The following is a 57,671-nucleotide window of genomic DNA, read 5'->3' on the forward strand; positions in this document are numbered from 1 at the left end:
AGGACGTGGCAGCCTGCGAAAAGTATCGGGGAGCTGGCAACAAGCTTTGATCCGGTAATGTCCGAATGGGGAAACCCACCCGCTTGCGGGTATCCTGCAGTGAATACATAGCTGCTGGAAGCGAACCTGGTGAACTGAAATATCTAAGTAACCAGAGGAAAAGAAATCAACCGAGATTCCCTGAGTAGCGACGAGCGAACGGGGACTAGCCCTTAAGCTGGAATGGTTCTAGAAAAACAGCCTGGAACGGCTGGCCATAGAAGGTGATAGCCCTGTATTTAAAAGGGCCACTCCAGTGAAGACGAGTAGGGCGGGGCACGTGAAACCCTGTCTGAACATGGGGGGACCATCCTCCAAGGCTAAATACTACTGACCGACCGATAGTGAACCAGTACCGTGAGGGAAAGGCGAAAAGAACCCCGGAGAGGGGAGTGAAATAGATCCTGAAACCGTGTGCGTACAAGCAGTAGGAGCTCGAAAGAGTGACTGCGTACCTTTTGTATAATGGGTCAGCGACTTACTGTTCGTGGCAAGCTTAACCGTATAGGGGAGGCGAAGGGAAACCGAGTCTGATAAGGGCGCATAGTCGCGGGCAGTAGACCCGAAACCGGGTGATCTAGTCATGGCCAGGGTGAAGGTGCCGTAACAGGTACTGGAGGCCCGAACCCACGTCTGTTGCAAAAGACGGGGATGAGCTGTGATTAGGAGTGAAAAGCTAATCGAACCCGGAGATAGCTGGTTCTCCTCGAAAGCTATTTAGGTAGCGCCTCATATGTATCCTCTCGGGGGTAGAGCACTGTTATGGCTAGGGGGTCATCGCGACTTACCAAACCATTGCAAACTCCGAATACCGAGACGGACTGTATGGGAGACACACGGCGGGTGCTAACGTCCGTCGTGAAAAGGGAAACAACCCAGACCCACAGCTAAGGTCCCAAATTCACTGCTAAGTGGAAAACCATGTGGAAAGGCACAGACAGCCAGGAGGTTGGCTTAGAAGCAGCCACCCTTTAAAGAAAGCGTAATAGCTCACTGGTCGAGTCGGTCTGCGGGGAAGATTTAACGGGGCTAAGCAGTGAACCGAAGCTTGGGGTGTGCATATTTATATGTACGCGGTAGAGGAGCGTTCCGTAAGCCGTTGAAGGTGGATTGAGAAGTCTGCTGGAGGTATCGGAAGTGCGAATGCTGACATGAGTAACGATAATGCGGGTGAAAAACCCGCACGCCGAAAGCCCAAGGTTTCCTTGCGCAACGTTAATCGGCGCAGGGTGAGTCGGCCCCTAAGGCGAGGACGAAAGTCGTAGTCGATGGGAAGCAGGTTAATATTCCTGCACCTCGCGTAAGTGCGATGGAGGGACGGAGAAGGTTAGGTGTACCCGGCGTTGGTTGTCCGGGGGAAAGGCGGTAGGTTTGGATCTTTGGCAAATCCGGGATCCTTTAAGACCGAGCACCGAGACGAGCCTTTAAGGCAAAGTCACTGATACCACGCTTCCAGGAAAAGCTCCTAAGCTTCAGCTTACGCAGACCGTACCGTAAACCGACACAGGTGGGTAGGATGAGAATTCTCAGGCGCTTGAGAGAACTCGGGTGAAGGAACTAGGCAACATGGCACCGTAACTTCGGGAGAAGGTGCGCCCTTTTTGGTGGCTCATGCGAGCTATAGCTGAAGAGGGCCGCAGTAACCAGGCCGCTGCGACTGTTTATCAAAAACACAGCACTCTGCAAACACGAAAGTGGACGTATAGGGTGTGACGCCTGCCCGGTGCTGGAAGGTTAATTGATGGGGTCAGCCGCAAGGCGAAGCTCTTGATCGAAGCCCCAGTAAACGGCGGCCGTAACTATAACGGTCCTAAGGTAGCGAAATTCCTTGTCGGGTAAGTTCCGACCTGCACGAATGGCGTAACGACAGCGGCGCTGTCTCCACCCGAGACTCAGTGAAATTGAAATCGCTGTGAAGATGCAGCGTTCCCGTGGCAAGACGGAAAGACCCCGTGAACCTTTACTATAGCTTTACACTGAACGTTGAGTTCGTCTGTGTAGGATAGGTGGGAGGCTATGAAACTGTGGCGCTAGCTGCAGTGGAGCCATCCTTGAAATACCACCCTGTCGTGCTTGACGTTCTAACCTAGGTCCATAATCTGGATCGGGGACCGTGTATGGTGGGTAGTTTGACTGGGGCGGTCTCCTCCTAAAGAGTAACGGAGGAGCTCGAAGGTACGCTCAGCGCGGTCGGACATCGCGCACTGTGTGCAAAGGCATAAGCGTGCTTGACTGCAAGATCGACGGATCAAGCAGGTAGGAAACTAGGACTTAGTGATCCGGTGGTTCTGTATGGAAGGGCCATCGCTCAACGGATAAAAGGTACTCCGGGGATAACAGGCTGATACCGCCCAAGAGTTCATATCGACGGCGGTGTTTGGCACCTCGATGTCGGCTCATCACATCCTGGGGCTGTAGTCGGTCCCAAGGGTATGGCTGTTCGCCATTTAAAGTGGTACGCGAGCTGGGTTCAGAACGTCGTGAGACAGTTCGGTCCCTATCTGCCATGGGCGTTGGAGATTTGAGAGGGGCTGCTCCTAGTACGAGAGGACCGGAGTGGACGAACCTCTGGTGTTCCGGTTGTCACGCCAGTGGCATTGCCGGGTAGCTATGTTCGGAAGCGATAACCGCTGAAAGCATCTAAGCGGGAAGCGCGCCTCAAGATGAGATCTCCCGGGGCACAAGCCCCCTGAAGGAACCATATAGACTATGTGGTTGATAGGTCAGGTGTGTAAGTACAGCAATGTATTGAGCTAACTGATACTAATGATCCGTGTGGCTTGACCATATAACCTCAAGTTGCCTTGGCCGACATGACATGTCGATAGATCCCAAGTGCACGCTACGTCACAAGACTTACGAGAGGCAGGCGCCTTATCCGTTYCTTAGGATGGCGACGCTCCAACTGTCTCCCTGGTGAAATTAGCGCTGTGGAACCACCCGATCCCATCCCGAACTCGGAAGTGAAACGCAGCTGCGCCGATGGTAGTGTGGCCTAAGCCATGCGAGAGTAGGTCATCGCCAGGGTTTTTACCCCGAAAACCCCGCTGCTCACGCAGCGGGGTTTTCCGTATCGTCATGGCTGCTGATGAAGGACGCCCCCATGCCGCTGAACTGCGTGATTCTCGACGACTACCAAGGCGTGGCGACATCGTCCGCCGATTGGCACCGGCTCGGCGATGCGGTGCAGATACGTACGCTGGCGACATCCCACACGGGCGATGCGCTGGAGGCCGCACTGCAGGACGCCGACATAGTGGTGGTGATGCGTGAGCGCACGCCGATCACCGCCGAGCTGCTGGCCAAGCTCCCATGCCTGCGTCTGCTGGTTACCAGCGGCATGCGCAACGCCGCAATCGACGTCGCCGCCGCGAAGGCGCGGGGCGTGGTCGTGTGCGGAACCGACAGCCATCCCGAACCGGCCGTGGAACTGACCTGGGCGCTGATCCTGGGGGTGATGCGGCACCTGGTGCCTGAGGCCAACGCGTTGCGCAGCGACGGGCCGTGGCAGCAGACGCTCGGCCGGGACCTGCATGGTGCCCGGCTGGGGCTGCTGGGATTGGGCAAGATCGGGCAGCGCGTGGCGCGGATCGGCCAGGCATTCGGGATGCAGGTCAGTGCGTGGAGTCCGAACCTGGATGCCGCCCGTGCGCAGGCCGCGGGCGTGCACTTGGCGGCGTCCAAGCAGGCACTGTTCGCTGACAGTGATGTGGTCTCGCTGCACCTGGTGCTGGGTGAGCGCACGCGGGGCATCGTTGATGCGGCCACGCTGGCCTGCCTGCCGGCACACGGCTACCTGATCAACACCGCACGTGCCGGCCTGATCGATCAACACGCGCTGATCGAGGCACTGGCGCAGAAACGCTTCGCTGCCGCCGGGCTGGATGTCTTCGACATCGAGCCCCTCCCGGTCGGGCACCCGTTCCGCACGCTGCCCAACGTACTGGCGACGCCGCACCTGGGTTATGTCACCGCGCGCAATTACCGGGATTATTTCGGCCAGACGGTCGAGAACATCGCCGCCTGGCTGCAGGGCGCGCCGAGACGCGTGCTGGACTGACGCCGATCAGGCCACCGCGGCGGGGCGGTACGCCTGTTCCTGATGACGGAACACGGCGACTGCCTGGGTCAGGTCGGCAGCCTGCGCTTCCAACAGCCGTGCGGCTGCACTCGCCTCTTCGACCAACGCCGCATTCTGCTGGGTGGCATCGTCCATCTGCGCCACCGTCCGGTTGACCTGATCGATGCCGGCAGCCTGCTCCTGCGAGGCCGAAGAGATCTCGGCCATGATGCCGCTGACACCGGCCACGCTGCTCACGATCTCGCCCATGGTCTGCCCGGCGTCCTGGACCAGGCGCGCGCCGTCGGTGACCTGCACTACAGAGGCATCGATCAGCCCCTTGATCTCCTTGGCTGCCTCGGCCGACCGTTGTGCCAGGCTCCGTACCTCGCTGGCAACCACCGCGAAGCCGCGGCCCTGCTCGCCTGCGCGTGCTGCTTCCACGGCGGCGTTGAGGGCAAGAATATTGGTCTGGAAGGCGATCCCGTCGATCACCCGCGTGATGTCGCCGATGCGGTGAGAGGCGGTCTGGATGGCGTCCATGGTGGTCACGACCTCGCTCACCACCTGGCTGCCGCGGGTGGCGACATCATGCGCGCCGTGCGCCAACGCACTGGCCTGGCGCGCGTGTTCGGCGTTCTGGCGCACGGTGGAGGTCAGCTCCTCCATCGAGGCGGCGGTTTCCTCCAGATGGGCAGCCTGGCGTTCGGTACGCTCGGACAGATCATCGTTGCCACTGGCGATCTCACTGGCGGCCAGCGAAATCGAGCCGGTGCACTGCTTGATCCGTTCGACCATCGCGGTCAGTTGCTCCGCCGTCGCATTGGCATCGCGCTGCATGGCCTGGAACGACCCGTGGAAATCGCCCCGCATGCGCTGGTCCAGATCGCCATCGGCCAGCGCCGAGAGCACGCGGCGGATCTCACCGACCGTGCCACCCACGCTGTCCAGCAGCTGGTTGATGCCGCCGGTCAGGCCGTTGAGGAAGCTCGCGCCTCCGTCCGTGGCCTGCAGCCGGCGATCAAGATCGCCCTTGCTGGCCGCCTCGACGATATCGGCCACGGCGTGTTCCAGCAGCAGTTCGTGGGTACGGTCATGCCATTCCACCGCGAAGCCCTGGCGCTGGCCCTTCGCATCGAATACCGGCGTGACAACCTGGGCGAAATGCACCGGGCCGATCCGCACACGCCCGTGATGGGTGGCCATCAACGTATTGAGGATGGCGCGGATGCGGTCCGGATTCGCATGGAAACGGTGAATGCTGCTGCCGACCAGGCGCTCGGCATCGAAGTCGGGGAAGGCCTCACGCAGGCTGGCCTGCTGGTTGCGCAGCAGGGTCACCACCGACTGGTTCACGTAGCGGATCACGTGGTCGTTGTCGGCGATCATCATTGCGGTGCGGGAGACATCCAGCGCCTGCCGGACCTGGGCGTCGTGCGTGTGTTCGACGCGATCACGCGCCTGCGCGCGTGCTGCCTCCGCGGCCAGCGAGAGCGCCCGCGTCTGTGCCTGCCGCAGTGCATTGCCCTGCTGCCGCACACGCAGCGCGAGCAGGCCCAACAGTGCGGCTGCGATCGCGACGGGAACCAGCGCCCAGGGTTGCCGCTGCCCGATCGCAGCGATCACGGCGGCGGCGAGCAGTACCCCTGCGGTGACCAGGCAGGCCGCGTCAGCGGACGGCCCGGACATGCGCGTGCGCAGCAGATCGGGCGGGCGGGACGAGGCATCGGGAATGGCGGACATGGCGGCTCCAGAATCATCAGAAAGCGAAAAGCCCGCGGCGTGATCGCGCGCAGGCGGATGCCACACCCGTCACCGGCGAAGCGGTGGGTGCGGCAGCGGAAAGAAGCAGGGAGGCGCGCAGAGAGCACGCAGCGGAAAACGCCGCGTCGGCGGTGGCAATCACCGCCGGCATGGCCCGGTCCTGTGGGCGATGGCACGGCCAATCCGGCATTGCGACGACGTTCCCTGGAAGCCTGGGTGATGCGCGGCTTCGCAACGGCGGAGCAAGCGACGACAGTGCGGCCAATGAAGATCGGCCTGCATCATCGGTATCGGTCGCTGCCGGGATAAGTTGAGTGCGACCGTGTGTCGCACCGTGCAGGGCTTACCCGGCGAGGAAGCCCTGGATCACCTCGGCCACCACCTGCGGATGCTCCATGTGCAGATGATGCGTGCCCGGGAACACGGCCAAGCGGCCTTCGCGCAGCAGCGAGATGCGCTGGCTGCGCAACGGCTCCGGGTAATACGACTGCGCTGGCGTGGCGTAGATCACCTGGGTCGGGCATTCGATCGCGGTGAGCAGGTCGTCGATCTGTGCTTCGCTCAGGCGCATCGCGGTGGGCAGCATCAGGCGCTGATCGCTGCACCAGCTCAAACCCCCTTCAACAGGCTTGACGCCGCGTTCGACCAGCAGGCGCGCACACCGCTCGCTGAGCTGGTTGGCCATCATGCGGGCGCGGATCGGCGCGGCCAGATCAGGGAACACGCGCAGTTTGCGGGTGGGCAGCGCCCGCGCGGCACGCACATGCTCACGCAGGCGCTGTGCGGTTTCATTCTCCGGGCCCCGCAGGCCGCCGAGGGCCTCGATCGCGATCAGGCGCTCGACGCGTTCGGGTGCGGCCGCCGCGGTAAGGCTGGCAATGCCGGCGCCCATCGAGTGGCCGAGCAGCACGAAGCGGTCCCAGCCCAGCGCATCGGCGACGTCGAGCACGTGGCAGATCGCACCGGGCGTGTTGTATTGCGTGCCGGGCGGCAGGTGCGCGCTGTGGCCGTGGCCGGGCAGATCGATCGCCACCAGCGCCAGCGCCGGCAGCTGCGCCGCCAACGGTACGAAGCTGGCGGCGTTGTCGAGCCAGCCATGCAGCGCCAGAACACGCGTGCCGCCGGTCTCAGCCGACCGCAGGCCGGCCACCGTGCTGCCGGCAACCGGCAGCGAGAACGGCTGCAGCGTCATGCCAGCGCCGCGATGCTCAGCCGCGACAGCGCCAGTGCATGCGCCTGCGCGTCGTTGAGGCAGGGGATGTAGCGCATTGTCGCGCCGCGCTCGGCAACGGTCTCGGTAAAGCCCATCGCCACCTCTTCCAGGGTTTCCAGGCAGTCGGTGGCAAAGCCGGGGCAGACCACGTCCATGCTGCGCACGCCCTTCTCGGCCATCGCCCATAGGGTGGGTTCGGCATAGGGCTGCAGCCATTTCTCACGGCCGAAACGCGATTGGTAGGTCAGCTGCCAGGCATCGTCGGCCAGCTCCAGCGCTTGGGCGATCGCGTGGGCGCTGGCTTCGCAGCGCTGCGGATACGGATCGCCGGCGTCGGCCAGGCGCTGCGGAATACCGTGGAAGGAGAACACCAGCTTCTCGCCACGGCCGTGCTGTTCCCACCACTGGCGGATGCTGCCGGCGACGGCGGCGACCCAGTCCGGGTCGACCGCGTAATCGCGCACCAGGGTTACGGTGACGCCGGGATGTTTCGGCTGCCACTCGCGCACCTGGTCCTCGATCGAGGCGGTGGTGGTGGTCGAATACTGCGGATACAACGGCAGTACCACGATCCGTTTCATGCCTTCGGCGGCCAGCCGGTCCAGCTCTGCCGGCAGCGCCGGGGCGCCATAGCGCATCGCATGGCGCACCCGCAGATCGGGCATCAGGCCCTGCATGGCCTCGGCCAGCCGGCGCGTGTAGACCATCAGCGGGGAGCCCTCCGGCAGCCAGACCTGGGCGTACTTGGCGGCCGAGCGACCACTGCGCAATGGCAGGATCAGCCCGAACAGCAAGGGTTTCCAGAACAACGGCGGAATCGCGACCACGCGCGGGTCGCTGAGGAACTCAGCCAGGTAGCGACGCACCGCCGGGGCGGTTGGCGTCTCGGGCGTGCCTAGATTGACCGCCAGCACGGCGGTGTCGGGTGCGTCGAGCATGCCGCCATTCTCGCAGGTCTGCGCGATTGGCGGGATGGATTTGGATGATGAACGCGATCTGGCAGGCATATCGATAGCCCGGAATACTCATTGCCGATTCATCGCCGGCCTTCTAACGTCGAGAAGCGTATCGACCCCGGTCGTACCTGCCGCTATCTTGTATGAATCGACTTTCTGGAGCCCACCCATGCGCCGCCTCAGCCTTGTTCTGCTGATCTCCGCCAGCCTGCTGTCGACCCAGGCCATGGCCGGGCCACAGGAGGACCAGCGCGCCCGCAATGCCGTGCGCGTCCTGAATGAAATCCAGGACATCCCCGAGCAGGGGATTCCCGACAAGCTGCTCGACGAAGGTCGCGCGGTCATTGTCATTCCCGACACGATCAAGGCCGGTCTGGTGATCGGCGGCCGTCGCGGCCATGGCTTGATGTCCGTCAAGACGCCGGATGGCAGCTGGTCCAACCCGGTGTTCGTGAAGCTCACCGGCGGCAGCATCGGCTTCCAGGCCGGTGTGCAGTCTTCCGATGTCGTGCTGGTATTCCGCAACGATCGCAGCCTGGACAATCTCGTCAACGGCAAGTTCACCCTGGGCGCCGATGCCGGCGTCGCCGCCGGTCCGGTTGGCCGCAACGCTGCCGCCGCCACCGATGGCCAGCTGAAGGCCGAAATCTGGTCCTGGTCGCGTGCCCGCGGGCTGTTCGCCGGTGTGGCACTGGATGGCGCCGTGCTGCAGATCGACGATGCCGCCAACCTGGATGCCTACGGCAGCAACACCACGCCGCGCATGGTCTTTGAAGGCCGTGTCGGCGAGCCGCCGTCGGTGGACGTGGTCGCCTTCCGTGATCGCCTGGAGGAAGCCACCTATACCGCCCGCGAGAAGCGCGGCACCGCGGGCACTGCCCCGGCGCCGGCCGCTGCGCCGCGTGCCGCCGCCGTCCCGGTTCGACCTGAACAGGCACCGGCCCCGGCCGCGGCCGGCGCGACCACCGCCCCGCTGCAGTCCGTGCCGGAGCAACCGGCCCCGCAGCAGGGCTTCCAGCCGGTCGGCGATGGTGAAGTCCGTACCGAATCGCTGGACGGCAACTGACTTTTGTCACGCGCGCCGGCTTACCGCCGGTGCGCTATGCTCAACCGTCTGATCACTACGTAACGAGCGAGTCATGGGCAGTTTCAGCATCTGGCATTGGTTGGTCGTGCTGGTCATCGTTCTGCTGGTGTTCGGCACCAAGAAACTGACCAGCGGCGCCAAGGACCTTGGCAGCGCCGTCAAGGAATTCAAGAAGGGCATGCGCGACGAGGACAAGCCGAACGCGCAGCTCAGCGACAGTTCGCGTCCGCAGGACTCGACGACGACGTCGCAGACCGAGCACGACCGCGACCCGCGCTGATCCGGGCGGCTTGGCGTGTTCGATATCGGTTTCAGTGAACTGCTGGTCATCGCGGTGGTGGCCTTGGTCGTCCTCGGCCCCGAGCGGCTGCCCAAGGCAGCCCGCTTCGCCGGGTTATGGGTGCGCCGCGCGCGCAACCAGTGGGATTCGGTGAAGCAGGAGCTCGAGCGTGAACTGCACGCCGAAGAGATCAAGCGGCAGTTCGACGATGTGAAAACCTCGATGCGCGATACCGAGTCGCAGCTGCGCGCCAGTGGCGAAGCGGTGCGCCGCGAGGCCGAGCAGATGCGCCAGGACGTGGCGCAGCATGGCGATGGCATTGCGGCTGCCGCTGCGGACGACGAACCGGTGATGACCGGCCCCGCACCGGGCTCGCCGGCCAGCGTGGCCCAGCATGTGGTGGCCCCCGAGGAGGCCGAGCCGCCGCGCGATGCGATGGCGCCGCCGGGCATCGATGGCAGCGCACCGCGTGCAGATCCGCCGGCGGCCCTGCCGCCGTCGACTGACACCGCACCGCTTACGCCTGTGCCCACGCCGCCGAACCAAGAGGCACCGCGATGAGCGAGCATGAAAGCAACGAGAGTTCGCTGGTCGAACACCTGATCGAGTTGCGTGCGCGCCTGGTGCGCGCGTTGATCGGCCTGGGCGTGGTGTTGCTGGGCCTGATGCCGTTCTCGCGGCAGATCTACACGATGATCGCCGAACCGCTGATCTCGCAGCTCCCCAACGGGCAGACGATGATCGCGACCAACCCGGCGGGCGCCTTCTTCGCGCCGTTGAAACTGACCTTCTTCGTGGCGGTGTTCATCGCCGTGCCGTGGCTGCTGTTCCAGCTGTGGTCGTTCGTGGCGCCGGGCCTGTATGCCCGCGAAAAGCGCCTGGCGGTGCCGTTGCTGGCCTCGTCGGTGCTGCTGTTCTATCTGGGCTGCGCGTTCGCGTATTTCCTGGTGTTGCCGGCGGTGTTCCACTTCCTCACCACGTTCCGCCCGGAGGTGATTGCGATCACACCGGATGCGACGGCGTACCTGGATTTCGTGCTGGCGATCTTCTTCGCCTTCGGCACCAGCTTCGAGCTGCCGGTGGCGATGGTGATCCTGGTGCTGCTCGGCTGGATCACGCCGCAGCAGTTCAAGGAAGGTCGCGGCTACGCGATCGTCGGCATCTTCGTGCTGGCCGCGGTGCTGACGCCGCCGGACGTGGTTTCGCAGCTGATGCTGGCCATTCCGATGTGCCTGCTCTACGAACTGGGCATCCACGCTGCGCGCTGGCTGGTGCCACGCCCGGGCGGGAAAGAGCAGCCGGAGTAAGGCACAAACAAAAACCCCGGCCAAGGCCGGGGTTTTGTCTGGATCAGGCCGCGAACACGTTGTTCGGGCCCGGCATCGGCGGCGGGGTCTGCGGCCCCTGCTGGCCGAACATCTGCTTCCACGCCGTGTAGATGGCACCGGCGAAGACCGGCATCACCACGCCCATCAGCAGCAGCTGCGCAACGAACAGCGCGAGCATCGTGCCACCGATCAACTGTGCGATCAGCGCGACCAGCATCACGCCGAAATAGATCGCAAACACCGCCACGAAGGCGAGCAGGAAGAACACCAGCATCGCCAGCACGTTGTGCAGGCAGGCGCGCAGGCTCAGGCGCATCGCCTGCAGGCCGTTGCGGTGCTCGAACATCACCTGCGGGGGCAGGGTGAACAGCGCCAGCGCCATCGCCAGGAAGGTCACCACCACCAGTGCCAGCCAGAGCAGGATGCGCATCGCCGGCAGGCTCGCCATCAATTCTTCGATCTGCGCCGGGTCCGGCTGCGCGCCGGACTGGCTGATCGCGTTGAGCTGCACCATCACCTCGCTCAAGTGCTGCAGGCCACTGCTGCCGATCAGCACCAGCAACAACACGCCCAGGAACAGGCCGGCCACCAGCTGCGGCAGCAGCGAGGCGAGCAGGTTCAAGGCGCGGCCTTCATGCAGGCCCTGCAGCAGGTGCGACGGCTGCGCGACGCGACCCTGGTCGACTTCGCGCACGGCCCACACCAGGCCGCCGAAGAACAGCGGGCCGGCCAGTGCCATCAACAGCTGCGCCAGCGTGCTCAGCGCCGGGCTGACCATCGCCAGCGACATCACCAGCAACGCGGCCACGGCCCAGATCACGCCGAGCATGCCCAGCGCCAGCGGCGCCTTGCGCAGCAGGGTGAAACCCGACACCAGCCATTCCGCGCCGGCGGAGGCCGGCAGCTTGCGAATCTCGCTCATAACATTCCGGGACAGGGGAGAAGGCGCGAACGCCCGATTGCGGTCGATTATCCCTGTTTTCCCGGCGCGTGACCTGAAGGCCGCCCGGCGCGGCGCGGACGCTGCGTTGCGCCCGGATGACGTTCCCCGCGCGGGGCTCAGGCGTTGCGTGCCTGGCGGACGAAACGGCGCAGCAGCTGGCGGGCCAGCGGCGCGGCGCTGACGTCGCGGGCGACACTGCGCGCGCAACCACCGTGCTGGCGGATGCACTCGGCGCGGGCGCGGACGTAGCCGCGCATGTGGTGGGTGGCGAACTCCGGATGGAACTGCACGCCCCAGGCGTGTGCGCCCCAGCGGAAGGCGTGGCAGTTGTCCTGCGCCGAGCGTGCCAGGATCGCCGCGCCCTCGGGCGCGCGAAGCACCGTCTGCAGGTGGGTGGCGTGGGCCGGGAAGCGGGCCGGCAGGCCGCCGAACAGCGGATCGTCGACTGCGGAAGGATCCAGCGCCAGCTCGATCGTGCCGGACTCGCGCCCGGCCGGGTTGTAGGCGACTTCGCCGCCCAGCGCGTGGGCGAGCAGCTGGTGGCCGTAGCAGATACCGAACACCGGGCGGTCGTCGTGGGCGGCTTCGCGCAGCCACTGTGCGCTGCGTTCACTCCACTCGGCGCGGTCGGTGACGTAGGCGGCCGAACCGCTGACGATCACGCCGGCAAAATCGCGGTGGCTGGGCAGGGTGCCGCCATGTTCGACATCGACCACCACGGTCTCGTCGGCATCCAGCCCGGCCGCGACCCGGATCCAGTGCGAAAACCGCCCGTAGCGGCGCAGCGAGGCGACGGGTTGGCCGGTTTCAAGAATCAGGAACGGGGCGGAATTCATCCGGGGGAGGCAGGACCGAGAGGACTTCCTCGATTGTAGTCAGCCCTGCCGCTACCTTTTCAAGCCCCGCGCGGCGCAGGGTTCGTACCCCTTCAGCACGTGCGGCACGGTTGAAGGCGGCCAGATCCATGTCCGCGCGGATGTGCCGGCGCAGGCTGGAACCCAATGGCAGCAACTCATACAGGCCCACGCGACCGAGGAAACCGGTGCGCCGGCAGTCGATGCAGCCGACCGGTGCATATGGCGTGGGCGCCTCAGGTAATGCCGCATCGGCATCAGTCAGCACCGCCCATTGCTCGGCCGAGAGCGCCGTGGGCACTTTGCAGTGGGTGCACAGGGTGCGCACCAGGCGCTGGGCCAGCACCCCGTTGAGGGTGGAGGCGAGCAGGTAATGCGGCACCCCCAGGTCGAGCAGGCGGGTGATCGCCGAGGGCGCATCGTTGGTATGCAGGGTGGACAGCACCAGGTGGCCGGTGAGCGAGGCCTGGACCGCCATCTGCGCGGTTTCCAGGTCGCGGATCTCGCCGATCATGATGATGTCCGGGTCCTGCCGCAGCAGGGTGCGCACGCCGCTGGCGAAATCCAGGTCGATGTTGGTCTGCACCTGCATCTGGTTGAATTCCGGCGCGATCATTTCGATCGGGTCTTCCACCGTGCAGACGTTCACCTCCGGCGTGGCCAGCCGCTTCAGCGTGGAATACAGCGTGGTGGTCTTGCCCGAGCCGGTGGGCCCGGTCACCAGCACGATGCCGTGCGGGCGCTCGACCAGGGCGGTCCAGCCGGCCGCCTCCTGCGGGCTGAAGCCGAGCTGGTCGATGCTCTTGAACGCGGCATCCGGGTCGAAGATGCGCATCACACACTTTTCGCCGAATGCGGTGGGCATGGTCGACAGGCGCATTTCCACTTCGCGCCCGCCTGGCGAACGGGTCTTGATGCGGCCGTCCTGCGGACGCCGGCGCTCGGCCAGGTCCATCCGGCCCAGCACCTTGATCCGGCTGACCACGGCGGTCATCACCGCCGGCGGCACCTCGAACACCTTGTGCAGCACGCCATCGATGCGGAAGCGCATGCGCCCCATGTCGCGGCGCGGCTCCAGATGGATGTCCGAGGCGCGCTGCTCGTAGGCGTACTGCAGCAGCCAATCCACGATGTGCACGATGTGCTGGTCGTCGGCGTTGACGTCGCCAGCGCGGCCCAGTTCCACCAACTGCTCGAAGCTGGGCAGGGTGCTGCTGGTCTCGCCGCGGACATCGCCACGGGCGCCGCGCACCGAGCGCGTCACCCCGTAGAACTCCATGGTGTAGCGGTGCAGGTCGAGCGGGTTGACCATCGCCAGCTCGATCCGGCGGCGGCTCAGGTGCTGCAGGTCGCGCAGCCATTCCTGGGCCAGCGGCTCGCTGGTGGCGACCAGCACGCGCTCGCTGTCCACCGCCAGCGGCAGGAAGCGGTGGCGGCGGGCATAGGCGTGGGACACCAGGGCGGTGACCGCCGAGACGTCGACCCGGGTCGGGTCCACCCGCAGGTAGCGCACACCCGCGCGCTGGGCCAGCCATTCGCTCAGGCGCTCCAGACCGAGCTCACCACCGCCGCTGGCGCCCAGCTTCAGGTTGGCCAGCAGCACCAGCGGATGGACCTCGCTGGCGTTGCGTGCGCCCGGGGCGGAGAAGCGGATGCGCTCCAGATCGGCGGCGGCGACCAGGCCATCGGCGACCAGGGCGGCGGCGACCTGGTCGAAATCCAGGCGGCCGTGCGGCAGGGAGACGCCCCCCGCAGGGACGCTGGCAGACGCCGCAGGCAGGCGTGGATCCATCCTCCATTTCCCCAGGCACGGAAGGCCCGTGCGGTCGGTCGCTATACTAGCGCACCCCTTCTGCAGGCAAGAATCCGCCGCATGTCCGCGATCCCGAACGTTCCGATCACTTTCCAGGGCCTGATCCAGACCCTCAACCAGTATTGGGCGCAGCAGGGCTGCGTGCTGATCCAGCCGCTGGACCTGGAGGTCGGTGCGGGCACCTTCCACCCGGCCACGTTCCTGCGCTCGATCGGTCCGGAAAGCTGGAATGCCGCGTACGTGCAGCCCTCGCGCCGCCCGACCGACGGCCGCTACGGCGAGAACCCCAACCGCCTGCAGCGCTACTACCAGTACCAGGTGGCGATGAAGCCGAGCCCGGACAACATCCAGCAGCTGTATCTGGATTCGCTCAAGGCGCTGGGCATCGATCCGCTGGTGCATGACCTGCGCTTCGTCGAGGACAACTGGGAATCGCCGACGCTGGGCGCCTGGGGCCTGGGCTGGGAAGTGTGGTTGAACGGGATGGAAGTCACCCAGTTCACCTATTTCCAGCAGGCCGGCGGCCTGGAGTGCAAGCCGGTACTCGGCGAGATCACCTATGGTCTGGAGCGCCTGTGCATGTACCTGCAGAACTGCGACAACGTCTATGACCTGATCTGGACCTACGGTCCGGATGGCACCCCGGTCACCTACGGCGATGTGTACCTGCAGAACGAGATCGAGCAGAGCACCTACAACTTCGAATACGCCGACGTGGACGAAATGTTCCATCGCTTCGATGCCTGCGAAAAAGAAGCGCAGACGCTGGTCGATGTCGGCCTGCCGCTGCCCGCGTATGAGCAGGTCTGCAAGGCCAGCCATGCGTTCAACCTGCTGGATGCGCGCCGCGCGATCAGCGTGACCGAGCGCCAGCGCTACATCCTGCGCGTGCGCGCGCTGGCCCAGGCGGTGGCCAGGCTGTACGAGGCCAAGCGCCTCGAAGCCGTCGCCGCCAAGGAGGTGCAGGCATGAGCACGATGCAGCCGCTGCTGATTGAACTGGGTACCGAAGAACTGCCGGTCAAGGCGCTGCCGGGCCTGGCCCAGGCCTTCTTCGATGGCGTCGTGGACGGCCTGAGCAAGCGGGGCGTGGCCATCGAACGAGGCGATGCCAAGCCACTGTCGACGCCGCGCCGCCTGGCGGTGCTGCTGCCCGGCGTGGCGGTGGAACAACCGGAACAGCACAGCGAAGTGCTGGGCCCGTACCTGAACATCGCGCTTGACGCCGAGGGTCAGCCGACCAAGGCGCTGCAGGGTTTCGCGGCCAAGGCCGGGATCGAGTGGACCGCGCTGGAGCGCACCAGCGATGCCAAGGGCGAGCGCTTCGTGCACCGCTCCACCACGCCGGGCGCGCGCACCGCGACGCTGCTGCCGGAGATCCTGCGCGAGGCGATCGCCGCGATGCCGATCCCCAAGCCGATGCGCTGGGGCAGCCACACCTACGGCTTCGCCCGCCCGGTGCATTGGCTGGTGCTGTTGCACGGCCCGGACATCATCGAGGCCGAGGTGTTGGGCCTGAAGGCCGACCGCATGAGCCGCGGCCATCGCTTCATGCATGACAAGACCGTGTGGCTGAGCGCGCCGGAGGACTACGTCGCCTCGCTGCAGGCCGCCTATGTGCTGGTCGACGCCGACGCGCGCCGTACCCGCATCGTCGAGCAGGTCAACGCGGCGGCCGCGCAGGCCGGTGGCCAGGCGCGCATCACCCCGGACAACCTGGAACAGGTGGTCAACCTGGTCGAATGGCCGGCGCCGGTGCTGTGCAGTTTCGAGCGCGAGTTCCTGGCGGTGCCGCAGGAAGCGCTGATCGAGACGATGGAGATCAACCAGAAGTTCTTCCCGGTGCTCGATGCCGGCGGCAAGCTGACCGAGAAGTTCATCGGCATCGCCAACATTGAATCCAAAGACGTGGCCGAAGTAGCCAAGGGCTACGAGCGCGTGATCCGTCCGCGCTTCTCCGATGCCAAGTTCTTCTTCGACGAAGATCTGAAGCAGGGTCTGGAAGCGATGGGCGACGGCCTGAAGACCGTCACCTACCAGGCCAAGCTGGGCTCGGTGGCCGACAAGGTCGCCCGTGTGGCCGCCCTCGCCGAGGCCATCGCGCCGCAGGTGGGCGTGGACCCGGTGCTGGCCAAGCGTGCTGCGGTGCTGGCCAAGAACGACCTGCAGTCGCGCATGGTCAACGAGTTCCCGGAGCTGCAGGGCATTGCCGGCCGGCATTACGCCGTGGTCGGCGGGGAGTCGCCCGAGGTCGCGCTGGCCATCGACGAGGCCTACCAGCCGCGCTTCGGTGGGGATGACATCGCGCTGTCGCCGCTGGGCAAGGTGCTGGCCATCGCCGAGCGTCTGGATACGCTGGCCGGTGGCTTCGCCGCAGGCCTGAAGCCGACCGGCAACAAGGATCCGTTCGCGCTGCGCCGCAACGCGCTGGGCCTTGCCCGTACGGTGATCGAAAGCGGGTTCGATCTGGATCTGCGCGCGCTGATCGGTACCGCCATCGCCGGCCTGCCGGCAGGCGTGCAGCCCAGTGCCGAACGCAAGACCGAGGCGCTGCCGCAGGAGCTGTACGACTTCATCATCGACCGCCTGCGCGGCTACTACGCCGACAAGGGCGTGCCGGCCACGCATTTCAACGCGGTGGCCGAGCTGAAGCCGGCCTCGCTGTACGATTTCGACCGCCGCATCGATGCCATCGGCACCTTCGCTGCGCTGCCCGAAGCCGAGGCGCTGGCCGCGGCCAACAAGCGCATCCGCAACATCCTGCGCAAGGCGGAGGGCGAGATCCCGGGGATGATCGACCCGGCGCTGCTGGCCGAGCAGGCCGAAAGCGAACTGGCCGAAGCGGTGGAAGCGGCCATCGATGACAGCAACGCCAGCCTGCACCACAAGGACTACGTGAGCGTGTTGAACCGATTGGCGCGCCTGCGCCCGCAGGTGGACGCGTTCTTTGATGCGGTAATGGTCAATGCCGAGGATCCCGCGCTGCGGGCCAATCGACTGGCCCTGCTCAAGCGCCTGGGCGACCGCCTGGGCAGCGTGGCGGCGATCGAACACCTGTCCAACTGACGCTGCGGGGCAGGACGCCCCGAGGCTCACCAGAAGGCGCGACGGCTTCGGCGGTTCGCGCCTTCTGCGTTTTCAGGCGTGGCGCGTGCAGCGCTTCGTTCGCGCTGGGTGCGTCATGGGGCGTCGCGGACGGTTCTGTCCGACACCGTGCTGTCATCGATCAGGGCCGACACGACGCTGACGACTTTCTCGCGGAATTTAACGGCTTCTTCACCGCCGTTCTGAAACGGCCACGCCGATTTCGCATGCTCGCGATGGCCCGTTATGCTGTCGCCATGCAGCCAACGAAATTCGCCCTTCCGCTGATGTTCCTGTCCCTTGCCACCGCCTCGGTGGCACATGCACGGGGGACCATCGAGAAAGTGGACATCAAAGGATTGGACAAGGGCGACGATGCCGAGATGATCGAGAACATCGAGGTCTCGCTGTCCCTGTACGACACCATCGGCAAGCCGCAGGGCGAGTCCCGGCTGGAGTATCTGCTGTCGCAGGCCGAGCGCCAGACCCGCGAGGCGCTGGAGCCGTTCGGGTATTACAACCCGACCATCACCGTGGAAAGCCCGCGCGAAGGCGAGAACCTGCGCGTGGTGATCCAGGTCGAGAAGGGACCGCCGACCCTGGTCCGCCGCGAGCACATCGACATCACCGGCCCGGCCCAGCTGGACCAGTACCTCCAGGAAGACCTGGAGAACTTCAAGCCGCGCAAAGGCCAGCGGTTCGAGCACACCGAGTACGAAGCCAGCAAGATCCGGGTGACCCGGCGCCTGGCCGAGCGCGGGTATTTCGATGCCGACTTCACCCAGCGCCAGGTGCAGATCACCCGTGCCGAGAACGCGGCCGACGTCGATCTGACCTGGGACAGTGGCCGCCGCTACAACATGGGCGAGATCCGCTTCCATCAGGATTACTTCGTCGACAAGCTGTTCGACCCGCTGGTGTACTGGGACGAAGGCAGTTACTTCCACGAAGGCAAACTGGACCGCCTGCGCGAATCGCTGACCAAGCTCGATTACTTCAGCGTGATCGACATCCAGCCGCGCCCGGACCAGGCCGATGACAACGGCGATGTGCCGGTGGACGTCAACCTGACCCGCGCCAAGCGCACGATCTATACCGCCGGCCTGAGCTACGGCAGTGAGAGCGGCGCCGGTGTGCGCGGTGGCCTGGAGCGGCGCTTCCTCAACAGCCGCGGCCACAAGATGAACACCCAGCTCGACTATGCGCAGAAGCGCAAGAGCCTGGTCACCAGCTACCGCATCCCGGGCTTTGCCTGGCTCGACGGCTGGTATGCGTTCACCGCCAGCGCCTATGACGAGCAGACCGATTACATCGACCTGCGCAACTTCAAACTCTCGGCCAGCCGCAGTGGCGAGATCAACGAGAACTGGACCGCGATCGCCTCGATCAACGCCCTGCGTGAGCGCTGGCGGTATGCCTCCGGCACCGAGTTCACCGATGCGGTCTATAACACCTCCACGCTGGTCTACCCGCAGCTGGTGGCCGACTACGTCAACGTGGATGATGAGATGTTCCCGCGCCGCGGCATCAGCGGCAGTGCAACGCTGCGTGGCGGCGTCGAAGGTGCCGGCTCGGACACCAGCTTCGTGCAGGCCAACATGGTGCTGCGCTGGTATGTGCCGATCGGCGACAGCGACCGCCTGATCCTGCGCGGCGAAGGTGGCACCACCTGGACCAGCGATCTGGTCGCGATGCCGCCGAGCCTGCGCTTCTTCGCCGGTGGCGACCGCAGCATCCGCGGCTATGCCTTCCGCGAAGTCGGCCCGCGTACTGCACCACCGGACAAATACGCGCTCGGCGCGAAGAACCTGGTGGTCGGCTCGGCCGAGTATGAGCATTACTTCAAGGGCGGGCCGTGGGGTGCGGCGGTGTTCGTCGACACCGGCAGCGCGTTCGACAATACGATCGATCTGCATACCGGCGTGGGCTTCGGCGTGCGCTGGAAATCGCCGGTGGGCCCGGTGCGCGTGGATATCGCGCATGGCCTGAACAACCCGGATTCGCAGTTCCAGCTGTACCTGAACATCGGAGCGGACCTGTGAGTACGCCGCCGCCGTCCGCACCTGCCACCCCGCCGCCGCCGCGCGTGCGTTTCTACCGCAAGCGCCGCTTCTGGGCGTGGTCGGGCTTCACCGTGCTCGGCCTGGTGCTGCTGGCCCTGCTGCTGGTGTACTGGCTGCTGCAGACCGTGGCCGGCCGTGATGTGCTGCTGGCCCAGGTGGTCGCGCGGTTGCCGGTCGGCGCCTCGCTCACCTGGAGCAAGGTGGATGGCCCGGTCGCCGGGCCGCTGGTGCTGCACGACCTGGACTTCCGTTACGACGACATCCATTTCACCGCCGAACGCGCCTACCTGGATCCGGACATCCGGCCGCTGCTGGGGCGCAAGCTGCAGCTCGATGCGCTGCAGATCAAGAACGCCACGCTGAACCTGGCCAAGAGTGATGAACCGTTCGAGCTGCCGTCGTGGCCGGACTCGCTGCCGCAGATTGAAATGCCGCTGGCGATCCAGGCCGACACCATCATCATCGATGGCTTCCGGATCACCCAGGCGCAGCAGCCGCTGATCGACATCGCCAAGGTGCGCGGTGGCGTGGAAATCGCCAATGGCGAATTCCGCGCGACCCAGCTGAAGGTCGACAGCGACATGGGCGATTTCCGCGTGGATGGCCGGTACCTGCCGCGCAGCGATTACGACACCGACATCACCATCGGCGCGCTGATGCCGGCCCCGCGCGGGCGCACCCCGGCGCGGCTGGGCCTGGTCGCACGCGGCGACCTGGGGCATATGGAAGTGGCGATCGCCGGCAATGCGCCGTCGCCGCTGCAGGCCAGCCTGGTGTTCGATGGCCGCACCGACCCGGTGTGGAAACTCGCTGCGCGCAGCAAGGAACTGGACCTGGCGCTGCTGGTGCCGGGCATGGACGCGAGCACCAGCACGCCGATGGCGCTGGATGTGCAGGCCGATGGCAAGGGTGGCCAGGCCAATCTGCAGGGCAGCTTCAAGCAGGGCGACATCGCGGTGGAACTGGCGCCCTCCAAGGTGGGTCTGGCCGACCAGGTGCTGACCGTGTCGCCGCTGCAGGTGAAGGGCTTTGGTGGCCAGGCGCGGCTGGAAGGCATCGCCGATTTCACCGACAAGGAAAACGCGAGCCTGCGCTTCTCCATCGTCGCCAACGACCTCACCTTCGTACCCGCCGCCGATACCACCACCCCGGGCGCCGCTGCGCCGGTGCCGGTGACGCTGAAAGAAGCGCGCATGGGCCTGGCCGGCACGCTGAAGGCGTGGGCGGCGGTTGGCCGTGCCTCGGTGGAACGCGAGAAACAGGTCGCCGATCTGCAGTTCGACGTGCGCGGCAATGACCAGGCCGCCGTGATCAAGCAGCTCCAGGCCAGCACCCCGGGCGGTTCGCTGGATGTCACCGGCCAGGTGGCCTGGGCCCCGCAGCTGGATTGGGACGTGGCCGCCAAACTGGCCGGCTTTGATCCGGGCTACTTCGCACCGGGCTGGGACGGCAAGCTGTCCGGCTCGTTTGCATCGAAGGGCCGCCAGTTGCCGCCGCCGGCCGGCAGTCCGGCCGGTACCGCTGGCAGCTACGAAGCCACCGTCGATGTGCCAGGCATCAAGGGCACGCTGCGCAAGCGTGCGCTGGATGCACAGGGCAAGTTCGCGCTGCGCGGCGAGCAGGGCGAGGGCAACCTCCGGCTGGCGCTGGGCAACAGCCGCCTGACCGCCAAAGGCTCGGTGGGCGACCGCCTGGATATCGATGCGCAGCTGGAGCCGGTGCAGTTGGACGACCTGCTGCCCAACAGCAGCGGCAGCCTGCGCGGCCACGTGCTGATCAAGGGCGCGCGTACCGCACCGGACATCACCGCCGATCTGGTCGGCAGTGGCCTGCGCTGGGACGACTGGAGCGCCGAGGCGATCAGCATCCAGGGGCGCCTGCCGTGGCAGGGCGACAGCGGCACGCTGGCGGTGCAGGGCAGCAAGATCCAGGTCGGCATGCTGCTGGACACGCTCAACGTGAATGCCCGCGGCAGCCTCTCCCATCTGCGCCTGGATGCACAGACGAAAAACGAGCTGGGTGCTGTCGCGCTGGAAGGCGGCGTGCGCCAGCAGGGCCAGGCCTGGCGCGGTGATCTGACCGCGCTGCGTATCGCACCGGTCAAGGGCGATGCCTGGAGCCTGCGCGCGCCGGCCACCTTCAGCGTGCAGGGCACTAACTTCACCCTGAGCGATGCGTGCCTGGGTGCCGCCACGGGCGGCGCGCTGTGCGCCAGTGCGAACTGGCCCCGCGAAGGCCTGCTGGTGCGCGGCGATGCGCTGCCGCTGGCGCTGGTGCAGCCGTGGCTGCCACCGCAGTCCGGACGCCGCATCTTCCTGCGCGGTGAAGTGAATCTGGATGGGCGCATCCGGCCGCGCGGCAACGCGTGGGAAGGCAGCGCTTCGGTCACCTCGCGCGAAGGCGGGGTACGCCTGGGCGACAACGCGCGTGGCGAGCTGGTGCGCTATGACCAGTTCTCGGTGAACCTGGAGATGACCCCGCAGCAGATCAACGCCAAGCTCGGTGTCGGTTTCCAGGGTGACGGCTTCGTCGATGCCAAGGTGCAGACCGGCTGGGATGCCAACGCGCCGCTGACCGGCGAGCTGTACATGAACATCGCGCGGCTGTACTGGCTGGAACTGTTCTCGCCCGACATCGTGCGCCCGACCGGCCTGATCGAAGGTCACGTCAGTCTGCGCGGCACGCGTGGTACGCCGTCGTTGGGCGGTGAGGCGACGCTGAGCAAGTTCAACGGCGAGTTCCCCGCGCTCGGCCTGACCTTTGCCGAAGGCAAGGGCAGCTTCACCGCGCAGCCGGATGGCTCGGCCAAGATCAGCGCGCAGGCCAACTCCGGCAAAGGCACGCTGTACGTGGATGGCGGGCTGTCGTGGTTCGGCGATGCACAGCCACTGCAGCTGCATATCCACGGCGAAAACGTGCTGCTGGCCAACACCAGCGAGCTGCGCGTGATCGCCAACCCGAACCTGGACTTCACCCTGGCCGGCAGCGCGATGCAGCTGCGCGGGACCGTGCACGTGCCTGAAGCGGATCTGGACCTGGAGCGCCTGGACCGTGGTACCTCGGTCTCCGAAGACGTGGTGGTGCTGGATCCGGTCGATCCGGAAGAGGGCCCCAGCTCGCCGCTGGACATGGACCTGACCGTGAGCCTGGGCGACAAGGTCAAGATGGCCGGGTTCGGCCTGAAGGGGGCGCTGACCGGCAAGATGCAGGTGTGGGCACGCCCCGGGCGTGAGATGACCGCCAACGGCGGGCTGGAAGTCAGTGGGCGCTACAAGGCCTACGGCCAGGACCTGACCATCACCCGCGGCAACTTGAACTGGAACTACAACGCGGTCTCCGATCCGCGCATCAACATCCGTGCCCAGCGCGCCGTCGGCGATGTCACCGCCGGCATCGATGTGACCGGACGGGCGCAGTCGCCGCGTGTGGATGTGTGGTCGGAACCGGCGATGTCGCAGTCCGAAGCACTGGCCTATCTGGTGCTGGGACGCAGCCTCACCGGTGCCAGCAGCGACCAGGCCCAGCAGGTCAACGCGGCCTCGGCGGCGCTGTCGGCCGGCAGCGGCCTGCTCGCCTCGCAGCTGGGCGCCAAGCTCGGCCTGGACGACGCCGGCGTGAGCCAGTCGCGCGCGCTGGGTGGCTCGGTGATCGGCTTCGGCAAGTACATCTCGCCCAAGCTGTACATCGGCTACGGCGTGTCGCTGGTCGGCAGTGGCTCGGTGCTGACGCTGAAGTACCTGCTGCGCCGTGGCTTCGATGTGGAGCTGGAGTCGAGCACGGTGGAGAACCGTGGGTCGCTGAACTGGCGGCGGGAGAAGTAAGCTGCGGCCGACGGTCCAGGCGCCCCTGACCATCGGCCGTTGCCCTGCCGGGCCTCAGTGGCTAAGGTCTCTGGCTGTTCTGACGTACCGGATGTGCCCATGTCTTCACGCAAACCCCTCACCGCCGCGCTGGCGCTTGGCCTGACCCTCGCCGCCGGCGCCCATGCCGACGAAGGCATGTGGATGCCGACCCAGCTGCCGGACCTGGCCAAACCGCTGAAGGCGGCCGGCTTCAAGGGCAACCCGGGCGACCTGGCCAACGTTACCGCGCCGCCGCTGAGTGCGGTCGTGCGTGCCGGTGGCGGCACCGGTTCGTTCGTCTCCGACGACGGCCTGCTGCTGACCAACCACCATGTGGCCATGGGCGTGATCCAGTACAACACCTCGCCCGAGCACAACCTGATCAACGAGGGCTTCATCGCCACCGGCCGCAGCGATGAGCGCGCGGCCAACCCCGATTTCCGCGTGCTGGTCACGGTCGGGTTCGACAAGGTCACCGATGAAGTGCTGCGCGATGCGCGCGGCAAGACCGGGCGGGCGTACTTCGACGCGGTGGACCGCGCCAGCAAGCAGCTGGTGGCCGAGTGCGAGAAGGAAGGCAACATCCGCTGCAGCGTGGCGGACATGTACTACGGCACCGATTTCTATCGCATCCGGCAGCTCGAGCTGAGCGATGTGCGCCTGGTCTACGCGCCGCCGCGCGCGATCGGCAACTACGGCGATGAGATCGACAACTTCATGTGGCCGCGCCACACCGGCGATTTCACCCTGCTGCGTGCCTACGTCGGCAAGGACGGCAAGCCCGCGCCGTACAGCGTGGACAACGTGCCGTACCACCCGCCGGCGCACCTGAAGATGGCGATCGACGGCCCGAAGACCGGCGATTACGCCATGCTGGCCGGCTATCCGGGCATCACCTACCGCCATCGCACCGCCGCGGAATTCGCCAGCCAGATCGATGCCGTGCTGCCGCGCCGCGTGGCGGTGTTCCAGCAGATGATCGACACCATCGAAGCGGCCAGTGCAAAGGACGCGCAGGCACGCACCCGCTACGCCTCGCAGCTGCAGTCGCTGAAGAACAACCGCAAGCGCGCCGCCGGTGAGCTGGAAGGCCTGCTGCGCAGCGATGCCAAGGCGCAGCGTGCCGCCGATGAGGCAGCGATGCTGCAGGCCACCGACCCGAAGTACCGGGGCGACATCCAGTCCCTGCTGAGCTCGCTGTCCAGCGGCGCCTCGGTGGGCGAACGCGATCTGCTGCTCGATCTGCTCGCGGCGCAGAGCCAGCTGCTGCGCTCGGCGCTGACCCTGGAGCGCCTGCGCATCGAATCGGCCAAGCCCGATGCCGAGCGTGACAGCGGCTACCAGCAGCGCGATCTGGCGCTGATCGAAGGCGTGCTCAAGCAGGTCCAGCGCCGTTACGATCCGGCCATCGAAAAAGCCCTGCTGACCACGCTGCTGACCCGCTACCAGCAGTTGCCCGACGCGCAGCGCGTGCCCGCGTTCGACGCGGCCTTCGGCCGCACCCCGGCCGCGCTCGCCAAGACCTTGGACACGCTGTACGCCAACACGCACCTGGGCGAGGAAACCGAGCGCCTGTCGCGCTTTGCCGCGGCGAAAGAGGGCAAGGCGCTCGCACGCGATCCTTTGATCGATCTGGCTGGCCCGCTGGTCGCCGCGCAACTGCGCCTGGATGACGAGCGCAAGACCCGCGAAGGCGAGCAGCTGCGTCTGCGCCCGGCGTACATGCAGGCGCTGTTCGCCTGGCGTGCCAAGCAGGGCCGCGCGGTCTACCCGGATGCGAACCGCACGCTGCGCATCAGCTACGGCAAGGTCGAGGCACTGTCGCCGCGTGATGCCGTGCATTTCGACCCGGTGACCACCGTGGCCGGCATCGTCGAGAAAAACACCAACGCTTATCCGTTCGATGCACCCAAGCCGCTGCTGGACGCGATCGCCAAGGGTGATTTCGGTTCCACCGCCGATCCGGTGCTGAAGACCCAGACGGTCAACTTCCTGACCAACCTGGACACCACCGGTGGCAACTCCGGCTCGCCGGTGCTCAACGCCAAGGGCGAGCTGATCGGCCTGAACTTCGACAGCAACTGGGAGTCGGTCAGCGCCAGCTGGTGGTTCGACCCGCGCTTCAAGCGCGCGGTGCACGTGGACATGCGCTACCTGCGCTGGCTGCTGGCCAAGGTTTACCCGGCGCCGGAGCTGCTGAAGGAAATGGGCGTTCCGGCCGAGTAAAGGACAGGGCCGGTCACGATCCACGGTCGTGACCGGCGACGGCCATCTTTGTCGCATTTGGCTCGTTTCCGGGCGGCAGCTAGACTGCAGGCCGGTGAAGGGAGGCAGCGGTCACGTGACGGCAGACCAGGACAACCGCGGCGGCGCGCAGCTGCCAGCGGCACACAAGGAACTGGACGGTTTGACCGTCTGGGTGGTCGAGGACGACCCGGAACTGCTGGCCCTGATGCTCGATGACCTGCAGTGGCGCGGCGCCGCGGTGCGGGGCCTGGGCAGTGCAGAGGCGCTCTACCGCGCGCTGTTGCATGATCGCTGCGATATCGTCGTGCTCGATGTCGGCCTGCCCGGCGAAGACGGGTATACGGTGGCCAGCCACCTGCGTCAGGCCGCGGATATCGGCATCGTGATGCTGACCGGGCGTGGCAGTCCGCACGACATGGCGCATGGCCTGACCCAGGGGGCCGATGTGTACCTGGTGAAACCGCTGGACCTGGACGTGCTGGCCGCCGGGCTGCTCAGCCTGCGTCGTCGCTTGTCCGCAGGGCGCCCGGCCGTGCAGACCGTCACGGAGGTGCAGCGGGCCTGGCAGCTCTCTGCTGATGGCTGGACGCTGCAGTCGCCCACGCAGCACACGCTCGCCTTGACCGCCATGGAGCGTGCTGCACTCCAACTGTTGTTCGACGCGGCGGGTGAGCCGATCACCCGCGAGCGTCTGATCGAACGCATCACCGATACCCCTTGGGACTTCGACCCGCATCGGCTGGACGTGCTGGTGCATCGCCTGCGCGCGCGCGTGCGTGCGGCCACCGGCGCGGAACTGCCGATGCGCGCCCTGCGTGGACAGGGTTACCTGCTGACCGCCTGAGGCGGCGTTTCCCCGTGTGAGCAAGTGTGAGCCAGCGTGAGCGGGCGGCACTGACTTGCCGATGCTGCACCACCACAATGCGCCCCGCCTGAGCGTGCCAATGACGACAGTCGTGCACGGTCAGGTCGCATCACGTCACGGGAGCGCAGTGCGTTCCCTCTGAAAGCAGCAGAGACCGGAACAGGGGAACAACGCATGTCCAGCCATAGCGATCGCGCAGCCATCTGCGCGGCGGTGACGCCGTTCGAGCGCGCAGACACATCCGCCCGCCTGGGCTGGTGGCGCGCCACCCTGGCGACCCTGCTGCTGGTCCTGCCGCTGTCTGCCCTGGCGATCGATCTGCAGATCACCGATTTCTCCGATACCGGTTACGACCCGGTACCGGCGGGCACCACGGTGATCTACAACATCAAGGTCGAAAACGGTGCCAACGACAATGCGGCCGGCAGCGTCACGATCATCGACCTGCCGGTCGGCACGGCGTTGGGCAGCCCGGCACCGGCCGGTTGCAGCGCCTCGCCCGGCAGTGCCGGCACGACCCGCGTGGTGTGCACCAACCCCACCTTGACCGCGTCCGGCGCGCCGTACCAGTTCAAGCTGCCGGTCACCACGCTGCAGACCCAGCCGGCCACGATCAGCCTGCATGCAGCGATCGGCTTCGCCGCCGCACTGCCGCCGGCGACCACGCCGGTCGTGACGCTGCCGGGCAATGACCCCTTCTTTGCCGGTGACACCAATACCGGCAACAACATCTCCAACCAGACCACGACCATCCAGGCAGCGGCCGATCTGGCGCTGAGCAAGTCCGCCACGCCCGACCCGGTGATCGGCGGCGGCGAGGTCACTTACACCCTCACCGTCAAGAACAACGGTCCCAGCACCACCACCGGCTTCCGGGTGGTGGACACGCTGCCACCCAACGTCACCCTGGTCGGTACGCCCAGCGGCGCGGACTGGAGCTTCAGTGCGCAGAACGGCACCTACAACGGCACCCTGGCCGTGGGCGCGAGCGCGAGCTATCAGTTCCGCGGCAAGGTCAACGTCGGCACCGGCAACATCGTCAATGCCGCCGTGGTCAATGCCGGCTCGGTACCCGATGCGGTGCCGGACAACAATGCCGCGCAGGTGACCACCGCGGTCACCGCCGGTGCCGACCTGGCGATGTCCAAGTCGGTCTCGCCGGCCCCGGCGGCAGCCGGTTCGGTGGTGACCTATACCCTGACCGCGCGCAACGATGGCCCGAGTGCGGCCACCGGCGTAGTGGTGACCGACGCGATGCCGGAGGGATTCGTGATCACTGGTGGCGTGGCGCCGGCCGGCTGGACCTGCATCAGCAATGCCGGAGCGAGCGTACGCACCTGCACCTTGGCCGGCAGCTTCGCGCCGGGTGCGCAGGCGATCATCACCATCACCGCGCAGGTGCCCTCGACCGGTACCAACAGCAGTGGGGTGGTCAGCAATACGGCAGAGATCCGTGCGGCCACGCCGGACCCGGTGCCGGGCAACAACAGTGGCACCGTTGGCCTGACCGTCATTCCCGATGGCGCCGACCTGCGCATGAGCAAGTCCAAGGCCCCGCTGCTGGTGCCGGTGTGGAACGGCACCGGCGTGCGCAGCGACAGCATGATGACGTCCACGTTGGGCGTGCAGAACCTGGGGCCGCGCACGGTGACCAGCAATCTGCAGGTGGTCGATACGCTGGCACCCGGCGAGGAGTGGGTGGATGCCAGCGGGCAGCCGATCCTGCCCGGCACCTCGGTGGTCGTGGGGCGGTGGAGCTGCAGCGTCGACCGTGTCTGGGCCGTCGGTCGGGCACAAACGGTGACCTGCACCCTGGCCACCGGCTACCCGGTGGCTGTCAATGCCAACGCGCCCGCACTGGCGCTGCAGACCCTGGCGCGCACCGCCGGGGCGCTGCGCAACGACGCCTGCACCGGTGGCAGCGGCGGCTCGCTCGAGCCGGGTACCGCCGGCGGCATCGATCGCGACCCGAACGACACCAATGACTGCGCCGGTGGCGAGAGCCGTGCCACCGACGACCGTGCCGACCTGTCGATCACCAAGCAGACCAACGCGACGGGCGAGGCCGACAACATCATCCGCAACAGCGACGCCTCGGTGAGCTACACGCTGACCATCCGCAACGGCGGCGCAGCCACGACTGGCGTGGTGGTGAACGATCCGATCCCGGGCTTCGTCAACGGGATCACCACGGTGACTGCGGACGCCACGCCGGCAGGCTGGACCTGCCGCCTGATTGGCAGCGCGTGGGTGTGCGATGCGGGTACCACGGTGCTGGGCCGCAACGAGACCGCGGTCGTAGGCTTTACCGTCAACCGCGGCCTGTTCGACAGTCAGAACCAGCCGGCCGGCACGTGCGGCGGTCAGCCGCTGCTGCCGGGTCGCTTCTGCAATACGGCCGGTGTCCGTATCAATCCGGCCATCTCCGGCGCGCTCGGCGAGATCGACCAGAGCAACAACACCGCCTCGGACTGGGTCCAGATCGATGCGGTGGCCAATGTCGCCACCACCCGCAAGGACATCACCTCGGGTACTCCCGGGCGCGCCGGCGTCAACACGATCTATCGCATCACCTACCAGAACATGGGGCCATCGACGGCACGCGGTGTGGTCTTCAGCGACCTGTTCACGCTGCCTGCCAACGATGCCGGCTTCGTGCTGCTTTCCGCCCTGCGCACCGGTTCGGACGCAGCGGAAAAGGCGTGCAAGGTCACCACGACCGACCCGTCGGTCAGCTCCGCACCGGCGCCCGGCGGCACCTCCTGGTTCAACACCGGTGGCGCACCGGCCACGCTGCGCCTGACCTGCACGCCCAAGGACATGGCCAACAACTCCACGGAAACGATGACGGTGGAGATCCGCCCGAACGTCAACAGTGGCAATACCGGACGCCAGTTCACCAACACCGGTGGCTTCCATTTCGACCTCAATGGCGATGGGACGCCGGACCCGTCCAGCGGCACCGATGCCAATGGCCGTACCTACGATTACAACAGCCGCACCGACGACGACACCAAGGACGCCACCTTGCCCTTCGACGCCGGTCGCGTGGATCTGATTGTCAACAAGATCGACCAGAACTTCATCGGCGCGGTGGACCCGCTGGGCTTCGACTCCCGCACCGGGATGGAAACCAACAACTACATCTACTACCAGATCAGCGTGCGCAACGCGGGGCCCTCGCTGGCCACGCATACGATGATCGATGACACCATCAGCCCGCCGCCCGGCGCCAGCGTGAGCCTGGTCGGCAGCAAAACCGGCAACATCGCCGGTCCGCAGGGTGCTCTGGAGCCGGTCGGCTCCCGCTGCTCGGTGGCTGCTGGCAGCACCAATCCCAGCACCGGGCCGCAGACCATTTCCTGCACCATGCCCAGCGCCGGTGTCCCCACGGCCGACCAAGGCGTCATCACCGCCAACCAGACCAGCTATCTGTATCTGGTCTACCAGTACATGACCGCACCGCCGGCGACCGGCGAAACGCTGAAGAACTCGGTCACCGCACGGTCCTCTGAAGCAGAGAGCGACACCAGCAACAACACCGCCACCCAGGAAACCAGCATCCGCACCCGCGCGGACCTGGAAATGAAGAAGTCCAGCGTGGTGCTTGCCCCGAATGCCGACCCCGCCCAGGCCTTGCCGGCGGCGGCGGGCACCGTCAGCCTGCACCAGCCGTTCTGGTTCGTGCTGGACGTGATCAATCACGGCCCCGGGCACAGCCTCTCGCGCGATCGCAGCGGTACCAACCCGCTCAACGGCGATGGCGTGGTCGTCACCGATACCCTGCCCGAAGGGCTGGAAGTGCTCGGCGGCGCGGCTGCGATCACCTGGCAGAAGCGCGGCGCCACTGCGGACCCGGGCGTGCAGACCACCGGCCTCGGCAACTGCCTGCTGGTGGGCCGCGCCGTCACCTGCCGCATGGGCGACCTGGCCCTGGACGGGCAGGTGCGCGTGCTGATTCCCGCGCGCTGGACCACGCTTCCGGCCAACGGCAATGGCCTCAATACCGCCAAGGCCACCAGCGACCAGCTCGATCCGGAGCCGGGCAACAACGAGGACACCACCACCCACACCGTGGTGCGTTCCTCGCTGGCCGGCGTGGTATTCCAGGACCGCGACCGCGACGGTGCCAACGGTGGCACGCTGCAGAGTGGTGAGCCGCTGATCTCCGGCGTCACCGTGCACCTCAGTGGTGAAGACGCGTACGGCAATGTTGTTTCGCTGGATGCCACCACCGACGCGCAGGGTGCCTACCGCTTCGAGAACCTGGCCCCGGCCGGTACCGCCGGTTACACCCTGACCCAGAGCCAGCCGACCGCCTACGTCAACGGTCCGGTTGCGCCGCCGTCAACGGGCGCGCAGGCGCCGTCGGCTGGTGGTGTCTTCGCCGCGGTAACGCCGGTCACCAGCGCCGATTCGGTCTACACTACGATCGCGCTGGGCGCGGGCGTGGATGCCGTGCGCTACAACTTCCCCGAAGTGCGTCGCCCGTCGTTGTCCGGGATCGTCTACGTGGACAGCAACTACAGCAATGTGCGCGATGCCGGTGATGCGCCGATCGCCAACGCCACCATCGAGCTGCTCGATGCTTCCGGCACCGTGCTGGACACCCGCACCACCGGCAATGACGGCAGCTACAGCTTCATCGGGCTGGACCCGCTGCAGGTCTATACGCTGCGCGAAGTGCTGCCGGATGGCAGCTATCGCAACCGCCCCAGCGCGATCAATCCCGGGCTGATCGGCGGCGTCGCCTGCACGAGTTGCACGGTGACCACCGGCGCGAGCGGCGATGCGCCCACGACGGACCGCATTGTCGGCATCGATCTGTCCAGTGGCGACGACGGTACCGCGTTCAACTTCGGCGAAGACGCGATCACGTCCATCTCCGGCCACGTCTACCTGGACCGCAACGGCAATGGCGACTTCGACGCCGGTGACGCCGGCGGCCGCGGCTCGCAGCCCAATGGTGGCCTGCTGGACGTCACCATCACCCTGACCGGCGCAGGCCCGGACGGCCTCTATGGCACCGCCGACGATCTGCCGCCGGTCACCGTGCAGACCGATGCACAGGGCCGTTACACCTTCGACAACCTGGTCGTGGGGCAGCACTACCGCATCACTGAAACGCAGCCGCAGGGCTACGCCGATGCGGCCGAGAACCCGAGCAACCAGATCGACATCACCGCGCTGCCGTTGACCGGTTCCAGCGGCAATGACTTCGGTGAGACGCTCGGCTCGATCGCCGGCTCGGTCTACGAAGATTTCTCCAACGTGGCCGCCGGCAACAACAACGGCCTCCGCGACAGCGGCGAGAACCCGATCGCCAACGTGATCGTGACGCTCACCGGTACCGATGTGCTCGGCAATCCGGTCACCCTGACCGCGACCACCGATGCCGATGGCGCCTACCGCTTCAGCGATCTGCTGCCGGCCCAGGCGGGCACCGGCTACACGCTGACGGAAACCCAGCCGGCCACCTACCTGGACGGCAAGCACACCGCCGGCAACGCCGCCACGCCGGGCAGCACCGCCGTGCCCAACGTGATCTCCGGCATCGCCATCAACCCCGGACAGGACGCTACCGGCTACCTGTTCGGTGAGCTGGCCAACGCCCCGATCAGCGGCACGGTCTACCTGGACCGCAACGATGACGGCGACAACAACGCCGGCGACGTCGGCATCCCCGGCGTGCAGGTGATCATCGTGGGTGCAGGCCCGGACGGTGTGTTCGGCACCGCCGACGACACCACCGAAACGCTGGTGACCAATGCCGATGGCCATTACAGCTATCCCGGCGCCGTGGCCGGCCAGGATTACCGCATCACCGAGACCCAGCCGACCGGCTTGGCCGAGGGTCGCCAAACCCCGGGCAACCTGATCACGATCACCAACCTGCCCGTGACCGGCTCCACGGGCAATGACTTCGGCGAGCGCGCTGCCGCGCTCTCCGGCACCGTCTACCTGGACCGCAACAACAACGGCGTGCAGGACGCCGGCGAACCGGGCCTGCCCAACGTGCAGGTGCAGCTGCCGGGCGGCACCGTGGATGTGCTGGGCCAGCCGGTCGCGGCGATCGCGACCGATGCCGACGGGCGCTACCGCTTCGACGACCTGCTGGCGGGCACCTATACGGTGACCCAGCAGGCTGCGCAGCCGGTGTTCAACGGTGTCGCCACGATCAATGGCATTACGGCCACCGGCACCATCGACGGCACCGCGGTCGGCACCGCCACCCCGGTGGCGAGCGTACCCAGTGCGATCAGCGCGGTCGTGCTGCCGGCAGGCAAGGCCTCCATCAACAACAATTTCGGTGAAGTGCTGCCGGTGTCGATCTCCGGCACGGTGTTCTTCGACGCCGACAACAATGGTGCGCAGAGCGGCGCCGCCGAAACCGGCATCGAAGGCGTCACCATCGAGCTGACCGGCACCGACGACACCGGCGCCAGCGTCACGCGCAGCGTGCAGACCGACGCCGATGGCCGTTTCGCCTTCGCCGATCTGCGCCCGGGCACGTACACCCTGACCGAACCGCAGCAGCCGACCGGCACCAGCAACGGCATCACCACCGCGGGCACCGTCGACGGTGTCAGCCGTGGCACCGCCACGCCGGTGACCACCGTGCCCAGCCGCATCAGCACGATCGATCTGTCCACTCCGGGCATCGCCTCGGTGGACAACCTGTTCGGTGAGATTCCGCTCAACAGCGGCATCAGCGGCAAGGTCTGGATCGACCGCAACAACGATGGCGTGGTCGACCCCGGCGAAACCGGTCTGGCCAACGTCACCATCACCCTGACCGGCACCGACCTGGTGGGAAATCCGATCACCCGCGACACCGTGACCGATGCCGAGGGCAACTACAGCTTCAGCGACCTGCCGCCGGGCACCTACACGGTCACCGAGCCGGACCAGCCGGCGGGCACCCGTGACGGCCGTACCGTGGCCGGCAGCACCGGTGGCAGCGTGACCGCGCCGGGCAGCACGCCGTCGAAGATCACCGGCGTGGTGCTGGGCGTGAACCAGCAGTCGGTGAACAACAACTTCGGTGAGATCCCGACCGGCAGCATCGCCGGCCGGGTCTACAACGACAGCAACGACAACGGCGTGGTCGACGCAGGTGAGGGCGGCATCGCCAACGTCACCGTGGTGCTGACCGGCACCGATGATCTGGGCCAGGCGGTCTCGATCACGCTTACCACCGATGCCGAAGGCCGCTATCGCTTCGACGAGCTGCGTCCGGGCACCTATACGGTGACCGAGCCGACCCAGCCGCCGCAGACCCTCAACGGCATCACCAGTGCCGGCGCCGTGGACGGCATCGTCACCGGCGTGGCCACCGGCCGCGACACGGTGCCCTCGGCGGTCAGCCAGATCGTGTTGCCGCTGGGCGGGGACTCGATCGACAACAATTTCGGTGAGATCGGCGATTCGCCGGACATGCTGGTCAACAAGACCGCGGGCAGCGCACGCTTCACCGTCAACAACATCGCCACGTACACCCTCCGGGTGCGCAATGGCGGGCAGCAGTCGTCGCGCGGCGAATACACCGTGCACGACCGGCTGCCGCAGGGGCTGACCCTGGCGGCGGCGCCGAGCGGGACCGGTTGGGTCTGCACCGGCGCAGTGGGCGACACCCGCTTCGATTGCCGCAGCCAGCAGGTGCTGGCCGCCGGCGCCACCTCGGTGGACACCATCGAGGTGCAGGTGCTGGTCGGTGCTGCCGCCGCGGAAGCGGGTACCGTGAACAATGCGGTGCTGGTCGAAGGCGGTGGCGAGAATGAATTCCGCGCACCGACCCCGGCCGAGCGCGGCGCGTTCGAGGGCGATGTGACCCAGCTGCCCGAGTGCGTGGAAACGATCCAGTTCAACGCCTGCCGCGTGCCCAATGCCGTCCAGCTGGCCGCCTCGGTCGGCGGTACGGTGTGGTACGACATCGGCAGCGATGACCAGCTGCTGGACGGCGGCGACAAGCGCCTGCCATCGTGGGTCGTCGAGCTGGTCGACCCGGCCAGCGGCCAGGTGGTGAAGACCACCACGACCGGTGCCGACGGCAGCTACCGCTTCGGCGACGTGGTGCCGGGCGTGACCTGGAACATCCGCTTCCGCGATCCGACCTCCAACATCCTGTGGCCGAATCCGGTCACCCGCGAAACCGTGGCCGGGATCCAGGAAGCCTGCGACGCACCGGCCGCCATCGCGCGCGCCGGGGTCAGCGCCTGCCGGATCAACGAGAACGGCACCAGCCAGCTGGAAGTCGTGCTCCGACCGGGCCAGCACCTGCCGCAGCAGAGCCTGCCGGTGGATCCGTCGGGCGTGGTCTACGACGCCACCACCCGCGACCCGGTGCCGGGCTCGATCGTGACCCTGGCGCCGGTCGGCCTGTGTGCCGGCTACGACCCGCGCACCTCGGTGCTCAATGCCGGCAGCGGCGGCTATCGCCTGGAAGGCAGCGCGATCTCGATGACGGTCGGCAGCGAGGGCTTCTACCAGTTCGCCTTCGGCCCGGCTGCGCCGGCCCGCTGCGAATTCCAGCTCACTGTGACGCCGCCGGGGAGCTATCAGTTCGTCTCGTCGTTGATCCCACCGCAGGGCGGCTCGCTGTCGCCCGCCGGCAGCGCCGGTGCCAACCACGAGGTGCAGCCGAATCGTCTGGCACCGACCGGTGCGGTCGGCATGGCGACGCAGTACTACCTCGGCCTGTTCGCCGGCTCGGACACCGCGGCCATCGTCAACAACCACCTGCCGCTGGATACTGCGGTAGCGACCGGCCTGGCGATCAGCAAGAACGGTGACCGCCAGACCGCCGAGATCGGCGACACCGTGCAGTACACGATCACCATCCGCCAGACCGCGGGCAGCGCGCTGCGCACGGTCAACGTGATCGATCGCCTGCCGCGTGGCTTCACCTACATCGACGGCACCGCGCGTGCCGATGGCCGCGCCGTGACCGATCCATCCGGCAAGCCGGGTCCGTTGCTGGGCTTTGATGTCGGCCCGATCACGGTTGGTGGGCAGATCGTGCTGACCTACCGGGTGCGGGTGGGCGTGGGCGCGCAGCAGGGCGATGGCATCAACCGCGCGCAGGCGTTCGGGTGTGCCTTCAGCGGTGGCTGCATCGACACCGGCAGCCTCACCCCGTTGCCGGGCGCATTGCCGTCCAACCGTGCCGAGTACCGCGTGCGCGTCACCGGCGGTGTATTCACCGACCAGGCCTGCGTGCTCGGCAAGGTGTTCGTGGACTGCAACAACAACCACGTGCAGGACCGCGAAGAACTGGGCATCCCCGGCGTGCGGCTGTACTTCTCCGACGGCACCTGGGTGATCAGCGATTCGGAGGGCAAGTACAGCTACTGCGGCCTGCCGCCGCAGAGCCACACGCTGAAGGTGGATGCCAGCACGTTGCCGCTCGGCGCGCGCCTGACCACCAGCAGCAACCGCAACCTGGGCGATGCCGACAGCCTGTTCCTGGATCTCAAGAACGGTGAGCTGCACCGTGCTGACTTCATCGAAGGCAGCTGTGCCAACCCGGTGCTGGAGCAGGTCAAGGCCCGCCGTACCCAGGGTGAGGTGCGTGCGCCGGAGACCGAGACCGGGCAGCCGCCCCTGCGTTTCGACAGCAAACCCGCGCGGGCGCCGCAACAGGCGACCGACTCGGCCAACCAGAGACCGATCGTGCAACCCAGAGCCCATCCGCCCGCTGCCGGCGCTTCGACGGAGGGCCAGCCATGAGCCGCGTCGCGACGTTGTCCCGCCTGCCGCGCCTGAGCCTGCTCGCCTGCGCCCTGGCTGCCGTGCCGGCCATGGCGCAGAGCGTCGGCAGCCCCGGCCGCTTCACGCCGGTGCTGGGCGATGCCAGCACCTTGTACCCGCGCAGCCCGGCCAGTACCGATGCTGCCCCGCGCGCGCTGGACAGCGCGGTGCCGGGCACGCTCGACCGGATCCTGGTCGAGTTGGACCGTGATGGCGTACCGGCCGATGGCCAGAGCGCCGTGCATGTGCGTGTGCAGCTGCTGGACGCCGCCGGCCGCGCGCTGGCCGGCACCACCTACGCCACGATCGAGACCAGTGGTGGCCGCATCCGCCTGCCCGGCTCGCGCACCGATGAACTCGGTCCGGGCGCGCTGGACGCCGACAAGGTCACTCCGGGCATCCAGCTGCAGGTGGTCGATGGCGTGGCCGAATTCGACCTGCTTGCCCCGCATGAGCCGCAGGACGTGGTGCTGCGCATCACTGCCGGCGCCGAGACGGCGCAGGGCACGATCGGGTTCCTGCCGGAAATGCGTGAGCTGCTGGCCACCGGTCTGATCGAAGGCGTGGTCAACTTCCGCCGGCGCAGCAACGCCGGCCTGATCTCGCCGGTAGAGCGTCACGATGCCTTCGACCGTGACATCCGCCGCTGGGAACGCCAGTTCAACAACGGCAAGGCCAACGCCGCCGCGCGCACCGCGTTCTTCGTCAAGGGCCGGATCAAGGGCGAGTACCTGCTCACCGCCGCCTACGACTCGGACAAGGACACCCGTGGTCGCCTGCTGCGCGATATCCAGCCTGAAGAGTTCTACCCGGTCTACGGGGATTCCTCGCTGCGCGGCTTCGATGCGCGTTCGGCCGAGCGTCTTTACGTGCGCATCGACAACCAGCGCAGCTACCTGCTGTACGGCGACTTCCAGACCGGCGACACGCTGGCCACCGCAACCGGTATCGGCGGCAGTGGTGCGATCCCGCAGCGCAGCCTGGGCACCTACAACCGCACCGCTACCGGCCTGGGCTGGCATTTCGAAAGCGAGCGCGTTCGCAGCAACGTGTTTGCGATGCAGGATTCGCTGCGCCAGGTGATCGAGGAGTTCCGCAGCCAGGGCAGTGGCCCGTATGCGCTGCGCAACAACGCCGTGCTGGAAGGCAGCGAGCGGGTGGAGGTGATCGTGCGCGATCGCAACCAGCCCACCCGCATCACCTCGGTGCGCTCGCTCGCGCGGTTGGTCGATTACAGCTTCGAACCGTTCTCCGGCCGCATCCTGCTCAATCAGTTCCTGCCGGCCTTCGACAGCGATCTCAATCCGGTGTCGCTGCGCATTACCTATGAGCTGGACCAGGGCACCGAGAAGTTCTGGGTGGTCGGCGCCGATGCGCAGGTCAAACTCACCGAGCAGCTCGAGGTCGGCGCGGCGGCGGTCGATGACCGCAATCCCTATGCGGAGTTCAAGATGGGCAGCGCGAACGCGAGCTACCGGTTCGGCGCCAACACGCTGCTGGTCGCCGAGTTCGCGCGCACCCGCAGCGAGGTCAACACCAACTCGATCAACCAGATCACCTCGCAGGGCCTGAAGGACATCACCGGGGAGGTCGAGGGCGATGCCTGGCGGGTGGAGTTCGCGCACAGCGCCGACAAGCTCGACGCCCGCGTATTCGCCGCACGTACCGATCCGGCCTTCAACAACCCGGCGGCGCCGCTGTACGGTGGCCGTGGCGAGTACAACGCGCGGTTGGCGTACCGGGTGGGCCCGCGGCTGGAACTGTATGTGGAAGGCCTGCGCAGCGAGGACCGCAACCCCGATGGCGGCAAGCGCGATGCCGGTGGTGCCGGTGTACGCATCGGTGCTACTGAACGGCTGACCGTGGACCTGGGCGTGCGCAGCATCCGCGAGACCATCGGCGTGACCTCGCCGTGGTCGTCCGGGGTGCCGTTCGGCAATGCTGGCGGTCTCACCGGTGGGTTTGCGACCGGATCCGGTGGCGGCGCACTGGGCTACGGCCAGCAGGCGCTGGATCCGCTGACCGGCCTGATGGTCATCAACGGCAGCAGCAGTGGCAGCCCGATCACCAGCGACCTGCCGGTCGGCACCGAGCTGGAATCGGACAGTGCCCGGTTCGGCCTGGGCTACCGCCTGAGCGATCGCCTCAGCGCGGGTGCGGAAGTGGAGCACAGCGTCAGCGGCGAGGACCGCAAGCGGCTGGCGGCCGGCCTGGATTACCAGGTGTTCGAACGCAGCCGCCTGTATGGCCGGTATGAGAAGCAGACCGGCCTGACCAGCGCCTACGGCATTACCACCACCGACCGTGAAGCCGATGCGCTGGTGTTCGGTATCGACAGCAGCTACCTGCGCGATACCCAGACCTTCAGCGAGTACCGCCTGCGTGACTCGATCAGCGGCCGCGATGTGCAGGCCGCCTCGGGTATCCGCAACAACTGGGACATCCGCGAAGGCCTGCGCCTGGCCAGCTCGGCCGAGCACGTCAAGGTGATCGACGGCAGCACCGGGGACAGCACCGGCCTGGCACTGGCGCTGGACTACAGCGCCAACCCGCTGTGGCGCGGGGCGATCCGTGCCGAGCACCGCATCTCCGAAGACGTGCCCGATACCGAGGCCAACGAGGCGTTCAACACCACGCTGCTGCAGTTCATGCTCGCCCGCAAGCTCAGCCGTGACTGGACACTGCTGGCGCGCAACTATCTGCTCAGCACCCGCTACGAGGCCCGCGGCGATGTGCTGCAGGATCGTTTCCAGCTCGGCGTGGCCTACCGCGATACCGACCGCAACCGGATCAACGCGCTGGCCCGCTACGAGTACAAGCTGGAGCGCGATGAAAGCGGCCTGACCCTGTCCGACGGCAACACCATTGATGGCAGCAGCCAGGACGTACGCACCCGCGCGCATATCGTCTCGGCGCATGCCGACTGGCACCCGTCGCGACCGTGGTGGTTCACCGGCCGCGTGGCCGGCAAGTGGCAACAGGACCAGTTCGCCTACACCGATAGTGCACGGGTCAACAGCCGCTTCCGCGCGATGCTGTTCTCCGGCCGCGTGGTGTACGACATCACCGAGAACTGGGATATCGGCGTGCTGGGCTCCACCTTCCGTGGGCAGAGCGGTGCCAACCAGTACGCCTACGGCATGGAGGTCGGCCGCCTGCTGCGGCAGAACCTGTGGCTGTCGGCCGGCTACAACTGGAGCGGCTTCGCCGGCGATCGTGACCTGAACGGTTACGAGTACACCCAGCAGGGCGTGTTCCTGCGCCTGCGCTTCAAGTTCGATGAAGACCTTTTCCGGCCGGACCCCGTCCGCTACCGCGACCCGGCACGCTGAGGATGCCCTGATGACGACCCTTTCCCCGATTGACCGTATTGCTCCGTCGCTGCTTGCCGCGGCCCTTCTGGCTGCCGTGGCCGGTCCCGCCGGCGCGCAGCAGGCGCAGTTGGTGCCGCAGCAGCAGCGCATCACCGACGAGGCGATCCATGCCGACCATGGCACCTATGAGGCCACCCAGGGCCGCATCCAGGCGCTCAATGACGGCGGGCGCCCGATCCGCGACTACCACCTGTCCAAGGCGCAGTGCTGGCTGGACGTGTCCTTCCACGAGTACAGCCGCAACGATCGCAGTGCGTTCCCGCAGCAGGCGCTGACCGAATCGGAGAAGCTGATCATCGGCATGGAGCAGGGCGTCTCGCCGCTGCCCACCGATACGCCGCTGGTGAACAACGCCAAGTACCTGCGCGATGACCTGTGGCAGCGCCTGCGGGTACTGCACGGTGCGCCGGGCTTCGTGTGCGCGCAGCAGCAGGTCGCCTGTGGTGAGGTCGAGCTGGCGCATGCCGGCAATGAGTTCAACCAGCAGCAGTGGCGCCATTCCAAGCCGTATATCCAGATCGCCGAGGAACTGGTCAATGACGCCGAGGCGCTGGCCCGCCAGTGCGACGTCGCCCCGGCCATCGTCGCTGCGCCGGGGCCATTGGTGGCCAATGTGCTGTTCGAGTTCGACCGTGATGCGTACCGCGACATCCGCACCTACTCGCTGGAAAGCGTGGACCGCGCGCTGGCCAGCATCGCCGATGAGTCACTGCAGCTGGACGGTGTGACCCTGGTGGGTCATGCCGACCGCATGCAGGGGCGTGGCTTCGATGCCAACCAGGCGTTGTCCGAGCGGCGTGCCCGTACCGTGCGCGAGCTGCTGATCGGGCGGGGTATCGATCCGGATCGCATCCGCTATGAGTACAAGGGCGATACCCAGCAGGTGCAGCAATGCGATGGCGTGCGCCCGCGGGCCGCGCTGCTGGAATGCCTGTTGCCGAACCGGCGGGTGGAGGTGCGGTTCGAGGTGACGCGCTGATCCGCCTGCGCGATCAGCGCTGTCCGCGGCCGGTCTGCACGTCCTGATCCACTGCGGGACGTGCAGGCTCCTGGCGTGGCGGAAGCCAGGCCATCGGCCGGCTTCCGGCCAATGACACCCAGCCGCAGGCCATCGCCCGTGCGGGGTCGTGCAGCAGGCTGTACAGATCCACATCACGGCCAGCTTCTTCGCCCCAGAGCATGGCCCAGGCATTGTGGCCACTGCGGCGGGCACTCTGCAGCGCTCGATCGGCTGCGCGCAGGCTGTCCTCCAGCGTGGCCGGTGCAGTGGGGAACAGCGGCAGGGGGGCCACCCCGAGAGTGGCGGTGAGCGTCAGGTGCCGCCCCGGGCCGATATCCACCACCAGCCGTTCGATCGCCGCGCGCAGGCGATTGGCCAGCGCCTGGGCCGCTGCGGCGGCGGTATCGTGACGGACCACGAGGAAGGTGCCGCCCGCCCAGCGGGCGATCCGATCATGGCGGTCGCTGTGCTGGCGCAGGCATCGGGTCACCGCACGCAGCACGGCATCCCCCGCTGCCTGGCCATGCTGCTCGTTCAGCGCCTTGAACGCGTCCAGTTCCAGCAGCATCACCACGCTGCGCTGCCCGCCTCCGGCCTTGGCCAACTCCAGGCTCAGCAGCCGCTCGGCCTCACGGCGGTTGACTGTACCGGTCACCCAGTCGGTACTGCTCAGCAGCGCCAATCGCTGCCGCTGCCGCCGCATGCGCAACAGGAGCACCGTGGCGACCGTGACGACCACCAGCAGAGCGATCAGCGCGCCGTTGCGAAGCACACGGACGCGGTCCAGATCCTGCACCGCATTGACCTCGGCCGGATCGATGCTGCGCTCGGCAGTGGCCTGCAGCTTGGCCAACTGGTTGAGGATGTCACCCTTGCTGCGCGCGCTGTCGATCGCCCGTGCCTGGCGCGCGTAGCCCAGGGCCTGTTCGCGGTGGCCCAGCAGGATATGGATGTCGCCCAGCAGGTCCATGCCCTCGCGGATCTCATCGTTGAACTGACCGCGTTCGGCCTGCATCTGGGCCTGCTCGGCCAGCGGACGTGCGGCTTCGGCACCGTGCTGGTCGATGGTCAGCCGGGCAAGCCGCTGCAGTGTCACGATGTGGCCCTGGGGATCTTGCCTTGCCTGCCAGCTGAGCACGCTGCGGAACAGGGCCTCGGCGTCGGCCAACTGGCCGCGCAGACGCTGGACTTCAGCGCGATGGCTGGCGATGCGGTACAGGAACAACTCCTGCCCGCCCAGCCGCGTGCCGATCGCCTCGGCCCGGCTGAAGGCCGTGTTGGCTTCCTCATGCCGCTGCATCCGCAGCAGTGCGTAGCCATAGTTGTAATACAGGATGAGATCGCCCGGGTTGGGCGGCCGGCGCATGTGCTGGCTGAGTACCGTGGCTTTCTGCAGATACGTCAGCGCCCCCTGTGCATCACCCATTGCATCGCCGCGGATCATGGCGATCTGCATCAGCGCGGCGATCTGGCCCTGCACGTCACGCTCGCGCACCGCGTCTTCAAGGAAGGTGTTGGTCAGCGTCAGGGCCTGGCTGTGCTCGCCACGCCAGAGCAGCAGGTGTGCGGCCATGGAGTGCGCCCGCAGCCTGTCTTCCTTGCCCGCATCGGCGCGCGCAGCGGCGGCCTGCAGCCTGTCAGGCAGATCGAGGGTCTGGCCCAGCTGGCCCTGCGAGCGCAGCGCGATGCCCAGGCAGCCCAGCGCACCGATCTCGATCGAGGCGGGCAGCGAGGGGGTGGCCAGCAGGCTGCGCGCCATGCTCAGCGACAGGCGTGGCTCACTGGTCAACAAGGCGTGACACTGTTCGACCTGCGCGGTCAGCGGCACCGTGTCGGCGGAACGCTGCGCCATCGCAGCGGACGGGGCCAATGCGAACAGGCAGACAAGCGCGGACAGTCCGCGACGGACCAGCGACAACGTACGCATAGGAGCAACGACTTCCCGGTCGAGTGCAGGCAGGCGGCAACGCATTTGGATGACCCCTCGGGGCCGGCTGCTGTCGCTTTCGGCCTGTATTCTGCCACACATGCCCATTCCGCCTCCCTCTCCCCGCGACGTGCCCGTCGCCGGCGTATCCCCCTCGCTGGGGCGCCGTACCGATGCCATGCTGCGCGGGCTGCTGCACATGGTGGGTCTGTTCCACCTGTGCATGGCTGTCTGGATAGCGCTGCGCATGGGCATGGGCCTGGATGTGATGGTGCCGTTGATCGCCGGCCTTCACGCCTTGCTGTGCCTGGTTTGCCTGCTGGAGCACCACGCAGGTCGCACGCTGCGGGCAGCCGCTGTGTTCGTGATCGGCGAGTTGCTGCTGGCGACCCTGGCCTACACGTACTGGGGGCTGGCGGCACAATCGCGGCTGCAGCTGGTGGTAATACTGCCGGTGCTGCTGGTCTCCGCCGTACTGGGGCGGCGGCCACTGGGGTGGGCCACCGCCTGGTTGAGCGGGTTGATGGTGGCGGGGGCGTGGGTGGATGCCTCCAGCCTGATGTTCCGTCCGGACCGTGTCCTGCTTGCGGTGAACGATCTGGCGATAGCTGTGTTCGGAACGTGGCTGGGAGCCTGGCTGTTGCACCACAGCGTGACCGGGCTGCGCGAGAGCCTGCAGGTGGCACGGCAGCGCAGCGCCGAGCTGGCCGGCAAGCGCGATGAACTGCAGTTGGAGATCCAGGAGAAAGAGCGCTCGCGCGAGCAGTTGGTGCACGCGATGAAGATGGAGAACGTCGGGCGCCTGGCCAGTGGCATCGCGCATGACTTCAATCACGTGCTGGCGCTGATCCAGGGATATCTCGCCAAGGCCCGCCGCAGTACCGGTGAGGAGGCGCTGCAGGAGGCCCTGCAAGGCGCACAGTCGGCGACCCGCCGTGCCGCCACCGTCAGCCGGCGGCTGCTGGATTTCAGCCGGCTGGACCCGGGGCGCCCCCAGCTGCTGGATGCGGCCGGCACGGTCATGGCCATGGAGCCGATGCTCCAGCAGGTGTTCGGCGACCGCGTGCAGTGCCGCGTCGCCACCGACGGCGCCACCGGCCAGATCCACTTCGATCCGGCGCAGCTGGAGTCCATCCTGCTCAGCCTGGCGGTGAATGCCGAGCAGGCCATGCCCGATGGCGGCCGGTTCGATCTGACCCTGATCGACCTGCCCGCCAGTGGTGAGTTGTTGATCCGGGTCAGCGATACCGGCCAGGGCATGAGTGCGGAGGTCCGCGCCCACTGCCTGGAACCGTTCTTCACCACCAAGCCGATGGGTGAGGGCACCGGGCTCGGGTTGGCGGTGACCGCCAGCCTGGTCCGCGCGGCGGGCGGCGAGGTCGAGGTGGACAGTAAACCCGGGGCAGGGACCCGGATCGGGATCCGGCTTCCCGCCCGCCAGCGGGCCACGGCATGAGCACCACGACGGGCGTGGCCCAGCCGCTACACTGCGGGCTGCGCTCGCGGAAACAACCCTGTGGTTTCTAGCTGGATCCTGCTGCTGGTCTCGGTGGCCTACGCCGCGCTGCTGTTCGGCGTGGCGTGGTGGGGCGACCGTCGCCCGATGTACCCGGATCGCCCGTGGCTGCGCCCGGTGGTCTACAGCCTGGCGCTGGCGGTGTACTGCTCGTCATGGACGTTCTACGGTGCGGTCGGCACGGCGGTGCGCAATGGCATCGGCTACCTGCCGATCTACCTGGGGCCCCTGCTGCTGTGGGTGTTCGGCTGGCGCATCATCGAGCGCCTGGCGCTGATCGCACGCAGCCAGAACGTGGTCTCCATCGCCGATTTCATCTCCTCGCGGTTCGGCCGCTCGCGCCGCCTGGCCGCACTGGTGGCGGTGATCGCGCTGATCGGCATCGTGCCGTACCTGGCCCTGCAGTACAAAGCCGTCGCGATGAGCCTGCAGGTGCTGACCGGCAACGTCGGCCCGACCGGCTTCTTCACGGATCCCGCGCTGTACGTGGCGTTGCTGATGGCGCTGTTCGCCACGCTGTTCGGTACCCGCCAGGTGGATGCCACCGAGCACCACCACGGCATGATGCTGGCGATCGCGCTGGAATCGATGATCAAGCTGATCGCGATGGTCGCGCTGGGCCTGTTCGCCTACCTGTGGCTCAACGACCGCACCGATGCGGTGATCGAGTCGGCGCATACGCTGTTCACCGGCTTGCCACCGGTCGGCTTCATTTCCCAGACGCTGCTGAGTTTCCTGGCCATCATCTGCCTGCCGCGCCAGTTCCATGTGGCGGTGGTCGAATGTGGTGACGTGCGCGACATCCGCCGCGCGCGCTGGATGTTCGGTGCGTACCTGGTGATCATCTCGGCGATGGTGATTCCGATCGCCACCGCCGGCGTCACCCTGTTCGGCACCGGTGGCAGCGTCGCCGACGACAGCATGGTGCTGGCCCTGCCGCTGGCCGAGGGCCGCAAGTTCCTGGCGCTGGTCGCCTATGTCGGCGGCTTCTCGGCGGCGACCGGCATGGTGATCGTGGCCTCCATCGCCCTGGCCACCATGGTCAGCAACGATCTGGTGATGCCGGTCCTGCTGCGCCGCAGTGGCGATCATCAAGAAGCGGCGGATGTCGCTTCGCGCGTGTTGTGGATCCGCCGCACCGCCATCCTGCTGCTGGCGCTGGTGGCCTACAGCTATTACCGCGGCAGCAGCAACGACAGTACCCTGGCCTCCTACGGCCTGATGGCCTTCGCCGCGGTCGCGCAGTTCGCCCCGGGGCTGATCGGCGGGCTGTACTGGCGCGGTGCCAGCCGCCGCGGCGTGGAAGTGGGCATGCTGCTCGGCTTCGGCACCTGGGTATACACGCTGCTGTTGCCGGCGCTGACCCAGGCCGGCTGGATGTCGTCGGCGTGGCTGGTGCAGGGCCCGTTCGGGATTGGCTGGCTGCAGCCGCAGCACCTGTTCGGCATGAGCGGCTGGGACCCGCTGACCCACGGCACGTTCTGGTCGCTGCTGGTCAATGTCGCGGCGATGGTGCTGGTTTCGGTGCGCTGGCGTCCTGGCGTGGATGAACGGCTGCGTGCGGCGCCGTTCCTGGACCCCTACGCGCAGCGCCCGTCCGTGGCCGGTGCGTGGCCGGGCAACGTGCATGTCGGTGATCTGCTGGCGCTGGCCTCGCGCGTGGTGGGCGACCGCCACGCCCGTCGATCGTTCTTCGAGCAGGCGCAGTCCATGGACCGCGAGCTGCAGGCCTCCGCGCCGGCGGACCGTGCCTGGGTGCAGTTCACCGAGCGGCTGCTGGCGGCCTCGATCGGCGCGGCGTCGGCCCGCCTGCTGCTGACCAGTCTGCTGCGCGGTTCGGGCATGGACCTGGGCGAAGTGGTGGCGGTGCTCGACGAGGCAGGGCAGGAACTGCGCTTCAACCGCGAGATTCTCTCCACCACCCTGGAGAACATCAGCGCGGGGGTCAGCGTGGTCGATCCGGACATGCGCCTGACCGCCTGGAACCGCCGCTACCAGCAGATGTTCGGGTACCCCGACGGGATGCTCTACGTGGGCCGGCCGGTCGCCGACCTGATCCGCTACAACGCCGAGCGCGGTGAGCTCGGCGAGGGCGACATCGAGCTGCAGATCAACCGCCGCATCGGCTACATGCGCGCCGGCTCACCGCACATCTTCGAGCGCACCCGCAGCGACGGCAAGGTGATCGAGATGCGCGGGCAGGCGCTGCCCGGCGGTGGCTACGTCACCAGTTACAACGACATCACCGACTACAAGCACGCCGAGCGCGCGCTGCTGGAAGCCAACGAAACGCTGGAACAGCGCGTGGCCGAGCGTTCGCATGAAGCCGAGGTGGCCCAGCAGTCCAAGACGCGCTTCCTGGCCGCGATCAGCCACGACGTGCTGCAGCCGCTCAATGCTGCCCGCCTGTTCGCTTCAGCGCTGCGTGAGAGTCACCACAACAACGAAGAGCAACGGCATCTGGCCGAGCGCGTGGACGCCTCGTTGCGTGCGGCCGAGGAACTGCTGGATGGCCTGCTGGATGTCTCCCGTCTGGATGCCGGTGGCCTGCATCCGGTGATCGGTGACTTCGACGTCAGCCTGCTGATGCGCGAGCTGGCGGCGCAGTACTCGCCCGTCGCGGCCGGCCGTGGGTTGCGCATGGACCTGTTCGCGCGGCCGGCCTGGGTACGCAGCGATCGCCGCCTGCTGCGCCGCGTGCTGCAGAACTTCCTGGCCAATGCGCTGCGCTACACGCGCCAGGGCCGCATCGTGCTGGCGGTGCGCCATCGCGGGCCGGAAGTGGAACTGCAGGTATGGGATACCGGCCCGGGCATTCCCGAACACCACATGCAGCAGATCTTCGATGAGTTCCATCGCTACCAGCAGCCGTTCGACTGGGGCGAGCAGGGCTTGGGGCTGGGCCTGTCGATCTGCCAGCGTATCTCGCGCCTGCTCGATCACCGCCTCAACGCCCGCAGCCGGGTCGGCAGCGGCAGCATGTTCTCGATCCTGCTGCCCCTCGTGGCGGCGCCGGCGTTGCCAACCGCAGAAGCACCGCCGGCACCGAGCCCGGTCACCCGCGCCGATTCCCTGGCGGGCATGCGCGTGCTGTGCGTGGACAACGACCAGGAGATCCTGGATGGCATGCGGGCGTTGCTGGGGCGTTGGCAGGTGCAGGTGATCACCGCCAGCACCGTCGACCAGGCACTGGAGAAAGTGGTTGAACGGCCGGATGTGATGCTGGTGGATTACCACCTGCATGACCGCCTGGATGGACTGGACACGCTGGTAGCCCTGGGCCAGAGGGCCGGGCGCGCGATCCCCGGTGCGCTGCTCACCGCCGACGGCCGCGATGAGCTCAAGCGGATGGCGCGTGACCGCGGTTACCGGTTGCTGACCAAGCCGATCAAGCCGGCCTCGCTGCGCGCGTTCCTGGCCGCCTTCCACGACACCCGCGGCGATCTCTAGCCGCGAGGCGGGCGTGACTGCCGATCAGGCCACGGCGCCGCTGAGGTGTTCGTACAGGATGGTGGAGCCGATGATGATCAGGATCACGCCGCCGACGATCTCCGCGCGCTTGCCGACCATCCCGCCCAATACGCGGCCGAGCATGATGCCGCAGGTCACCATGGTGAGCGTGCACAGGCCGATGACCAGCGCCATCACGCCGATATGCACGTCGAGGAAGGCCAGGCCGATGCCGACCGCCATCGCATCGATGCTGGTGGCGAAACCGGTCACCGCCAGGCGCCAGAAGCCGTGGTGTTTGCTGGTGTCTTCTTCCTCGGCGCCCTCGTCGGGGCGCAGGCCATTGATGATCATGTGCACGCCCAGCGCACCGAGCAGGCCGAACGCGATCCAGTGATCGAAGGCCTCCACATACTCCAGTGCAGCGCGGCCGAGCAGCCAGCCGATCACCGGCGTGATGCCTTCGATGACACCGAAAATCAGGCCGGCGCGCAAGGCGTCGGAAAAGCGCGGTTTGCGCATGGCCGCGCCTTTGCCGATCGCCGCGGCGAAGGCATCGGTGGACATGGCAAAGCCGATCAGCAGGATCGAAATGGGGGACATTGGGGTACGCGACAGGTCGGGCGAGAGCGAGCAACGGACCGCGGACGCGCCCAACCTGTCGTTGCGCACGCGGACCGCTGGTCTCGCCAACCAAGATGGTTGCCCGCACCACGGCGCACTGGCCGAGTATGTTGATACGGGCGATTCCTTCAGCAGGAATCCGGCTACTCCCCAAGGGGACGCGAAGCTTAGCACCGGGCCTGCGGCGTGGAGCGTTTGCCGCGAATTGCGCAGGTAGCGCTGGAATTCATAGCTCCGGCTATAACGCCTACTCTTCTTCGGGCGGCAGCACGATCTGTTCGTCATCGATGGCCAGCTTGCCGGCCATCAGCACCGCCTGGGTGCGGTTGGTGACACCGAGCTTGCGCAGGATCGCGGTGACGTGGGCTTTGATCGTTGCTTCGGACACGTTGAGGTCGTAGGCGATCTGCTTGTTGAGGCGGCCGGCGCCGAGCATCTGCAGCACCCGGAACTGCTGTGGAGTCAGCTCGCGCAGGCGCTGGCCGATCTCGCGTTCCTCGCGCCCGGTCTGGGGCACGTTGTGCGCTTCCGGCGGTGCCCAGGTCTCGCCATCCAGGATGGTGCCCAGCGCATGGCCGATCGTGTCCGAATCGGCGGATTTGGGGATGAAGCCGAAGGCGCCATGGTCGAGCGCACGGCGCATCACGGTCGGCTCCTCGCGGGCGGACACCACCACCACCGGCAGCTGCGGGTGCAGGGCGCGCATATGCACGAGCGCGTTGAAGCCCTGTGCGCCGGGCATGTTGAGGTCCATCAGGACCAGGTCGGCGTCGGTGTGCTGGTCGGCCAGCTGGTACAGCGCTTCCACGCTGTCCGCTTCGTACAGCTGCACGCCGGGGATGACGCGTTGCACGGCACCGCGAAGGGCTTCGCGGAACAGCGGATGGTCATCGGCAATCAGGAGGGTCGTCATGGTGGGGGCCATGTTGCGGAGGAATGCAGCGACGCAACGAAAAAGTGTATCGAGATGACAGCCCCCTGAGTCAGGGGGCGGCCGCGAAGCGGCGGGGTGTGGGTGCTGGTGAGTCGGGGCCCACGATCCACTGGCGGATCGTGGGAGCGACAGCGCGAATGCGATGTGGCGACCTTTACTTCACTTTCCGCTCTTCCACCAGCGAGGCCACGACCGACGGATCGGCCAGGGTCGAGGTGTCGCCGAGCTGGTCCGGTGCGTTCTCGGCGATCTTGCGCAGGATGCGGCGCATGATCTTGCCCGAGCGCGTCTTGGGCAGGCCGGGCGCCCACTGCAGATGGTCGGGCGCGGCGATCGGACCGATCTCCTTGCGCACCCAGGCCACCAGCTCCTTGTGCAGTTCATCGCTCGGCGTCTCGTCGGCAATCAGCGTCACGTAGGCATAGATGCCCTGGCCCTTGATGTCGTGCGGGAAGCCGACCACGGCCGCTTCGGCCACCTTGGGGTGCGAGACCAGCGCGCTTTCCACCTCGGCGGTACCGATGCGGTGCCCGGAGACGTTGATCACATCGTCCACGCGGCCGGTGATCCAGTAGTAGCCATCCTCGTCACGACGGCAACCATCACCGGTGAAATAGCTGCCCGGGTAGGTGCGGAAATACGTGTCGATGAAGCGCTGATGGTCGCCATAGACGGTGCGCATCTGGCCCGGCCACGAATCGCGGATGATCAGGTTGCCTTCGGTGGCCCCCTCCCGGATCTCGCCATCGGCATTGACCAGCGCCGGCTGCACGCCGAAGAAGGGCAGGGTGGCCGAGCCCGGCTTGAGATCGACCGCCCCGGCCAGCGGCGAAATCAGGATGCCGCCGGTTTCGGTCTGCCACCAGGTATCCACGATCGGGCAGCGGCTGTCGCCGACCACCTCGTAGTACCAGCGCCACGCTTCCGGATTGATCGGCTCGCCGACGCTGCCGAGCAGGCGCAGCGAACTGCGCGAGGTGCGCTTGACCGGCGCATCGCCTTCGCGCATCAACGCGCGGATCGCGGTGGGCGCGGTGTAGAAGATGGTGACCTGGTGCTTGTCGATCACCTCCCAGAACCGCGAGGTGTTCGGGAAGTTCGGCACGCCTTCGAACATCACCGAGGTCGCGCCATTGGCCAGCGGGCCGTACACGATGTAGCTGTGGCCGGTGACCCAGCCGACATCGGCGGTGCACCAGTAGATGTCGTCTTCGCGCAGGTCGAACACCGCTTCATGGGTGTAGGCCGCGTACAGCAGGTAACCGCCGGTGGTGTGCAGCACGCCCTTGGGCTTGCCGGTGGAGCCGGAGGTATAGAGGATGAACAGCGGATCCTCGGCGTTCATGCGCTCGGGCTCGCACTGCGCCGGCTGCGGGTCCACCACGTCGTGGAACCAGCGGTCGCGCGGGGCCTGCATGTCCACCGCGCCGCCGGTGTGGCGGACCACCAGCACGGTTTCCACGGTGGTGGTGCCGGGCAGCTTCAGCGCCGCATCGACATTGGCTTTGAGCGGAATCTTCTTGCCACCGCGCAGACCTTCGTCGGCGGTGATGATCAGCTTGCTGCCGCAGTCGATGACGCGGTCGGCGATCGAGTTCGGGGCGAAGCCGCCGAACACCACCGAGTGGATCGCACCGATACGCGCGCAGGCCAGCATGGCCACGGCGGCGTCGACGATCATCGGCAGGTAGATGGTGACCCGGTCGCCCTTCTTGACGCCGAGGTTGCGCAGTGCGTTGCCGAGGCGGCAGGTGCGCTCATACAACTCGCGATAGGTGACGCCCTGCGCCGGCGCATCGGGGCTGTCCGGTTCGAACAGCAGGGCGATCTTGTCGCCGCGTTTGTCGAGCTGGCGGTCCAGGCAGTTGACGCTGGCGTTGAGCTCGCCATCTTCGAACCACTTGATGCGGAAATCGTCGAGCTGGTAGCTGACGTTCTTGATGCGGGTCGGTTTCTTGAACCAGTCCAGGCGCTCGGCGGCCTTGCCCCAGAAGGCATCCGGATGCTCCACCGATTCACGGTAGAGCTGCTGGTACGTGTTCTTGTCGATCCGCGATGCCGCGGCGAACGCGGCGTCGACGGGGTAAAGATCAGCCATGGCACCCTCACTTGCACGTTGACTTGGGTTGTGCGGTCGCAGCATAAACGGCGACCTCTCCCCCTCAGTTTGCCGCATCCACCTGCCTGCGCGGTGTCGAGGTGGTTAGACCATGGTCGAACGCCGACCCGCCCGATATGACATGGCAGCCAACCCCGGCAGCTCACGACCGTTGGTCGTGAGGCAAGGCCTACCGACCAACGGTCGGTACCTGCGCGGTGCCTGCGGCACCTGCCGGTCGCCTGCCGGCGCCCGGGTCGTACTCGCCGCGTGGGGCGAGTACGACTAATGGCCAATAGCTTCGGTGCGTCAACGCGCCGCACCCTCGGCTCGACCGTGCCCCATGCGCGGCATCACCTTGCCACCCGGGAGAGAGGGCAACATGAGCCACCGTTTGCTGAGGACGACACGCCGGCCGTTGGCCGCCGCCATGTTCGTCGCACTGATCGCGCCAGGCATGGCGTTCGCCGAAACCGCAAAAGAGAAAGCCCTGGAAGCACGCGTCGTCGAGCTGGAGCGCCAGGTCCAGCTGCTGCTGAACAACCAGCAGCAACAGCAGGTCCAGATCAGCCAGGCCCAGACCGATGTCACCGCCGTGCGCACGGTCCAGGCACAGCAACCGGTGGCGGCCACGGTGCCGGCCGGCAAGCAGCCGATCCAGGTCACCACCATCACCCCCGGTGCCGCGCCGGGTACCACGGTCAAGATCGGTGGTTTCATCAAGGCCGATTTCCTGGCCACCCAGACCGGCGATGGCCAGCTGGCCGACGATGCCACCGGCCGCGCGCTGTATCTGCCGGGCCAGACCCCGGTGGCCGGTGCCGGCGGCAGCGGCAAGCGCTCGGACGTGGATTACAACGCCCACGCCAAGTTCTCGCGCTTCAATCTTGGCATCGACAATGTCAGCGAGGCCGGCAACAAGTCCGGTGCGTTCTTCGAGATGGACTTCTTCGGCAACTCGCTGGGCAACCAGACCGCGACCAATACCTACGGTGCGACCCTGCGTCACGCCTACATGTACTGGAACAACTGGATGGCCGGCCAGACCTGGTCGAACTTCATGGACGCCGCGTCGTTGCCGGAAGCGGCGGACTTCGTCGGCCCGACCGATGGCGTGATCTTCGTGCGCCAGGCACAGATCCGCTACACCCAGGGCGGCTTCAGCGTCGCGCTGGAAAACCCGGAAACCACGCTGCTCACCGGCACCCGCAACCCGGTCACCGGCGCGTGGACCAATGTAGCCAGCAACTCCGATCGCGGTGCGCTGCCGGATCTGACCCTGCGTTATGGCTGGAAGGGGGACTGGGGCACCTTCGGTGTCGGCGGCGTGGTCCGTCAGCTGAAGGTCGACAACCAGACCACCGGTGCCGATGCGGACAAGATCGCCGGCGGCCTCACCCTGGGCGGCAAATGGGTGATGGGCCCGACCGATACGCTGCATTACCAGGTCACCGGTGGCGAAGGCATCGCACGTTACATCGGCCTGGGTGTCACCGCCGATACCGCGTATGACATCGCCCGCGACGAACTCAACCCGACCGGCGTGCTGGCCGGCTATGTGGGCTGGCGCCACGCCTTCACCCCGAAGTTGCGCACCAACCTGATCTACGCGCGCAGCGATTACGACAACGACGGCAGCCTCGGCCCGCTGGTCACCAAGAGCGTGCAGAGCATCCGCGGCAACGTGTTCTACACGCCGATGCCCAAGGTCGATGTCGGCGCCGAGCTGATGTATGGCGTGCGCGAGATCGAGGATGGCCGCAAGGGCGATATCAGCCGCCTGCAGTTCACGACGAAATACAGCTTCTAAAACAAAAAACGCGTGCCGGCGTACAGCCGGCACACCACAACGATTGCTTCGGAGGGGAAGCGTCTTATGTCCACCACACCCGCACCAACGAAAGCCCAACTTACCCAGGGACACAAGAAGGTCATCTTCGCGTCCAGCCTGGGTACCGTCTTCGAGTGGTACGACTTCTTCCTGTACGGCTCGCTCGCCGCGATCATCGCCAAGCAGTTCTTCAGCGGCGTCAATGAAACCACGGGCATGATCTTCGCCCTGCTGGCGTTCGCGGCCGGCTTCTTCGTGCGCCCGTTCGGTGCCGCCTTCTTCGGCAGCCTCGGCGACCGCATCGGCCGCAAGTACACCTTCCTGGTCACGATCCTGATCATGGGCATCTCGACCTTCCTGGTCGGCGTGCTGCCCAACTACGCCTCGATCGGTTTCGCCGCCCCGGTGATCCTGATCATCCTGCGTCTGGCCCAGGGCCTGGCGATGGGTGGCGAATACGGTGGTGCCGCGACCTATGTCGCCGAGCACGCGCCGGCCGACAAGCGTGGCCTGTACACCAGCTTCATCCAGTGCACCGCGACGCTCGGCCTGTTCATGTCGCTGCTGATCATCCTGGCCTGCCGCTACTTCCTGGGCAATGAAGCGTTCGAAGCCTGGGGCTGGCGTATCCCGTTCCTGGTCTCGATCGTGCTGCTGGGCATCTCGGTGTGGATCCGCCTGCAGCTGAGCGAATCCCCGCTGTTCCAGCAGATGAAGGCCGAAGGCAAGGGCTCCAAGACCCCGTTCCGTGACAGCCTCAAGGACGGCAACCTCAAGCTGATGCTGCTGGTCCTGCTCGGTGCCGCAGCCGGTCAGGCCGTGGTGTGGTACGGCGGCCAGTTCTACGCGCTGTTCTTCCTGAGCAGCATGCTCAAGGTCGACGCGACCACCTCCTACCTGCTGATCGCCGCCGCGCTGGCGCTGGGCGTGCCGTTCTTCATCTTCTTCGGCTGGCTGTCCGACCGTATCGGCCGCAAGAAGATCATCCTGGCCGGCTGTCTGCTGGCTGCCATCACCTACATCCCGATCTTCAAGGGCCTGACCCACTTCGCCAACCCGGCCATCGAAGAAGCCCGCACCAACTCGCCGGCGCTGGTCAATGCCGATCCGAACACCTGCTCGTTCCAGTTCGATCCGGTCGGCCTGCGCAAGTTCACCAGCTCCTGCGACGTGGCCACCGCGGCCCTGACCAAGGCCGGTGTGCCGTATGAAGTGAAGCCGGCACCGGCCGGTACGCTGGCGACGGTCAACGTCGGGACCACCGCCGTGACCTCCTACGAGGCCGCAGGCCTGACCAAGGAAGAACTCAAGGCCAAGGGCGATGCCTTCGGCGGAGAGCTCAAGGGTGCGTTGGGTGCCGCCGGTTACCCGGCCAAGGCTGACAACGCGCGCATCAACATCCCCGGCACGATCTTCATGCTGTGGCTGCTGGTGCTGTACGTGACCATGGTCTACGGCCCGATCGCCGCCTACCTGGTCGAGCTGTTCCCGACGCGTATCCGCTACACCTCGATGTCGCTGCCGTACCACATCGGCAACGGCTGGTTCGGTGGCTTCCTGCCAGCGATTTCCTTCGCGCTGGTGGCCGGTACCGGCAACCTCTACTACGGCCTGTGGTACCCGATCATCATCGCGTTGATGACGGTCGTGGTCGGTGGCCTGTTCCTGCATGAAACCAAGGATGTGGATATCACCAAGTAACGGTGATCCACATGGCAAGACGAAGGGGCCGCGATGCAGATCGCGGCCCCTTCTGTGTCCGGGTAGTGCCGGCCGCTGGCCGGCTCCCGATGAACCTACGGAGAAGCGTGTGAGGCTGCCGGCCAGCGGCCGGCACTACCCTGACCCGCTGTCACGCAGCCTGCCGCTATAGTCGGCCCATGAGCGATGCCCACACCGATCCCGCCGCGCTTCCCGCGATCCTGCAGACCCTGCGTACCGCCTGGCAGGCCAACCGCCCGACGCTGGAACAGCGCCGCGATGACCTGCAGCGCCTGCGCGCCGCCCTCAAGGCGCGCCTGCCGGAGATGGCCGCGGTGATCTCGGCCGACTTCGGCCACCGCTCCACCCACGAATCACTGATCGCCGACGGCATGACCGTGCTGGGCGATATCGATCACCTGTGCAGCCACCTGCGCGGCTGGATACGCCCGCGCCGGGTCGGCGTCGGCTGGCGGTTCTGGCCGGCGCGCGCCCAGACCCGGCCGGTGCCGCTGGGCGTGGTCGGGGTGATCTCGCCCTGGAACTACCCGGTCAACCTGGCCCTGATTCCGCTGGCGACCGCGATCGCCGCCGGCAACCACGTGATCCTCAAGCCGTCCGAGCACACGCCGCGCACCAGCGCCTTCCTGCAGTCGCTGCTGGCCGACGTGTTCCCCCCGGATCGGGTGGCGGTCGTGCAGGGCGATGGAGACCTCGCCAGCGCCTTGGCCGGCTCGCCGCTGGACCACCTGGTGTTCACCGGCTCCACCACCATCGGCCGCAAGGTCATGGCGGCCGCCGCCGAGCACCTGACCCCGCTCACGCTGGAGCTGGGCGGCAAATCCCCGGCCATCGTCTGCAGCGATTACCCGCTGGAGAAGGCGGCCGCGCGCCTGGCCACCGGAAAATTCTTCAATGCCGGCCAGACCTGCATCGCCCCGGACTACGTGTTGATCGACGGCCATCGCCAGCGCGAACTGGTGCAGCAACTGCAGACCCAGGTGCAGGCGCGCTATGGCGATTTCAGCGACGCCGCCGATTACACGCGCATCATCCACGACGGCCAGTACCAGCGCCTGCGTGGCTATCTCGATGAAGCCCGCGCGCGGGGCGTGCCGGTGATCGAACTGGCCACGGTCGATCCCGAGCGTGCGCAGCGCGAGCGGCTGATCGTGCCGACCATCGTGCTCGATCCGCCGGCCGATCTGGCCCTGATGCGCGAAGAGATCTTCGGTCCGATCCTGCCGGTCTGCGCGTATCCGGATCTGGACGCTGCCATCGCGGACGTGCAGTCCCGTGACCGCCCGTTGGCGCTGTACGTCTTCAGTCACGAACGTACGCAGGTGGAACGGGTGCTGGCGCAGGTCGTGGCTGGCGGCGTCACCGTCAACGACACGCTGCTGCATTTCGCGGTCAATGGGCTGCCGTTCGGCGGCGTCGGCCCGAGTGGCATGGGCGCGTATCACGCGCGTGCCGGCTTCGATGCGATGAGCAAGCAGCTGCCGATCCTGTGGCAGTCGCGCTGGGCCGCCAGCGATCTGCTCAAGCCGCCGTATTCGAAGATCGCCGGGATGTTGAAGGCGATGGTGCGGTGAGGGCCGCCGGCATGGACGCCCGCTACAGACGCCTGAGCGCGGCCAGGAACGCGTCGGGATCCTCCGGGGAGACCAGCAGCGTGTAACCGGCCGTCGTCGGCAGGATCACCACCCTGTCCGGATCCGTCACCGCGGCAAATGCCTTCCCGTTGCTGGTGCGGAACCACCCAAGTGAGAGGCCCGGCATGCCGATGCCATTGGTTCGCAAGGTCAGTGGGGTGTCGTTGCTGCCGGGCAGCCGTCGGCGTGCAGCGGAGAGATCAATCTGCGCCATCGGGACCGATACGGTGTACGCGCCGCCCCCCACGGTCAGGGTCGTGGCGTCCGCCGTCAGTCGGATCGCGCTGAGTTGCCAGACGCCAAGCAGGCCGATGATGACGGCAAGTGAGGTGGCGCCGAGTGCGGCTATCTGGGAAATTCTGTCCTGCCCGAAGAAGTAGACCGCCATGCCGACCAACAGCAGCGGGACGACGCCGATCAGCAGCACCGCAGCGAGCGTTTTGTAGTTCAGCGCGTGGAAGGCGAATTCAATGGGCATGGGGTGTCGGAACTCCTTCGGGCATATGTTGCAGTCACGGGCGGCATGTCGAGAATCTTCCTCCGGTCGACAACGATACAAGTGGGGAAGCTCCTCGCCTTGATGTGCGAAAGCACCTACAGAAATCGAGGCAGCTGCGACATTTATAGCGTGATATCCCCTTGCCCACTGGACAATGTGTTGCGCCGCTGGCCCCGGCGCCTCCGCTGGCGAGTGACGCTGCGGGTCAATCACGTCATGTGGCGCAAAGCACCCTCAACGCCCCGCCTGCGACGACCGGCCGTCGTGGAACCACGCATAGGCCGCAGCTTCCAGCTCGCCTTCCTCGGCGATCACCGAACCGTCCTCGTCCAGCAGGGGGTAGTGGCGCTGGTCACCGCCCAGCGCGGCGCTGCCATCCAGCCCGAGCAGCAGGGTGTACAGCGCGTCGGTGGTGAAGACATCGAGCATCTCCCGCAACTGGTGGGTCTGCTCGGGCGACAGGTCCATCGCGGCGATCCTTGCTGCGGACGCCGTGCCTGGGGTCCATACAGCGGCCAGCAGGCGCACTTTCTCGGCGTACCACTTTGCTACGAAAGCATCTGCATCCATGGGATATCTGCGCTACTGGGGTGACTCACAGCCTAGCGGGGGACGCAGACGTGTGGCAAAAATCTGCGTGCCCCGAGCACGTGAGGCTGCCGGCCAGCGGCCGGCACTACCGTGGCTGCCCGGCGCGCGCCACAGGTAGAATGCCCGCATGAAAATCGCCTCCTGGAACGTCAACTCGCTCAACGTGCGCCTGCCGCACCTGGAACAATGGCTCACGGCGTTCGCGCCGGACGTGGTCGGCATCCAGGAAACCAAGATGGAGGACCACAAGTTCCCCGACGCGGTGCTGGCCGGGCTGGGCTACC

General features: G+C 66.8%; 32 protein-coding genes and 2 rRNA genes (2 of these 34 running past the window's edge). 22 read left to right on the forward strand and 12 right to left on the reverse strand.

The genetic code is table 11. The features are described 5' to 3' along the window. From AC1DIQ_RS09360 to AC1DIQ_RS09370, 3 genes are all read left to right on the forward strand, one after another. Positions 1-2,827, forward strand: a 23S ribosomal RNA gene (locus tag AC1DIQ_RS09360); it begins 52 nt to the left of the window's first position. A gap of 124 nt (positions 2,828-2,951) precedes the next feature. After that, positions 2,952-3,066 (forward strand): 5S ribosomal RNA (gene rrf, locus AC1DIQ_RS09365). 76 nt (positions 3,067-3,142) lie between these two features. Then, positions 3,143-4,099, forward strand: a complete 957-nt coding sequence (locus AC1DIQ_RS09370) for a D-2-hydroxyacid dehydrogenase family protein (protein WP_478049912.1) — start codon at positions 3,143-3,145, stop codon at positions 4,097-4,099. Positions 4,100-4,105: 6 nt separating this feature from the next. On the opposite strand, the gene AC1DIQ_RS09375 is transcribed toward AC1DIQ_RS09370, so the two are convergent. From AC1DIQ_RS09375 to hemH, 3 genes are all read right to left on the reverse strand, one after another. Next, complete coding sequence (locus tag AC1DIQ_RS09375; RefSeq protein ID WP_478049913.1) at positions 4,106-5,842, reverse strand: methyl-accepting chemotaxis protein; 1,737 nt, start codon at positions 5,840-5,842, stop codon at positions 4,106-4,108. A gap of 364 nt (positions 5,843-6,206) precedes the next feature. Next, on the reverse strand, positions 6,207-7,055 hold the full coding sequence (locus tag AC1DIQ_RS09380; RefSeq protein WP_121041016.1) for an alpha/beta fold hydrolase: 849 nt from the start codon (positions 7,053-7,055) through the stop codon (positions 6,207-6,209). After that, positions 7,052-8,014: a ferrochelatase gene (gene hemH, locus AC1DIQ_RS09385; RefSeq protein ID WP_282260569.1), complete on the reverse strand. Its 963-nt coding sequence runs from the start codon at positions 8,012-8,014 to the stop codon at positions 7,052-7,054. Before hemH ends, AC1DIQ_RS09380 begins: the two co-directional genes overlap by 4 nt. Positions 8,015-8,201: 187 nt before the next feature. Between hemH and AC1DIQ_RS09390 the strand changes: the two genes are divergently transcribed. The 4 genes from AC1DIQ_RS09390 to tatC all read left to right on the forward strand — a co-directional run bounded on the left by AC1DIQ_RS09390 (position 8,202) and on the right by tatC (position 10,706). Further along, the gene (locus AC1DIQ_RS09390) at positions 8,202-9,098 is read left to right on the forward strand and encodes a lipid-binding SYLF domain-containing protein (protein ID WP_478049914.1); all 897 of its coding nucleotides are present in this window, start codon (positions 8,202-8,204) and stop codon (positions 9,096-9,098) included. Positions 9,099-9,171: 73 nt separating this feature from the next. Continuing rightward, complete coding sequence (gene tatA, locus AC1DIQ_RS09395) at positions 9,172-9,399, forward strand: Sec-independent protein translocase subunit TatA (protein ID WP_019185586.1); 228 nt, start codon at positions 9,172-9,174, stop codon at positions 9,397-9,399. Positions 9,400-9,414: 15 nt separating this feature from the next. After that, positions 9,415-9,960 carry a Sec-independent protein translocase protein TatB gene (tatB, locus tag AC1DIQ_RS09400; protein WP_282260581.1) on the forward strand — a complete coding sequence of 182 codons (546 nt, stop codon included), beginning with the start codon at positions 9,415-9,417 and terminating at the stop codon, positions 9,958-9,960. Further along, positions 9,957-10,706, forward strand: a complete 750-nt coding sequence (tatC, locus tag AC1DIQ_RS09405) for a twin-arginine translocase subunit TatC (RefSeq protein ID WP_102788725.1) — start codon at positions 9,957-9,959, stop codon at positions 10,704-10,706. Before tatB ends, tatC begins: the two co-directional genes overlap by 4 nt. A gap of 43 nt (positions 10,707-10,749) precedes the next feature. Here tatC and AC1DIQ_RS09410 read toward each other — a convergent pair whose 3' ends face one another. From AC1DIQ_RS09410 to AC1DIQ_RS09420, 3 genes are all read right to left on the reverse strand, one after another. Beyond that, complete coding sequence (locus AC1DIQ_RS09410) at positions 10,750-11,649, reverse strand: BPSS1780 family membrane protein (protein ID WP_478049915.1); 900 nt, start codon at positions 11,647-11,649, stop codon at positions 10,750-10,752. 137 nt (positions 11,650-11,786) lie between these two features. Further along, positions 11,787-12,506 (reverse strand): glutamine amidotransferase, encoded by a 720-nt coding sequence (locus AC1DIQ_RS09415; protein WP_121041006.1) that lies wholly within the window; start codon positions 12,504-12,506, stop codon positions 11,787-11,789. Next, the gene (locus AC1DIQ_RS09420) at positions 12,478-14,316 is read right to left on the reverse strand and encodes a GspE/PulE family protein (protein WP_121041004.1); all 1,839 of its coding nucleotides are present in this window, start codon (positions 14,314-14,316) and stop codon (positions 12,478-12,480) included. Before AC1DIQ_RS09420 ends, AC1DIQ_RS09415 begins: the two co-directional genes overlap by 29 nt. Before the next feature lie 81 nt (positions 14,317-14,397). Here AC1DIQ_RS09420 and glyQ point away from each other — a divergent pair, with 81 nt between their 5' ends. The 9 genes from glyQ (at position 14,398) to AC1DIQ_RS09465 (ending at position 40,540) form a co-directional block, all read left to right on the forward strand. Next, positions 14,398-15,309, forward strand: a complete 912-nt coding sequence (gene glyQ / locus AC1DIQ_RS09425) for a glycine--tRNA ligase subunit alpha (RefSeq protein WP_070470079.1) — start codon at positions 14,398-14,400, stop codon at positions 15,307-15,309. Beyond that, a complete protein-coding gene (glyS, locus tag AC1DIQ_RS09430) occupies positions 15,306-17,402 on the forward strand; it encodes a glycine--tRNA ligase subunit beta (RefSeq protein WP_478049916.1) in 2,097 nt (698 codons plus the stop codon). The genes glyQ and glyS overlap by 4 nt, the downstream gene beginning before the upstream one ends. Before the next feature lie 254 nt (positions 17,403-17,656). Beyond that, on the forward strand, positions 17,657-19,462 hold the full coding sequence (locus tag AC1DIQ_RS09435) for an autotransporter assembly complex protein TamA (protein ID WP_121041000.1): 1,806 nt from the start codon (positions 17,657-17,659) through the stop codon (positions 19,460-19,462). Beyond that, positions 19,459-23,304 carry a translocation/assembly module TamB domain-containing protein gene (locus AC1DIQ_RS09440; RefSeq protein ID WP_478049917.1) on the forward strand — a complete coding sequence of 1,282 codons (3,846 nt, stop codon included), beginning with the start codon at positions 19,459-19,461 and terminating at the stop codon, positions 23,302-23,304. The genes AC1DIQ_RS09435 and AC1DIQ_RS09440 overlap by 4 nt, the downstream gene beginning before the upstream one ends. Before the next feature lie 99 nt (positions 23,305-23,403). Next, entirely contained in the window at positions 23,404-25,551 is a 2,148-nt protein-coding gene (locus AC1DIQ_RS09445) for a S46 family peptidase (RefSeq protein ID WP_478049918.1), read from the forward strand. Positions 25,552-25,666: 115 nt separating this feature from the next. Then, positions 25,667-26,416 carry a response regulator transcription factor gene (locus AC1DIQ_RS09450; protein ID WP_461769707.1) on the forward strand — a complete coding sequence of 250 codons (750 nt, stop codon included), beginning with the start codon at positions 25,667-25,669 and terminating at the stop codon, positions 26,414-26,416. A gap of 195 nt (positions 26,417-26,611) precedes the next feature. Further along, positions 26,612-36,166 (forward strand): SdrD B-like domain-containing protein, encoded by a 9,555-nt coding sequence (locus tag AC1DIQ_RS09455; RefSeq protein ID WP_478049919.1) that lies wholly within the window; start codon positions 26,612-26,614, stop codon positions 36,164-36,166. After that, entirely contained in the window at positions 36,163-39,519 is a 3,357-nt protein-coding gene (locus AC1DIQ_RS09460; RefSeq protein ID WP_478049920.1) for a hypothetical protein, read from the forward strand. Before AC1DIQ_RS09455 ends, AC1DIQ_RS09460 begins: the two co-directional genes overlap by 4 nt. A gap of 10 nt (positions 39,520-39,529) precedes the next feature. After that, positions 39,530-40,540 carry an OmpA family protein gene (locus AC1DIQ_RS09465; RefSeq protein WP_478049921.1) on the forward strand — a complete coding sequence of 337 codons (1,011 nt, stop codon included), beginning with the start codon at positions 39,530-39,532 and terminating at the stop codon, positions 40,538-40,540. Between the two features lie 13 nt (positions 40,541-40,553). Here AC1DIQ_RS09465 and AC1DIQ_RS09470 read toward each other — a convergent pair whose 3' ends face one another. Continuing rightward, positions 40,554-42,488 carry a GGDEF domain-containing protein gene (locus tag AC1DIQ_RS09470; RefSeq protein ID WP_478049922.1) on the reverse strand — a complete coding sequence of 645 codons (1,935 nt, stop codon included), beginning with the start codon at positions 42,486-42,488 and terminating at the stop codon, positions 40,554-40,556. Between the two features lie 100 nt (positions 42,489-42,588). On the opposite strand from AC1DIQ_RS09470, the gene AC1DIQ_RS09475 reads away from it, so the two are divergent. Then, a complete protein-coding gene (locus AC1DIQ_RS09475) occupies positions 42,589-43,944 on the forward strand; it encodes a sensor histidine kinase (protein WP_478049923.1) in 1,356 nt (451 codons plus the stop codon). A 60-nt stretch (positions 43,945-44,004) separates the two neighbouring features. Then, the gene (locus tag AC1DIQ_RS09480; protein ID WP_478049924.1) at positions 44,005-47,454 is read left to right on the forward strand and encodes a hybrid sensor histidine kinase/response regulator; all 3,450 of its coding nucleotides are present in this window, start codon (positions 44,005-44,007) and stop codon (positions 47,452-47,454) included. A gap of 24 nt (positions 47,455-47,478) precedes the next feature. Here the strand turns inward: AC1DIQ_RS09480 and AC1DIQ_RS09485 are convergent, their stop codons facing one another. From AC1DIQ_RS09485 to acs, 3 genes are all read right to left on the reverse strand, one after another. Beyond that, entirely contained in the window at positions 47,479-48,057 is a 579-nt protein-coding gene (locus AC1DIQ_RS09485) for a manganese efflux pump MntP (RefSeq protein WP_121040980.1), read from the reverse strand. Positions 48,058-48,325: 268 nt separating this feature from the next. Continuing rightward, positions 48,326-48,991, reverse strand: coding sequence for a response regulator transcription factor (locus tag AC1DIQ_RS09490; protein ID WP_121040978.1), 666 nt, complete (start codon positions 48,989-48,991; stop codon positions 48,326-48,328). Positions 48,992-49,166: 175 nt separating this feature from the next. Further along, positions 49,167-51,110 carry an acetate--CoA ligase gene (gene acs / locus AC1DIQ_RS09495; RefSeq protein ID WP_121040976.1) on the reverse strand — a complete coding sequence of 648 codons (1,944 nt, stop codon included), beginning with the start codon at positions 51,108-51,110 and terminating at the stop codon, positions 49,167-49,169. A 382-nt stretch (positions 51,111-51,492) separates the two neighbouring features. Here acs and AC1DIQ_RS09500 point away from each other — a divergent pair, with 382 nt between their 5' ends. The 3 genes from AC1DIQ_RS09500 (at position 51,493) to AC1DIQ_RS09510 (ending at position 56,237) form a co-directional block, all read left to right on the forward strand. Next, on the forward strand, positions 51,493-52,920 hold the full coding sequence (locus AC1DIQ_RS09500) for a DcaP family trimeric outer membrane transporter (protein WP_313211921.1): 1,428 nt from the start codon (positions 51,493-51,495) through the stop codon (positions 52,918-52,920). A 66-nt stretch (positions 52,921-52,986) separates the two neighbouring features. Beyond that, complete coding sequence (locus tag AC1DIQ_RS09505; RefSeq protein WP_313219263.1) at positions 52,987-54,642, forward strand: MFS transporter; 1,656 nt, start codon at positions 52,987-52,989, stop codon at positions 54,640-54,642. A gap of 179 nt (positions 54,643-54,821) precedes the next feature. Beyond that, on the forward strand, positions 54,822-56,237 hold the full coding sequence (locus tag AC1DIQ_RS09510) for a coniferyl aldehyde dehydrogenase (protein ID WP_478049925.1): 1,416 nt from the start codon (positions 54,822-54,824) through the stop codon (positions 56,235-56,237). Between the two features lie 22 nt (positions 56,238-56,259). Here AC1DIQ_RS09510 and AC1DIQ_RS09515 read toward each other — a convergent pair whose 3' ends face one another. Together AC1DIQ_RS09515 and AC1DIQ_RS09520 are read right to left on the reverse strand one after the other, a co-directional pair. After that, entirely contained in the window at positions 56,260-56,775 is a 516-nt protein-coding gene (locus AC1DIQ_RS09515; RefSeq protein WP_121040968.1) for a PH domain-containing protein, read from the reverse strand. A gap of 255 nt (positions 56,776-57,030) precedes the next feature. Further along, on the reverse strand, positions 57,031-57,366 hold the full coding sequence (locus AC1DIQ_RS09520) for a hypothetical protein (RefSeq protein WP_478049926.1): 336 nt from the start codon (positions 57,364-57,366) through the stop codon (positions 57,031-57,033). A 148-nt stretch (positions 57,367-57,514) separates the two neighbouring features. Here AC1DIQ_RS09520 and xth point away from each other — a divergent pair, with 148 nt between their 5' ends. After that, positions 57,515-57,671, forward strand: partial view of an exodeoxyribonuclease III gene (xth, locus tag AC1DIQ_RS09525; RefSeq protein ID WP_282262233.1) — the beginning only. The gene runs 611 nt beyond the window's last position; the window shows 157 of its 768 coding nt (coding positions 1-157); it begins with the start codon at positions 57,515-57,517; its stop codon lies beyond the right edge, outside the window.

The organism is Stenotrophomonas sp. 05L413 (genome assembly GCF_056397945.1).

Bases quoted from the DNA above. Each gene is read 5' to 3' on its own strand.
- AC1DIQ_RS09475 (WP_478049923.1), top strand. From the start codon at position 42,589: ATGCCCATTCCGCCTCCCTCTCCCCGCGACGTGCCCGTCGCCGGCGTA.
- AC1DIQ_RS09445 (WP_478049918.1), top strand. From the start codon at position 23,404: ATGTCTTCACGCAAACCCCTCACCGCCGCGCTGGCGCTTGGCCTGACC.
- AC1DIQ_RS09510 (WP_478049925.1), top strand. From the start codon at position 54,822: ATGAGCGATGCCCACACCGATCCCGCCGCGCTTCCCGCGATCCTGCAG.
- AC1DIQ_RS09465 (WP_478049921.1), top strand. From the start codon at position 39,530: ATGACGACCCTTTCCCCGATTGACCGTATTGCTCCGTCGCTGCTTGCC.
- tatA (WP_019185586.1), top strand. From the start codon at position 9,172: ATGGGCAGTTTCAGCATCTGGCATTGGTTGGTCGTGCTGGTCATCGTT.
- AC1DIQ_RS09390 (WP_478049914.1), top strand. From the start codon at position 8,202: ATGCGCCGCCTCAGCCTTGTTCTGCTGATCTCCGCCAGCCTGCTGTCG.
- AC1DIQ_RS09420 (WP_121041004.1), bottom strand. From the start codon at position 14,316: ATGGATCCACGCCTGCCTGCGGCGTCTGCCAGCGTCCCTGCGGGGGGC.
- AC1DIQ_RS09470 (WP_478049922.1), bottom strand. From the start codon at position 42,488: ATGCGTACGTTGTCGCTGGTCCGTCGCGGACTGTCCGCGCTTGTCTGC.
- AC1DIQ_RS09485 (WP_121040980.1), bottom strand. From the start codon at position 48,057: ATGTCCCCCATTTCGATCCTGCTGATCGGCTTTGCCATGTCCACCGAT.
- AC1DIQ_RS09515 (WP_121040968.1), bottom strand. From the start codon at position 56,775: ATGCCCATTGAATTCGCCTTCCACGCGCTGAACTACAAAACGCTCGCT.
- glyS (WP_478049916.1), top strand. From the start codon at position 15,306: ATGAGCACGATGCAGCCGCTGCTGATTGAACTGGGTACCGAAGAACTG.
- AC1DIQ_RS09520 (WP_478049926.1), bottom strand. From the start codon at position 57,366: ATGGATGCAGATGCTTTCGTAGCAAAGTGGTACGCCGAGAAAGTGCGC.
- tatC (WP_102788725.1), top strand. From the start codon at position 9,957: ATGAGCGAGCATGAAAGCAACGAGAGTTCGCTGGTCGAACACCTGATC.
- AC1DIQ_RS09490 (WP_121040978.1), bottom strand. From the start codon at position 48,991: ATGACGACCCTCCTGATTGCCGATGACCATCCGCTGTTCCGCGAAGCC.
- AC1DIQ_RS09410 (WP_478049915.1), bottom strand. From the start codon at position 11,649: ATGAGCGAGATTCGCAAGCTGCCGGCCTCCGCCGGCGCGGAATGGCTG.
- AC1DIQ_RS09500 (WP_313211921.1), top strand. From the start codon at position 51,493: ATGAGCCACCGTTTGCTGAGGACGACACGCCGGCCGTTGGCCGCCGCC.
- AC1DIQ_RS09505 (WP_313219263.1), top strand. From the start codon at position 52,987: ATGTCCACCACACCCGCACCAACGAAAGCCCAACTTACCCAGGGACAC.
- acs (WP_121040976.1), bottom strand. From the start codon at position 51,110: ATGGCTGATCTTTACCCCGTCGACGCCGCGTTCGCCGCGGCATCGCGG.
- AC1DIQ_RS09375 (WP_478049913.1), bottom strand. From the start codon at position 5,842: ATGTCCGCCATTCCCGATGCCTCGTCCCGCCCGCCCGATCTGCTGCGC.
- AC1DIQ_RS09460 (WP_478049920.1), top strand. From the start codon at position 36,163: ATGAGCCGCGTCGCGACGTTGTCCCGCCTGCCGCGCCTGAGCCTGCTC.
- AC1DIQ_RS09455 (WP_478049919.1), top strand. From the start codon at position 26,612: ATGTCCAGCCATAGCGATCGCGCAGCCATCTGCGCGGCGGTGACGCCG.
- hemH (WP_282260569.1), bottom strand. From the start codon at position 8,014: ATGCTCGACGCACCCGACACCGCCGTGCTGGCGGTCAATCTAGGCACG.
- glyQ (WP_070470079.1), top strand. From the start codon at position 14,398: ATGTCCGCGATCCCGAACGTTCCGATCACTTTCCAGGGCCTGATCCAG.
- AC1DIQ_RS09435 (WP_121041000.1), top strand. From the start codon at position 17,657: ATGGCCCGTTATGCTGTCGCCATGCAGCCAACGAAATTCGCCCTTCCG.
- AC1DIQ_RS09415 (WP_121041006.1), bottom strand. From the start codon at position 12,506: ATGAATTCCGCCCCGTTCCTGATTCTTGAAACCGGCCAACCCGTCGCC.
- AC1DIQ_RS09380 (WP_121041016.1), bottom strand. From the start codon at position 7,055: ATGACGCTGCAGCCGTTCTCGCTGCCGGTTGCCGGCAGCACGGTGGCC.
- AC1DIQ_RS09370 (WP_478049912.1), top strand. From the start codon at position 3,143: ATGCCGCTGAACTGCGTGATTCTCGACGACTACCAAGGCGTGGCGACA.